The 50,089-nt window shown below is 45.9% G+C and carries 52 protein-coding genes and 1 pseudogene; 37 read left to right on the top strand and 16 right to left on the bottom strand.

The window, feature by feature from the left end:
* The 9 genes from ACQRBH_RS12835 to ACQRBH_RS12875 all read left to right on the top strand — a co-directional run.
* A partial coding sequence (locus tag ACQRBH_RS12835) for a VirB4-like conjugal transfer ATPase, CD1110 family (protein ID WP_427761971.1) occupies positions 1–1,411 on the top strand: 1,411 nt, incomplete at its 5' end.
* A gap of 67 nt (positions 1,412–1,478) precedes the next feature.
* Entirely contained in the window at positions 1,479–3,428 is a 1,950-nt protein-coding gene (locus ACQRBH_RS12840) for a C40 family peptidase (protein WP_427762032.1), read from the top strand.
* 21 nt (positions 3,429–3,449) lie between these two features.
* Complete coding sequence (locus ACQRBH_RS12845; protein ID WP_325208224.1) at positions 3,450–3,701, top strand: DUF4315 family protein; 252 nt, start codon at positions 3,450–3,452, stop codon at positions 3,699–3,701.
* Positions 3,691–4,908 carry a CD1107 family mobile element protein gene (locus ACQRBH_RS12850; protein WP_427761972.1) on the top strand — a complete coding sequence of 406 codons (1,218 nt, stop codon included), beginning with the start codon at positions 3,691–3,693 and terminating at the stop codon, positions 4,906–4,908. Before ACQRBH_RS12845 ends, ACQRBH_RS12850 begins: the two co-directional genes overlap by 11 nt.
* Positions 4,905–6,986 (top strand): DNA topoisomerase 3, encoded by a 2,082-nt coding sequence (locus ACQRBH_RS12855; protein WP_427761974.1) that lies wholly within the window; start codon positions 4,905–4,907, stop codon positions 6,984–6,986. Before ACQRBH_RS12850 ends, ACQRBH_RS12855 begins: the two co-directional genes overlap by 4 nt.
* A 135-nt stretch (positions 6,987–7,121) precedes the next feature.
* Positions 7,122–10,595: a YodL domain-containing protein gene (locus ACQRBH_RS12860; RefSeq protein WP_427761975.1), complete on the top strand. Its 3,474-nt coding sequence runs from the start codon at positions 7,122–7,124 to the stop codon at positions 10,593–10,595.
* Between the two features lie 3 nt (positions 10,596–10,598).
* Positions 10,599–11,543: a hypothetical protein gene (locus ACQRBH_RS12865; RefSeq protein WP_427761977.1), complete on the top strand. Its 945-nt coding sequence runs from the start codon at positions 10,599–10,601 to the stop codon at positions 11,541–11,543.
* A 3-nt stretch (positions 11,544–11,546) separates the two neighbouring features.
* The gene (locus tag ACQRBH_RS12870) at positions 11,547–11,747 is read left to right on the top strand and encodes a transposon-transfer assisting family protein (RefSeq protein WP_427761978.1); all 201 of its coding nucleotides are present in this window, start codon (positions 11,547–11,549) and stop codon (positions 11,745–11,747) included.
* Positions 11,748–11,924: 177 nt separating this feature from the next.
* Positions 11,925–12,173, top strand: a complete 249-nt coding sequence (locus tag ACQRBH_RS12875) for a hypothetical protein (protein WP_427761979.1) — start codon at positions 11,925–11,927, stop codon at positions 12,171–12,173.
* A gap of 225 nt (positions 12,174–12,398) precedes the next feature.
* Here ACQRBH_RS12875 and ACQRBH_RS12880 read toward each other — a convergent pair whose 3' ends face one another.
* The 4 genes from ACQRBH_RS12880 to ACQRBH_RS12895 all read right to left on the bottom strand — a co-directional run bounded on the left by ACQRBH_RS12880 (position 12,399) and on the right by ACQRBH_RS12895 (position 15,009).
* Positions 12,399–12,770, bottom strand: coding sequence for a cysteine-rich VLP protein (locus tag ACQRBH_RS12880; RefSeq protein WP_427761980.1), 372 nt, complete (start codon positions 12,768–12,770; stop codon positions 12,399–12,401).
* Entirely contained in the window at positions 12,767–14,095 is a 1,329-nt protein-coding gene (locus ACQRBH_RS12885; protein ID WP_427761982.1) for a relaxase/mobilization nuclease domain-containing protein, read from the bottom strand. The genes ACQRBH_RS12880 and ACQRBH_RS12885 overlap by 4 nt, the downstream gene beginning before the upstream one ends.
* Positions 14,056–14,385 carry a plasmid mobilization protein gene (locus ACQRBH_RS12890; protein ID WP_116443982.1) on the bottom strand — a complete coding sequence of 110 codons (330 nt, stop codon included), beginning with the start codon at positions 14,383–14,385 and terminating at the stop codon, positions 14,056–14,058. Before ACQRBH_RS12890 ends, ACQRBH_RS12885 begins: the two co-directional genes overlap by 40 nt.
* Before the next feature lie 255 nt (positions 14,386–14,640).
* Positions 14,641–15,009 (bottom strand): helix-turn-helix transcriptional regulator, encoded by a 369-nt coding sequence (locus ACQRBH_RS12895; RefSeq protein WP_427761984.1) that lies wholly within the window; start codon positions 15,007–15,009, stop codon positions 14,641–14,643.
* Positions 15,010–15,155: 146 nt separating this feature from the next.
* Here ACQRBH_RS12895 and ACQRBH_RS12900 point away from each other — a divergent pair, with 146 nt between their 5' ends.
* From ACQRBH_RS12900 to ACQRBH_RS12920, 5 genes are all read left to right on the top strand, one after another.
* Positions 15,156–15,341, top strand: coding sequence for a DNA-binding protein (locus ACQRBH_RS12900; protein ID WP_427761986.1), 186 nt, complete (start codon positions 15,156–15,158; stop codon positions 15,339–15,341).
* Complete coding sequence (locus ACQRBH_RS12905) at positions 15,338–16,000, top strand: response regulator transcription factor (RefSeq protein ID WP_427761987.1); 663 nt, start codon at positions 15,338–15,340, stop codon at positions 15,998–16,000. The genes ACQRBH_RS12900 and ACQRBH_RS12905 overlap by 4 nt, the downstream gene beginning before the upstream one ends.
* Before the next feature lie 81 nt (positions 16,001–16,081).
* Entirely contained in the window at positions 16,082–16,996 is a 915-nt protein-coding gene (locus ACQRBH_RS12910) for an ATP-binding cassette domain-containing protein (RefSeq protein ID WP_427761989.1), read from the top strand.
* Positions 16,989–17,777 (top strand): ABC transporter permease subunit, encoded by a 789-nt coding sequence (locus ACQRBH_RS12915; protein WP_427761990.1) that lies wholly within the window; start codon positions 16,989–16,991, stop codon positions 17,775–17,777. Before ACQRBH_RS12910 ends, ACQRBH_RS12915 begins: the two co-directional genes overlap by 8 nt.
* 13 nt (positions 17,778–17,790) lie before the next feature.
* Complete coding sequence (locus ACQRBH_RS12920; RefSeq protein ID WP_427761992.1) at positions 17,791–18,672, top strand: sensor histidine kinase; 882 nt, start codon at positions 17,791–17,793, stop codon at positions 18,670–18,672.
* Positions 18,673–18,736: 64 nt separating this feature from the next.
* On the opposite strand, the gene ACQRBH_RS12925 is transcribed toward ACQRBH_RS12920, so the two are convergent.
* The gene (locus tag ACQRBH_RS12925) at positions 18,737–18,904 is read right to left on the bottom strand and encodes a hypothetical protein (RefSeq protein WP_427761994.1); all 168 of its coding nucleotides are present in this window, start codon (positions 18,902–18,904) and stop codon (positions 18,737–18,739) included.
* Between the two features lie 264 nt (positions 18,905–19,168).
* On the opposite strand from ACQRBH_RS12925, the gene ACQRBH_RS12930 reads away from it, so the two are divergent.
* From ACQRBH_RS12930 to ACQRBH_RS12955, 6 genes and pseudogenes are all read left to right on the top strand, one after another.
* On the top strand, positions 19,169–19,600 hold the full coding sequence (locus ACQRBH_RS12930; RefSeq protein WP_427761996.1) for a sigma-70 family RNA polymerase sigma factor: 432 nt from the start codon (positions 19,169–19,171) through the stop codon (positions 19,598–19,600).
* Positions 19,601–19,606: 6 nt separating this feature from the next.
* Positions 19,607–19,843, top strand: coding sequence for a helix-turn-helix domain-containing protein (locus ACQRBH_RS12935; RefSeq protein WP_427761997.1), 237 nt, complete (start codon positions 19,607–19,609; stop codon positions 19,841–19,843).
* 382 nt (positions 19,844–20,225) lie between these two features.
* Complete coding sequence (locus tag ACQRBH_RS12940; protein WP_083829145.1) at positions 20,226–20,375, top strand: SHOCT domain-containing protein; 150 nt, start codon at positions 20,226–20,228, stop codon at positions 20,373–20,375.
* Positions 20,376–20,435: 60 nt separating this feature from the next.
* Positions 20,436–22,217: a recombinase family protein gene (locus tag ACQRBH_RS12945; RefSeq protein ID WP_427761999.1), complete on the top strand. Its 1,782-nt coding sequence runs from the start codon at positions 20,436–20,438 to the stop codon at positions 22,215–22,217.
* Positions 22,171–22,488: pseudogene (locus tag ACQRBH_RS12950) on the top strand (23S rRNA (uracil(1939)-C(5))-methyltransferase RlmD); the annotation flags it as partial. The gene ACQRBH_RS12945 and the pseudogene ACQRBH_RS12950, both read left to right, overlap by 47 nt.
* 35 nt (positions 22,489–22,523) lie before the next feature.
* A complete protein-coding gene (locus tag ACQRBH_RS12955; RefSeq protein ID WP_427762001.1) occupies positions 22,524–22,895 on the top strand; it encodes a TnpV protein in 372 nt (123 codons plus the stop codon).
* 63 nt (positions 22,896–22,958) lie between these two features.
* Here the strand turns inward: ACQRBH_RS12955 and ACQRBH_RS12960 are convergent, their stop codons facing one another.
* Positions 22,959–23,120 (bottom strand): Arc family DNA-binding protein, encoded by a 162-nt coding sequence (locus ACQRBH_RS12960; protein WP_427762003.1) that lies wholly within the window; start codon positions 23,118–23,120, stop codon positions 22,959–22,961.
* A gap of 135 nt (positions 23,121–23,255) precedes the next feature.
* Here ACQRBH_RS12960 and ACQRBH_RS12965 point away from each other — a divergent pair, with 135 nt between their 5' ends.
* From ACQRBH_RS12965 to ACQRBH_RS12975, 3 genes are all read left to right on the top strand, one after another.
* On the top strand, positions 23,256–24,002 hold the full coding sequence (locus ACQRBH_RS12965) for a hypothetical protein (RefSeq protein ID WP_427762005.1): 747 nt from the start codon (positions 23,256–23,258) through the stop codon (positions 24,000–24,002).
* Positions 24,003–24,233: 231 nt separating this feature from the next.
* The gene (locus ACQRBH_RS12970; protein ID WP_427762006.1) at positions 24,234–24,674 is read left to right on the top strand and encodes an RrF2 family transcriptional regulator; all 441 of its coding nucleotides are present in this window, start codon (positions 24,234–24,236) and stop codon (positions 24,672–24,674) included.
* 27 nt (positions 24,675–24,701) lie between these two features.
* Positions 24,702–25,448, top strand: a complete 747-nt coding sequence (locus tag ACQRBH_RS12975; RefSeq protein WP_427762007.1) for a 4Fe-4S binding protein — start codon at positions 24,702–24,704, stop codon at positions 25,446–25,448.
* Between the two features lie 198 nt (positions 25,449–25,646).
* Here the strand turns inward: ACQRBH_RS12975 and ACQRBH_RS12980 are convergent, their stop codons facing one another.
* Complete coding sequence (locus ACQRBH_RS12980; RefSeq protein ID WP_427762009.1) at positions 25,647–26,534, bottom strand: AraC family transcriptional regulator; 888 nt, start codon at positions 26,532–26,534, stop codon at positions 25,647–25,649.
* Positions 26,535–26,624: 90 nt separating this feature from the next.
* Here ACQRBH_RS12980 and ACQRBH_RS12985 point away from each other — a divergent pair, with 90 nt between their 5' ends.
* Genes ACQRBH_RS12985 through ACQRBH_RS13020 form a run of 8 tightly spaced genes read left to right on the top strand, consistent with a single transcriptional unit; the run spans position 26,625 to position 35,106 of the window.
* The gene (locus ACQRBH_RS12985; RefSeq protein ID WP_427762010.1) at positions 26,625–28,007 is read left to right on the top strand and encodes a glycoside hydrolase family 32 protein; all 1,383 of its coding nucleotides are present in this window, start codon (positions 26,625–26,627) and stop codon (positions 28,005–28,007) included.
* Positions 28,004–29,395 carry a sucrose-specific PTS transporter subunit IIBC gene (locus ACQRBH_RS12990; protein ID WP_427762012.1) on the top strand — a complete coding sequence of 464 codons (1,392 nt, stop codon included), beginning with the start codon at positions 28,004–28,006 and terminating at the stop codon, positions 29,393–29,395. The genes ACQRBH_RS12985 and ACQRBH_RS12990 overlap by 4 nt, the downstream gene beginning before the upstream one ends.
* A 2-nt stretch (positions 29,396–29,397) precedes the next feature.
* Complete coding sequence (locus ACQRBH_RS12995) at positions 29,398–31,602, top strand: alpha-galactosidase (protein WP_427762014.1); 2,205 nt, start codon at positions 29,398–29,400, stop codon at positions 31,600–31,602.
* Between the two features lie 8 nt (positions 31,603–31,610).
* A complete protein-coding gene (locus tag ACQRBH_RS13000) occupies positions 31,611–32,399 on the top strand; it encodes a Cof-type HAD-IIB family hydrolase (protein WP_427762016.1) in 789 nt (262 codons plus the stop codon).
* Positions 32,386–32,874 (top strand): PTS sugar transporter subunit IIA, encoded by a 489-nt coding sequence (locus ACQRBH_RS13005; protein WP_427762018.1) that lies wholly within the window; start codon positions 32,386–32,388, stop codon positions 32,872–32,874. The genes ACQRBH_RS13000 and ACQRBH_RS13005 overlap by 14 nt, the downstream gene beginning before the upstream one ends.
* A gap of 15 nt (positions 32,875–32,889) precedes the next feature.
* Positions 32,890–33,147: an HPr family phosphocarrier protein gene (locus ACQRBH_RS13010; RefSeq protein WP_427762020.1), complete on the top strand. Its 258-nt coding sequence runs from the start codon at positions 32,890–32,892 to the stop codon at positions 33,145–33,147.
* A gap of 58 nt (positions 33,148–33,205) precedes the next feature.
* Positions 33,206–34,837 (top strand): phosphoenolpyruvate--protein phosphotransferase, encoded by a 1,632-nt coding sequence (ptsP, locus tag ACQRBH_RS13015; protein WP_427762022.1) that lies wholly within the window; start codon positions 33,206–33,208, stop codon positions 34,835–34,837.
* A 29-nt stretch (positions 34,838–34,866) separates the two neighbouring features.
* On the top strand, positions 34,867–35,106 hold the full coding sequence (locus tag ACQRBH_RS13020; protein WP_427762023.1) for an HPr family phosphocarrier protein: 240 nt from the start codon (positions 34,867–34,869) through the stop codon (positions 35,104–35,106).
* Between the two features lie 150 nt (positions 35,107–35,256).
* Here the strand turns inward: ACQRBH_RS13020 and mobQ are convergent, their stop codons facing one another.
* The 6 genes from mobQ to ACQRBH_RS13050 form a co-directional block, all read right to left on the bottom strand.
* A complete protein-coding gene (gene mobQ / locus ACQRBH_RS13025) occupies positions 35,257–36,960 on the bottom strand; it encodes a MobQ family relaxase (RefSeq protein ID WP_427762025.1) in 1,704 nt (567 codons plus the stop codon).
* Positions 36,961–37,282: 322 nt separating this feature from the next.
* Positions 37,283–37,504 (bottom strand): DUF3847 domain-containing protein, encoded by a 222-nt coding sequence (locus ACQRBH_RS13030; protein WP_427743891.1) that lies wholly within the window; start codon positions 37,502–37,504, stop codon positions 37,283–37,285.
* A 190-nt stretch (positions 37,505–37,694) separates the two neighbouring features.
* Positions 37,695–38,528 (bottom strand): ATP-binding protein, encoded by an 834-nt coding sequence (locus tag ACQRBH_RS13035; protein WP_427743925.1) that lies wholly within the window; start codon positions 38,526–38,528, stop codon positions 37,695–37,697.
* Positions 38,525–39,241: a replication initiator protein A gene (locus tag ACQRBH_RS13040; RefSeq protein WP_373215966.1), complete on the bottom strand. Its 717-nt coding sequence runs from the start codon at positions 39,239–39,241 to the stop codon at positions 38,525–38,527. Before ACQRBH_RS13040 ends, ACQRBH_RS13035 begins: the two co-directional genes overlap by 4 nt.
* A gap of 24 nt (positions 39,242–39,265) precedes the next feature.
* On the bottom strand, positions 39,266–39,649 hold the full coding sequence (locus ACQRBH_RS13045; protein WP_427744243.1) for an adenylate cyclase: 384 nt from the start codon (positions 39,647–39,649) through the stop codon (positions 39,266–39,268).
* Between the two features lie 3 nt (positions 39,650–39,652).
* Entirely contained in the window at positions 39,653–40,570 is a 918-nt protein-coding gene (locus ACQRBH_RS13050) for a ParM/StbA family protein (protein WP_373215962.1), read from the bottom strand.
* Between the two features lie 265 nt (positions 40,571–40,835).
* On the opposite strand from ACQRBH_RS13050, the gene ACQRBH_RS13055 reads away from it, so the two are divergent.
* Entirely contained in the window at positions 40,836–41,360 is a 525-nt protein-coding gene (locus tag ACQRBH_RS13055; RefSeq protein WP_427744244.1) for an N-acetyltransferase family protein, read from the top strand.
* Between the two features lie 90 nt (positions 41,361–41,450).
* On the opposite strand, the gene ACQRBH_RS13060 is transcribed toward ACQRBH_RS13055, so the two are convergent.
* Positions 41,451–42,353, bottom strand: a complete 903-nt coding sequence (locus tag ACQRBH_RS13060) for an AraC family transcriptional regulator (RefSeq protein ID WP_427744246.1) — start codon at positions 42,351–42,353, stop codon at positions 41,451–41,453.
* Positions 42,354–42,537: 184 nt separating this feature from the next.
* Here ACQRBH_RS13060 and ACQRBH_RS13065 point away from each other — a divergent pair, with 184 nt between their 5' ends.
* Complete coding sequence (locus ACQRBH_RS13065; protein ID WP_373215960.1) at positions 42,538–42,744, top strand: hypothetical protein; 207 nt, start codon at positions 42,538–42,540, stop codon at positions 42,742–42,744.
* 5 nt (positions 42,745–42,749) lie between these two features.
* On the top strand, positions 42,750–43,928 hold the full coding sequence (locus tag ACQRBH_RS13070) for an MFS transporter (protein ID WP_427744247.1): 1,179 nt from the start codon (positions 42,750–42,752) through the stop codon (positions 43,926–43,928).
* A 69-nt stretch (positions 43,929–43,997) separates the two neighbouring features.
* On the opposite strand, the gene ACQRBH_RS13075 is transcribed toward ACQRBH_RS13070, so the two are convergent.
* Positions 43,998–46,250 (bottom strand): NB-ARC domain-containing protein, encoded by a 2,253-nt coding sequence (locus ACQRBH_RS13075; RefSeq protein WP_427762033.1) that lies wholly within the window; start codon positions 46,248–46,250, stop codon positions 43,998–44,000.
* A gap of 278 nt (positions 46,251–46,528) precedes the next feature.
* On the opposite strand from ACQRBH_RS13075, the gene ACQRBH_RS13080 reads away from it, so the two are divergent.
* Positions 46,529–46,690, top strand: coding sequence for a hypothetical protein (locus tag ACQRBH_RS13080; protein WP_427762027.1), 162 nt, complete (start codon positions 46,529–46,531; stop codon positions 46,688–46,690).
* 42 nt (positions 46,691–46,732) lie between these two features.
* On the opposite strand, the gene cptIN is transcribed toward ACQRBH_RS13080, so the two are convergent.
* The gene (gene cptIN / locus ACQRBH_RS13085; protein WP_427762029.1) at positions 46,733–47,221 is read right to left on the bottom strand and encodes a type III toxin-antitoxin system CptIN family toxin; all 489 of its coding nucleotides are present in this window, start codon (positions 47,219–47,221) and stop codon (positions 46,733–46,735) included.
* A gap of 301 nt (positions 47,222–47,522) precedes the next feature.
* Between cptIN and ACQRBH_RS13090 the strand changes: the two genes are divergently transcribed.
* On the top strand, positions 47,523–49,208 hold the full coding sequence (locus tag ACQRBH_RS13090; RefSeq protein ID WP_427762030.1) for a recombinase family protein: 1,686 nt from the start codon (positions 47,523–47,525) through the stop codon (positions 49,206–49,208).
* 161 nt (positions 49,209–49,369) lie between these two features.
* Positions 49,370–49,969 carry a TetR/AcrR family transcriptional regulator gene (locus ACQRBH_RS13095; RefSeq protein ID WP_427762031.1) on the top strand — a complete coding sequence of 200 codons (600 nt, stop codon included), beginning with the start codon at positions 49,370–49,372 and terminating at the stop codon, positions 49,967–49,969.
* Positions 49,970–50,089 lie beyond the last annotated feature (120 nt).

A 50,089-nucleotide genomic window follows, 5' to 3' on the forward strand; every position in this document is an offset into this window, starting at 1 on the left:
TGGGGAGGACGCCAAGAAGCTGCTGACGAAATTGCAGACCCGCAACGAGCGTCTTTTCATGCTGACGTTTCTTGTGCTGAACGTGGCCGATACCAAACAGAAGTTGAGCAACGATGTGTTTCAGGCCGCCGGTGTGGCGCAGAAATATAACTGTTCCCTTGTCCGTCTGGACTACCAGCAGGAACAGGGCCTTGTGAGCAGCCTGCCGTTGGGCGTCAACCAGATCAAAATTCAGCGGGGCCTTACCACTTCCAGCGTGGCCGTGTTCGTCCCCTTTGTGACGCAGGAGCTTTTTCAGGGCGGCGCAGCCATGTATTACGGTGTCAACGCCAAGTCCCACAACATGATTATGCTGGACAGGAAGCAGGCTCGGTGTCCCAACGGTCTGAAATTAGGCACCCCCGGCAGCGGCAAGTCCATGAGCTGTAAATCCGAGATCGTCAGTGTGTTCTTAACGACGCCTGACGATATTTTTATCTCCGACCCGGAGGCTGAATACTATCCGCTGGTGAAGCGGCTCCACGGACAGGTAATCCGGCTGTCGCCCACCAGCCGGGACTATGTAAACCCGCTGGACATCAACCTGAACTATTCCGAGGACGATAACCCGCTGGCCCTGAAATCCGACTTTGTGCTGTCGTTCTGTGAGCTGGTCATGGGCGGCAAGAACGGGCTGGAACCCATTGAAAAGACGGTCATTGACCGGGCCGTGCGGGTGATCTACCAGCCCTATCTGGCAGACCCCCGCCCGGAAAATATGCCGATCCTGTCCGACCTCCACAAAGCGTTGTTAGATCAGCACGTCGCGGAGGCTGACCGTGTAGCGCAGGCCCTTGACCTGTATGTGTCTGGCTCCCTGAATGTTTTTAACCACCGTACCAACGTGGACATCGGCAACCGGCTTGTGGCCTTTGACATCAAGGAATTGGGCAAACAGCTCAAAAAGCTGGGGATGCTCATTGTCCAAGACCAGATTTGGGGCCGCGTCACCGCCAACCGCAGCCAGGGCAAGGCCACATGGTACTTTGCCGACGAGTTCCACTTGCTTCTGAAAGAGGAACAGACGGCGGCCTATTCCGCTGAAATCTGGAAACGGTTCAGGAAATGGGGCGGCATCCCCACCGGCGCGACGCAGAACGTGAAAGACCTGCTTTCCTCCCCGGAGATCGAAAATATTCTGGAAAACAGCGATTTTATCACGCTGCTCAATCAGGCGTCCGGGGACAGGAAAATCCTTGCGGAACGGCTCAACCTGTCGGCAGACCAGCAGAAGTACATTGACAATTCCGACCCCGGCGAGGGCCTTTTGATCTTTGAAAATGTGGTGCTGCCCTTTACCAACCCGATCCCTCACAACACCCAGCTCTACAAGATTATGACGACCCGGTTAAGCGAGGTGGTAAGCCAATGACCCCAAACAGCAAAGGAGGTGACGGCCATTGAAAGAGCTGAAAGCCAAACCCAAGGTGACACAGGCCATGACCCGCGACGGCCTGACGCTGGAAAATCAGGCCACCGGCGAGGTAGAGAACATTTCCAGCCGGGAGGCCGAACAGGACTATACCCCGGAGGCTGGCGGCACAGCGGAAAAGCTGCTGGAACGGGCCGACGATGCCCATGACCGGCATAAGGCCAAAAAGTCCGCAAAGCAGGCAGCGGCCACCGCAGCCGAGGGGAACACCGCCCTGCACCGGTCATCCTCCCGGCTCCAACTGACCGAGGAAGAACGTGCCGACCCGGATTTGCAGCCCTACATCCGCAAAGCAGATCAGAAAGCTGACAAGCTGGATGCAGCCCGTGAGGCCATTCCGAAAAAGCGTGTTGTCGTGAAAGAAACGGTCTGTGACGAGGCCACCGGCAAGGCCAAGAGCGCCCTGCGTTTTGAACAGCAGGACAAAGGGCCTCCCAAGTTAAAGCCCAACCCGGCAGGCCGTCCCGTTTCGGAGGCGCTGCTATTCGTCCACGGCAAAATCCACGAAGTTGAGCATGAAAACGTGGGTGTGGAGGGCGGCCATAAGGGGGAGGAACTTGCCGAGCGCCAGACTGGCCGGGCCATCCGCAGCAGCATCCGGCATCACAAGCTGAAACCCTACCGGGCCGCAGAAAAAGCCGAGCGTCAGGCCCTTGCCGCCAACGCGGAGTATTTTTACCAGAAGTCATTGCGGGATAACCCGGAGATCGCACAGGCGGCCACCAATCCCGTTTCCCGGTTCTGGCAAAAGCAGCAGATCAAGCGCCAGTATGCCAAAGCCGCCCGGACAGCGGGCCAGACCGCAGGGGCGGCGGCACAGGGCGCAGCCAAAACCGCCGCATCCTCTACCAAAACGGCCAAGGCAGCCGCCGAGGAAAGCAAACGGGCCGCCTCTTTTGTGGCCCGTCACTGGAAAGGTTCGCTGGCCGTTCTGGTGCTGGGGCTTTTGCTGCTGATGGTAATGACCGGCCTGCAATCCTGTACCGCCATGTTCGGCAGCGCCGGAAGCGGCATTGCGGCATCCTCCTACTTTTCCGAGGACAGCGATATGCTGGCCGCCGAGGATACCTACGCTGCACTGGAAGCCGAGCTGCAAGCATATCTGGACAACTACGAGGCCACCCATGACTATGACGAGTACCACTTTGACCTTGACAGCATCGAGCATGACCCCTATGTGCTGATCTCCATTCTCTCGGCACTCCATGACGGGCAGTTTACCATTGGGGAGGTGCGAAGCGACCTGCAAATGCTGTTCGACAAGCAATACATCCTGACGGAAACTGTCGTGGTGGAAACCCGCTACCGCACAGAAACCGATACATGGACGGACGCAGACGGCAACACCCACACGGACACCTACGAGGTGCCGTATGACTATTACATCTGCACCGTGACGCTGGAAAATTTCAATCTATCCCATGTGCCGGTCTACATTATGGACGAGGAAACCCTAAGTGCCTATTCCCTGTATATGTCCACGCTGGGAAACCGGCCCGACCTGTTTTCCGGCAGCCAGTACCCCCACGCCTCCACCCTGAAAGAACCGACCTATTATGACGTTCCCCCGGAGGCTTTGGAGGATGAAAAGTTTGCCGCCATGCTGAAAGAGGCCGAAAAGTACATCGGCTATCCCTATGTGTGGGGCGGCAGTTCCCCCAGCACCAGCTTTGATTGCAGCGGCTTTATCTCATGGGTCATCAATCATTCCGGCTGGAACGTGGGACGGCTGGGGGCGCAGGGCCTATACAACATTTGCACCCCTGTTTCCAGTTCGCAGGCCAAACCCGGCGACCTTGTGTTTTTTGTCGGCACTTATGACACCCCCGGCGTGTCCCACGTCGGCCTGTATGTGGGCAATTCGGTCATGCTGCATTGTGGCGACCCCATTTCCTACACAAATCTTAATTCAAACTATTGGCAATCCCATTTTTACAGTTTCGGGCGTCTGCCCTGACGCCAGAAAGGAGTTTTGACTATGGCAAGTAAACTTGACCGTATCGAAAAGGACATCCAGAAAACCAAGTCCAAGATCGCGGAGTATCAGAAGCAACTTCGGGAGCTGGAAGCACAGAAAACCGAACAGGAGAATTTGCAGATCATCCAGCTTGTGCGCGGCATGAACATGAAGCCGGAGGAATTTGCCGCGTTCCTGCGTTCCGGCGCAATGCAGGCCGCCCCTGCTGTCACAGCGTACCATGAACAGGAGGACAATGCCCATGAAGAATAAAACCAGACGAATTTCCCGTATGCTGCCCGCAATTCTGGCCGTGATGCTCTGCGTCACGGTCTTTCCTGTTACCGCCTTTGCGGGCGGCACCGACCCGGCCCCGGAGCCTTTGCCGGAAGCTGCCGCCGAGGCAACGGGCGGCGTTGAGCCTGACACGGAGAAGCCCGACAAGACGAATACCGCAGCCGCAGGCAAAACGGAGGACAATAAAACCAAGAGCTTGACCGGCAAGGAGGCCGCCGACCTGCTTTCCTCTCTGTTCGGCTCCAAGGTAAGCATCACCGCTACGGATGACGGCATCCAGATCACAACCAGCGGCACGGAGGAAACTACCCAGACCGGCACCGTGACTACCAACGGCGGAAAGCTGAATGTCCGTACCGGCGCGGGACTTGATAAGACTGCGTTTACCCAGCTTCCCAATGGGACGCAGGTGGAAGTGATTGGTACAGATGGCGACTGGGTGAAAATTCTTCTGCCGGAGCGCATCGGCTATGTCCATTCCGACTATCTGACCGTCAGCGACACCAAAAAAGAAAGTACCGGCGCGGGCAGCTTCTCCCTCTCCCTTGATGAAGAAGAACTTGCCGCCCTGCTGGGGCTGTTCACTGGCAGCCAGACCGGCGGCAGCGCCGCCCTGACCCCGGACGGGAACCTGACGCTGATTGACGACATCGGCAGCACCGCCCAAAGCGGCAAGCAGTTTATCACCGTAGAAACCAAGACCGGCAACGTCTTTTACCTGATTATTGACCGGGACGACGAGAGAAAAGAAACCGTCCATTTCTTAAATCAGGTGGATGAAGCCGACCTGCTGGCGCTGATGGAGGACGGCCAGACAGGAAGTACCGCTTCTGTCTGCACCTGTACCACCAAATGTAAGGCCGGGACCGTCAATACGAATTGCCCGGTTTGTAAAAATAACATGAGCGAGTGTACCGGGCCGGAGCCGCAGGAAACCCAGCCGCAGGAAACCGAGGCCCCGCAGGAGGGACAGAAAAACAGTGGTTCCGGCACTGGCGGCCTGATCGTGTTCCTTGTGGTAGCACTGGCTGGCGGCGGCGCAGCCCTGTATTACTTCAAGTTCAAAAAGCCCAGGGCAGATACCAAGGGCAGCGACGATTTAGACGAGTATGATTTTGGTGACGACGAGGATTTGGAGGACGAAGCGCCGGAAACCGAAAATGAACAGGAGGACGAGGAATGAGTTATCAGTTGGTAATTGCAGAAAAACCGAGTGTCGCCCGCAGCATTGCGGGCGTGATCGGGGCCACGGAGAAGCACGACGGATATTTGCAGGGAAACGGCTATCTGGTGAGCTGGTGCATCGGGCATCTGGTGTCCTTTGCCGACGCTGGCCGATATGACGAGCGTTTCAAGAAATGGCGCTATGAGGATTTGCCCATCCTCCCGGAATCGTGGCAGTACATCATCCCTGACGAGAAAAAACAGCAGTTTGACATTCTGTGCTCCCTGATGGAGCGCCCCGACGTGACCGGCCTTGTGTGCGCCACCGACGCCGGGCGCGAGGGAGAACTCATTTTCCGTTTCGTCTACCAGATGGCAGGCTGTAAAAAGCCGTTCAAGCGCCTCTGGATTTCCAGCATGGAGGACAGCGCCATCCGGGACGGCTTTACCCACCTGAAACCGGGAACGGACTATGACCCGCTGTATCAATCGGCCCTGTGCCGGGCCAAGGCGGATTGGCTGGTGGGCATCAATGCCACCCGGCTTTTCTCCGTACTGTATCATAAGACCCTGACCGTGGGCCGTGTCCAGACCCCGACCCTGAATCTGCTGGTAGAGCGCGACGCCAAGATCACGAATTTCAAGAAAGAGAAATATCACATCGTCCATATCGGTGTAGGCGGCGCGGACGCAGTAAGCAGCCGTTTTTCTGATGCTGCCGAAGCAAACACCGTCAAGGCAGCCTGTGCCGGAGCGCAGGCCGTTTGTGTTTCTGTAACGCGGGAGAAAAAGACGGAGCAGCCGCCCAAGCTCTATGACCTGACCACCTTGCAGCGGGAGGCCAACCGGCTCTTTGGCTTTACCGCCAAACAGGCCCTTGATTACGCACAAACACTGTACGAAAAGAAACTGCTGACCTATCCGAGAACGGACAGCCAGTATTTGACCGACGATATGCTGCCTGTGGCCGAAAGCCTTGTGTCCGGCCTTTGGGAGTTGGTGCCTTTCGCCAAGGGCCTGAACATTTCCCCGCAGTATGACCGCATTCTGAACAGCAAAAAGGTGTCCGACCACCACGCCATCATCCCCACCGCTGCATTTGTGAAGCAGGGCTTTGACGGATTGGCCGAGAGTGAGCGAAAGCTGCTGTCACTGATCTGCTGCAAGGTGCTGTGTGCCGTGGCCGGGCCTTATGTGTATGAGGTTGTCACCGCCACATTCACCTGTGCCGGGAAAGAGTTTACCGCCAAGGGCAAGACCGTTCTTTCCCCCGGCTGGAAAGAGATTGACCGCTGTTTCCGTTCCTCCCTGAAAACCGATTCCGACGAGGACGCCGAGGCCGTGCGGGAGCTGCCGGAGCTTAAAGAGGGCCAGACCTTTTCGGACGTGGCTGCATCCGTCACGGAGCATTTCACCACGCCGCCCAAACCCTATACCGAAGATACACTGCTGTCTGCTATGGAACAGGCCGGGGCCGAGGATATGCCGGAGGACGCCGAGCGCAAGGGATTAGGCACACCGGCCACCCGCGCCGCTATTTTGGAAAAGCTGGTGCAGATGGGCTTTGTGCAGAGAAAGGGCAAGCAGCTCATTCCCACCAAGGACGGCATCAATCTGGCCGTGGTACTGCCGGAGGCTTTGACCTCTCCCCAGCTTACCGCTGAATGGGAACGCCGTCTGACCGAGATCGCCAAGGGGCAGGCTGACCCGGACGAGTTTATGGCCGGTATTGAGGCCATGACGCGGGAGCTGGTGAAAACCTATTCCTGCATCAGTGAGGATAAGCAGAAATTGTTTCAGGCCGAGCGCGTGGCAATCGGGACGTGTCCCCGCTGCGGCGAGGCCGTCTACGAGGGCAGGAAAAACTACTACTGCGGAAACCGGGCCTGCCAGTTTGTTATGTGGAAGAATGACCGATTTTTTGAGGAACGCAGGAAAGCGTTCACCCCGAAGATCGCCGCCGCGCTACTCAAAGACGGAAAAGCAAAGGTAAAGGGCCTCTATTCCATGAAAACCGGCAAAACCTATGACGGGACGGTGCTTTTGGCCGATACCGGCGGGAAATACGTCAATTACCGCGTGGAACACAGAAGCTAAGACACTAACAGAGCAAGCATAGGGAGTGTGGCTACACTCCCGGTAAATCCCTGACCCGGCGTCCCTGACCGGGCCGGGGATTTTGCTTGTTGGGAGTTTCCCAAACCCTTATATTTCAGAGAAAGGAGGCTGCCGATGGCAAGTTTACGGGACACCGTAAGAGAATATCAGGACGATTTACGAAGCGGCATTGCATGGCTGGCGTTCTGGCGGGAGGGACGTTCATGGCACGGGGAAGCGTTTCATCTGGATATGAACGACTATTTGTACCCGGAGGACAAAATGCGGCTTGCCGAGATACAGGCCGCAGACCCCAAGGCCGTTGTGGTGAACGGCTACTATTCCGGCCATCTGGGCGAGGCAATGAGTGTGGACGAGCTGGCCGCCGGAGTGCGCCATCACTACGAAAACGGCCTAAGTAATATCGCCCCGTTTATGGAGGCCCACGACGATGTGCTGCCCCCGGAGGTGTTGGAGGAAGCGCGGGCCAAGGCCCATGAAGCGGGGCTACCCTTTTATGAGCGCCCCTATAATGGCGAGGACATCGACCCGTATGTATATGACGGCAACATGAGCATTGAGGACTACGAGCTGATGCACCGTCTGATGGAACAGGACAATGAAAGGAGTGAGCGCGTGAACGAAGTATTTTCTATTCAGCTCCACAACCGCCAGCTCTACGAACAGGGCAAGGATGGTGTCTGGCTGGATATGCCTACTACAACGGAACAACTGCAAGCAGCCCTGCGGCAGATCGGCATTTCCGCCGACAATCCGCAGGATTTTTTTATCAACGGGTATTCCTATCCGGAGGGCCAGCGCCTTGCGCTGCCTTACGATATGGTGCTGGCAGCCGACGTGGACGAGCTGAATTTCCTTGCCGCCCGGCTGGGCCAGCTTGACGCCACCGAGATCGCAGAGCTGAACGCCGCTTTGCAAAATCCCATGGGCGGATTTGAAAATATCGGTCAGATCATCGACTTTACCGAAAACGCGGACTACTATGTGCATCTGCCGGATGTGCATACCGCCGCCGTTTTGGGGGACTACTACCTGAACCGTTCCGGCATGGTGGATATGCCGCAGAAATGGAAAGCCGGGATTGATACGGCGCAGTTTGGACGTCACATTTCCCAGCAGGAACAGGGAGCTTTTACCGAGTATGGTTATATCGTAAAAAGCGGAGACGAGTGGCAGCGCGTCCATGAGGGCCAGCCGGTGCCGGAGGAATACCGGGTAATGGCTTTTCCCCAGCTGGAGGTTATGCGGGACGAGATCAAGACCCGGCAGGCAGCGGTATTGACTGCCGAGGCCCCGCAGCCCCAGCCGGTTATCCCCATCGACTTAAACGGAAAGAACAATGCCGAGCGCATGAAAGAGATCACTGACCGTCTGGAAGCCGGAATACAGGCCCTTTTTGAAAGTGAACAGTACAAAGCCTATCTCACGGCAATGTCCAAATTCCATAATTACAGCTTCAACAATACGCTGCTGATCGCCATGCAGAAGCCGGACGCCTCTCTGGTTGCCGGTTTTGGCAAGTGGCGGGACGACTTTGAGCGCCATGTGAAAAAAGGTGAAAAAGGCATCAAGATACTGGCCCCATCCCCTTACAAGGTGAAAAAGCAGATGGAGAAAATTGACCCGGCTACTCAAAAGCCAGTAATCGGCGCAGACGGCAAGCCCGTTACCGAGGAACGGGAAATTGAAATCCCGGCCTTTTGCGTCGTCACAGTCTTTGATGTGAGCCAGACCGAGGGCAAGGAAATCCCGGACATTGCCGTGTCCGAGCTGACCGGCAGTGTGGAACAGTATCAGGATTTTTTCGCCGCGCTGGAAAAGGCGTCGCCGGTGCCGATAGCCTTTGAGAACATCGAGGGCGGCGCACACGGTTACTACCATCTGGAAGAAAAGCGGATTGCCATTGACGAGGGCATGAGTGAATTGCAACCCCTGAAAACAGCCATCCATGAGATCGCCCATGCCAAGCTCCACGCTATTGATAAGGATGCCCCAGCCACCGAGCAGGCTGACCGGCCCGACCGCCGCACCCGTGAGGTGCAGGCCGAAAGCGTGGCATATGCCGTCTGCCAACACTACGGGCTGGACACGTCGGACTATTCCTTTGGCTATGTGGCCGGTTGGAGTTCCGGGCGGGAGCTGTCCGAGCTGAAAGCCTCCCTTGAAACCATCCGAAAGGCGGCCAATGAGCTGATAACCGACATTGACGGCCATCTGGCCCAGCTTCAGCAGGAGCGCGAGGAACAACAGGAAGCCGAACAGCCGCAGGAACAGCAAACGCCAGACCAGACCGAGGCTCCATCCCTTGACCCGGCAGCGGAGCCGGTTGTTACGGTGCTTTGGAGCGAAAGCCCCCATCTGAAAGAGGGTCAGACCATGCCGCTGCATGAGGCCGACGCCCTGTTTGCCAAGCTGGATGCAGAATATCCGGCAGGCATGGGCTATGACAAGACCAAGTTCCGCATTGATTTTACTTTCCGGGGTCAGCCGGACAACTACGAGGGGCGGCAGGACTTTGGCGACGGGGACGGTTCCCTGATACAGCATATCCAGAGCTACCATGAATACTACGCCCAGGATGAAAGCTGGAAAAACCATGTGATTGCGAAAACCGGCTTAGAGGGCTGGGAGCAGGACAAAGCGGAACGGGATATGCTGCTGGGTGAGTTTGTTCCTTATATGAAGCTGCATTGCAATCTCTCCCACATGGAACAGGAAGCCAGACGGCCCCTGCTTTCCGGGGAGGAATTGACGCCGGAGCAGGAAGCCTATTTCCATGCCGTTCTTGAATATGTGCAGGAGTGCCGCCCGCTTCTCAATCAGGGCCAGTATCAGTTGTCGGAGCCACCGAAGCTGTCCGATTTTGACCAGACCTTGCAGGACTACAAGGAGCAGGTGCAGGCCGAGATCGCACAGGAGGCCGCCGCAGCCGGTATGACCGTGGAGGAATATGCGGCGGCTGGCTATAAAGCGCCGGGGCAGGACAGCTTTTCTATCTATCAGATCAAGAGTGGTGATGAAACGCGGGAATATCGGTTTGAACCCTATGACCGCTTGCGGGCCTCGGGCCGCTCTGTGGACAGGGCCAACTATGACCTTGTTTATACCGCGCCGCTGGATAGCAAAACCACGTTGGAGGACATTTACCGTACATTCAACATCGACCATCCGGCAGATTTCAAGGGACATTCCCTTTCCGTGTCCGACGTGGTGGTGCTGCATCAGGGAGGCAAAGATACCGCCCATTACTGTGACAGCTTTGGTTTTCAGCAGGTACCGGAGTTTTTACGGGAAAATCCCTTGCGTACCGCCGAGCTATCAACGGAGCAGAACGAAAACATGATTGACGGCGTTATCAATAACACCCCGTCCATGGGCGAGTTGGAGGCCAAGGTAAAAGCCGGGGAACAGGTTTCCCTTACCGATCTTGCCGATGCTGCCAAGGCCGAGGCCAAGAAGCCCAAGGCCAAACAGTCCCGCAAGACCCAGCAGAAAAAGCCCTCCATCCGGGCGCAGCTCAAAGCCGCACAGGAGGAACAGTCAAAAAAGAAACCGGCGCGGGAAAAATCAAAGGAATTGGAGGTGTAACGGATGCAGAAGTTTGAGAATGTGGACGTGATTGCGGCGCTGGATGAGATCATGCGGCAGAACACCGCGTTTTATCAGAGCGACTTTGACATTGACAAGGGCATCATCCAGCGGGCCGCCGCCAGCGATCAGGCCGTGGACAAGACCCTGCTGTGGATGTCCCGGCCCTCCGGGACATACTGCTTCCGGGAACGTGATGTGTTTCTGAAAGATACCCGGCAGCACAATACATGGCGGTTCTACGGGGAGCAGACCCGCGACAAGATACTGGCCTACGCCGTGGAGCTGACCGGCACAAAGGATGATACTATCCGGGGCAATCTCTATGAGCTGGACTACCAGCAGCATTTCCGGCACGTCATTGACGCTGCTTTGCCGGTGAGTGTGAACCGGCTCTTTTATGAGCGTGGAAGCCGTGACATTCCGGCGGAACAGTTTTTTGACGGAAGCCCTGACCGTGTGCTGGGCGATTTCCTGCACTATGAGTTTCAGCCCCGCGACCCGGCTGTGCTGCAGGAGGCGTTACAGCAGGAGCAGCACAGCCGGAAGCAGGCAAGGCCGGGGGATTTCAAGACCCATATCACCGCTTTGCATGACAACCGGATTGAAACAGAGGCGCAACGCATCGTGGATAAGCTGAAAGATATGTCTGCACCCAATAGCCCCAACAAGACGCATTACATGGTGGAGATCTCACCGCACTTTGACGCGCTGGCCTCCACCAAGGACAATGACCGGCTCTTTGCCATGCTGCCCTATAAGTCCCTGTGCTTCACCGGGATAAAAGACCGGCACGGCGTGTATGCCATGATCGGCAAGGACGAGCGCCGGGATGTGTCAATACGCAGGCCCCGGCCCTCTATCCGCAAGCAGCTCACCGACAGCAAACAGGCCGCCAGCCCAAAAAAGGCGGCGGCCAGAACCAAGAAAAAGGAATTGGAGGTATGAAAAATGCACTTTACTGTGGAAGAAGAAAACCTGATCTGTATGTACCATAACGCTGACCATCGCAGGACAATGAGCAAGATCACCGCCGCCCTGCCGGATATGGACGGGGATATGCAGGCGCTGGCTCAGCAGACCCTTTCCAAACTGGAACGAATGACGGATGCCGACTATGACGGCCAGAAGTTCCATTTCACTGACGAATAAGTAAAGCAGACGCCGGGCGTGGCGGCATTTCTTTTAATACATATACAGTTTGCCGAACAATCCAGACGCCTTGATATTGATTTTTTTAGCCTGCACTACCATAAAAAGTGAATTGTCATTCTATGCAAGTTAATTTAGTCGTGGTATAATTTATGTCGAAAGAGAGGTGAATAACACATGGCTCAAAGCGTTATTGTAAAAAAAGAAGAAAAAGTCAAAGCTGTATTTGCAGCTATGCAGGATAAAAACAATATGCAGGAGTTTAAGGATTTGTTCAAGTCGATGTATCCTGACGATTGGAAGCGAATAAATCAAAGATATATGCAGCATGAACGTCGTGATACAAAGGGTAAGGGGCATCCGATGCCTGAACCTGAAGTATATCTTACAAATATGTATAAGGTTTATCGTAATAAAATTGACTGATGAAGAATAACAAACAAAATTTGGACCAAATAATAAGTTATTCGAGTGTAATCTTTTAGCTTATATGAATAATTATTGCCGGGCGCGACGGCCATGTGGTCGTTTGCGTCCGGCGTTGTTTTTTGCCTATTTCTACGCATTTAGAACAACGTTTCGGTGGGCATATGATAAATCATCCCACCACCCCGCCGACCATGCCGGAAAAGCCCCGGAATACCGGGCTTTTTATGGCCCTAAATGCGTAGATTGCCAGTACCTTTTCCGCTGTCGTTCTGCCTCTTTGCGGCGGCGTATCCGTTTGGCACAGGATGGGCAGTATTTTGCCCGATTGGACTTTGGCATAAATACAGCGCCGCACTCGGAGCAGCGTTTCACCTCGTCCCGGTCTTTCGTGATCTCGGCACACAAGGCCGCATCCAGCGGGAGGACAGCAGCCCGGAACCACCGGCATAGCAGCGAATAGGAAATGCTCTGAACACAAACACATTCTTCGCCATCGTCCAGCAGCAGACAGTTGCCATCACAGTAGTTGCAGCACTCCCGCACCAGCTTCCGGGCCTTGCGATATTGCGGGTAATTCATTATCGGTAAACTCATAGCTCTTGCGACCATTCCTTTCCCGGCGTCACCCGCAAAATGCCGTCTACATTCTGCTTGATGATGCCGTATTCCTGCATCTGCTTTTTCGCTTCGCCGTACCGTTCATACAGCCGTTCTTTTTCCTCGGCCAGCCGCTTGTACTCGGCTTTCAGGGCAAAAAGATCAGGGAGTTTTTTCACGCCCTGTTCCTTGAGGGCCTTTGCCGCAGCTTCATACAAAATCAACGTGCTTTCATGCTCACGCCGGAATTTGCCCTTGTCCGCTGCCTTGCGATATTCCAGCGCCACGGGCCAGAGCTGCTTGTAGGTGGTGACGTTCTTTATCAATACCGCCATATCCGCAAGCCGATGTTCCGCAGCTTTCAGGGTAGCGGCAGCCTCGTCGCTGGCGGCGGTGATCTCAGCCACCTTGCTTTCCAAATCCGGGTAGGTGTCTATCCCGTGTTCCGTCAGGAAATTCAGCGTCTTTGCGGCCTGCTTCAAGTTGTGTAGCTTCGCCCACTTCTCATAGCCCGCCGACTGCTGGGCCTTGATGTTGTTTTCCAGATCAATCCGCAGGGAAATTCCCTTGCGCTCTTTGGGCGCTCTTGTGATGGTGCGGCCTTTGATACGTTCAGTGATGGCTTCCTCGGTGTAGGCTTCCCCCAGCGTTTTGCAGCGGGTGAAGCGTTCCTGTCCGGGGGCGCGGAAAGAAATAAACTTGCCCTGTTTGATCTCATAGCCTTGCGCCTGCATAAGCCGGAGAAAATCATCAAAATCTTTGCCCTGCGGGATAGCGGCGTCAATGGCAGCTTTGAGCTTCGCTTTCCAGCTTGTCCCTTTCCGCTGGGCGTCCCACTCGGCGTAGCTTTTGCCCTTACTCTGGCCGGGCTTTACCACGGACAATCCGTTTTCCTTGCACAGCCGATCACTGGTGCGCCGGATGTAGGCATAGCTCTGTTTGTTGGAAATGTACTTGCGCTGATTGACCATATCCACGGCGCAAAAAATTAGATGATTATGGACGTGGCCTTTGTCAATATGGGTAGTCAGTATATAGGGGTATTTCCCTTGCAGCACTTCATCGGCAAGCTGCTTCCCGATCTCATGGGCCTGTTCCGCCGTGGCCTCGCCGGGAGCAAAGGACTGTATCAGATGGTGGGCCAGATTGTTACCCTTTTGGTACGCCTGTGCCAGCAGCATTTCAAATTCAATGTCCGCTGTTTCATAGGAGCAGGCAAAGGAGGATACCAGCAGTTTGTCGTCGGTCTTGTCCGGGTTCTCGATGTAGTCCAGGGCTTTTTTCAGCGTTGACTTGATAGGATGTATCTTTGTAACTGCCATATCTGCGCCAGCGCCCCCTTTATATCTTCGATGTCCTGTGCGTACACCGGCCCCATGCTGTTCAGCCGCTTTGCAATCTGATTGACGTTGACGCCGATCTTCTGTATCTCGGCGGTCTGCGCCCGGATGTCGGTAGTGTCCATGTTCACGATATAGCCGTCAATGAGCATCTTCCGTGCGTAGGCTGAAAAGTTTTTCGTGTGCAGCAGCGACATTTTCTGTTCAATCAGTTTTCGTTCCTCCGGCGTCACGGGAACGCGCAGCACAATCTTTCTGGTTCTGTTTACCATGCTTCACCGTCCTTTCCATTCAAGGGGTTTGGGGACTTCCCCAACAAGCAAAACGGACGAGGCCCGGCAGTGGCGGGATAGGCCGTTTTTTCGGGAGTGTGGCTACACTCCCTATGCTTGCTACGTTACTGTTTCTCCGCTAACAAGACGTTCCCAAACTTCAAAACTACCCGCAAAATAGACCTATGGGCAGAAAAAAGTGCAAAAAAAGAGGGCGCTTGCGCGTCCCAATAAAAAAGAAAACAGAGGATGTTTTTACTCACCCTCCGTTTCTTCATTTGGCTGTTTGATTTTCAAGGCCCCGTCAATGGCACCCTCCACGATTGGTAAATACTGCTCCGGGCAAAGTTTCAGCTTGTGGCTGACACGTTTCCGATCTTCGCTTTCCTCCCGCATGACTTCTGGATTGAAGTAGTGTTCCACGGGCAGGCCGCAAATCTTGATAAGCTGTATCACCACGGGCAGGCTGGGGATCGTTCCCTCATTCTCGATATTGGCAAGATACCGGCTATCAATATTCACCATTTCCGCTAAATCTTTTCGTGCAAGGCTCTTCGCCTTCCGTGCTGCTTTCACATCCGCACCGAAGGTTTCAAATCCGGGGCAATCTTCGATTTTTGCCATATTGCATCACCCACTTACATTCTATATTTCATAGTCTGCTCATGGAATGTTGCAATATGCGGATAACTTGAATTTTATAATTCATATTTTGCTTGTTGTATTCTTCGAGCAAAAGAATTATAATGTAGTTTGTGGAGGTATGCGGTATGGATTATATGACATTGAAAGAGACAAGCGAAAAATGGGGCGTGACCCCACGATGGATAAATTATTACTGTGCTGCGGGACGCATCCCCGGCGCTGTGAAAGTGGCAACAATCTGGCTGATACCCAAAACTGCGGAAAAGCCGATTGATGGCAGGACAAAGAAAGGGAGACAAAACAGGCAATGAAAACAATTGCAGTTATAGAGGACGATCAGCATATCGGAAACATTTTAGAGAATGCTTTGAAAAAAGAGGGTTATGAAATTCTCCGAGCTTATTCTGGCACGGAAGCCGTGTATCTTCTATCTCACAATACGCCGGATTTAATTCTTTTAGATTTAATGCTTCCCGGTTTATCAGGAGAAGAAATTCTACCAAAGATGACTGGCATTCCAGTTATTATTGTCAGTGCCAAAGTAGGTGTTGACGATAAAGTGAACCTGCTATTAAGTGGTGCAGTAGATTATATTACAAAGCCCTTTGAGATAAGGGAATTATTGGCTCGTATTGCTGTTCAATTTCGCAAAGAGAATAGGCAGAACCTTGCCACAGTCCTAAAGGTTGATAATCTCACTCTGGACTTAAGTTCACATGAGGTTGTTGCTAACGATGTGCCAGTACATTTGACAAAGACGGAATATGCTATTTTGAAACTATTGATGCAAAATCCAAATCAGGTAATATCGAAGACTGTAATATTAGAAAAGATTTTTGAGGATACCCCCGATTGCACAGACAGATCCCTTAAACAACATATTTCTAATCTTCGTAAAAAATTGCGTGACGCAGGAAATAAAGAACATATTGAGGCGGTATGGGGAATCGGCTTCAAAATGAAATTTTGACCATTTCTTGACTGTTTTCTTGACCGCTATCTTGACCGTACAATAGTACAATAAAGTTAGCAAGAACAAGGAGGAAAAGATATGGATTATTGCTTAGAAACTACTTCGCTTTGTAAAGAATATGGACATTATAAAGCGCTAAACGGTCTTTCAATGCATATTCCTAAAGGTTCCATTTATGGACTTGTAGGTAAAAACGGTGCCGGAAAGACTACTCTAATTCGTCTGATTACTGGAATCCAAAAGCCTACTTCTGGCGAATACATTTTATACAATGTAAAAAATACAGATAAGGCGATTAATAAAGTCCGTCGTCGTATGGGGGCTGTGGTTGAAACTCCGGCAGTTTATTTAGAAATGACTGCGGAAGAAAATTTGATAATGCAATATCAAATTCTGGGGATTCCGAATTATGATGGAATTGCAGATTTGCTAAAATTAGTTGGTTTAGCCGATTGCGGAAAGAAAAAAGCTAAAGATTTTTCGTTAGGGATGAAGCAAAGGTTAGGTATTGCCGTCGCATTATGCGGTTCACCTGATTTTTTAATTTTGGATGAACCAGTAAATGGTTTAGACCCACAGGGAATTATTGAAATCCGGGAGCTTATCCTAAAACTGAATCGAGACTTCCAGATCACTATTCTTATTTCCAGCCATATTTTAGGAGAGTTATCAAAACTGGCTACACATTATGGTTTTGTAGATGGTGGCAGAATTGTAAAAGAAATAAGTGCCGCAGAACTGGAAGCTAATTGCCGTAAATGTGTGCATCTGTCTGTGACTAACGCAAAAGCATTGTGTCGGGTACTTGATGGTATGAATATTGAATACACACTTACTTCAGATGCAGAAGCAGATATATATGGGGAAATTGGTATTACCCAACTCACATTAGCACTTGCAAAGGAGAATTGTGAAGTCAAGTTCATACAAAAGCGAGATGAAAGTCTGGAAAACTATTATATGAACTTGATTGGAGGTCAGGCAAATGCGTAACCTAATATTTGCAAACATCACTCGACTGAAAAAGAGCAGGCTACTTCTGACTGGCATAATTGTATCAGCTTTATATACTGCGTTTCTTTTGATAATGAATTATCTGGAAATGACAGCTTCGGCTGAAAATACGGCTGTATCCTTGAATTGGTTTTTCTTTTCGGCAATATCGGTTGCAGCTATCTTTTGTCCCATATACAGTGGTTTTTTTGTTGGGACAGAGTATAACGATGGTACTATTCGCAACAAGCTAATCACTGGTCATAAGAGATGCAATATTTATTTAGCGAATGGGTTTACAATTTTTGGTGCAGAAGGTTTGCTTTTTCTTGTGAGTGCAGTGATCATTATCGTTTTTGGAATTCCTATGTTTGGGTTGAACATTGAGTATCCGCTACATTTTATCTTGTACCTGTTCGCCGGTATTCTTATGCTTGTAGCATTTGCGAGCCTGTTTACAATGGTTTCAATGCTAATAAGTAATAAGACTTCTTCGGTGGCCGCTTGTCTAATTATTTATGCAATTCTGTTTATATTAACGAATTATTTGAGAATTGCTGTATTTAGTTATTACGGAGAAGTGGCGTTAGGCGGTACATCTAACGAGGCGGCAAGAATTATTTTGGAATTTTTATATGACTTTCTCCCTACTGGTCAAAGTCTGCAAATTTCGAGTGGTGTCATACTTCATCCATATAGCTTTTTCCTGTATTCCTTAATAAATATAACGCTGACTACCGTATTGGGGTTAATTGTTTTCAAAAGGAAAGATATAAAATAGTGGAGGTCTAAACATGGTTATTCCTTGGTTTCTATGTGGTTTTCTTTTATGTATCAGTGTGCTTCTCATTTTGAAATTATATCTGATGAAAAAGGATTTGAACAACCTATCCATAGATTTTAGGAATAATCTGGAGAGTGACACAAATAATTTACTCATGGTTTCTACCTATGACCGCGATGTTCGGAAGCTGGTTACCGAAATGAACATAGGGATTGATCGATTACGTTACCACAGGCATAGATATATGAATGGTGATCGGGAACTTAAAGACGCGATTACGAATGTTTCCCACGACCTTCGGACACCACTTACTGGAATATGCGGTTATTTAGAATTATTGAAAGATGAAGATAGCTTAACAGTTATCAAATCCTACATCGATTTAATTCAAAATAGAGTGGATTGCTTAAAACAGTTGACGGAGGAACTATTTTGCTATTCCATAGCTGCATCATCATGGGAAACCACACAGGAAAGTGTAATTCTAAACAAGGTTTTGGAAGAAAATCTGCTTGCTTTTTATGGGGCGTTTAAGAAGCAAAATATTGAACCCATTATTGAAATCCCAGATACTTTTATTCGATATAATATTGATTTACCCGCATTTAATAGAATCGTCAGTAATATTTTAAGCAATATTCTAAAATACAGTGATGGAGATTTATATGTAAAACTTCATATCAATGGAATGATTACATTTACAAACTCCGCCAGGAATTTAACGCCCGTCATAGTAGAGCGATTGTTCGATCGTTTTTATACAGTAGAAACCGGACAAAATTCTACAGGATTAGGTCTTTCCATTGCAAAAACTCTTGTAGAGCAAATGGGTGGCAAAATAAAAGCTACCTATCAAGATAATAAATTGACTATATCTCTAAATTTAATATAACATGATCTGCCGCACGACGGCAAAAGAAAAAAAGCCGTCGTACAGCAGACACATTTTCACGCGCCTATGATACGGCGGCTTTGATTTTCAGAGCCGCCGTTTCTTTTTGCCTTTCAGGAACTTTCGACGACCTTAACGCCAAGCAATCGGCACGGCGGCCCATATGAGGATGCCGCCGTGTCAATTTTGCTTTTTCGTAGTACCCATGAACTTCATCAGCTAAAAAAAGCATAGCTCCCCCTCCGGGTCAGACCGGCCATATATATGAACTATACAATGTAAACTATAATCGTATTGAAACACATCTGCGCCCAGCAGGTCATTTGCGACCTGCCGGGCGTTTTTTGTCGCTTTTTGCAGCACGGCCAAACCCGAAAAAACTTTTTCAAAACATTTCGAAAAGGAGACGTTTAGCGGGTAGCAAAGGGCCTGTCTGGTGTCATGTTGGCGGAAAGGGAAAGAACCACCACATCCCCCACAGAAAGGGGGTGAGAAGATGGAAGCTATCCCCCGCGACTATGGCGAACAGTGCCGGTTTGATGCTTTCTGCAAAACCGTACTGCGAAATGAGGCCCGAAACTACCACCGGGATATGAAACGCCAGCGCGACCGTGAAACGTCGTTCAGCGTTCTCCCGCAGGCAGAATTGGACAAGCTCTACACCGTAGATCATTACCCCAGCGACGATTTTGTGTTTTCGTCCCACGGCTATGATTTACATATCGACAACGAGCTTGTGGCCGCCGCATTTGCCGAACTGCCCCAGCAGGCGCAGAGCATTTTGATTTTGCACTGTGTTCTGGAACTGGCAGACGGCGAGATCGGCGCACTCATGGGAATGTCCAGAAGTGCCGTCCAGAGGCACAGGACAAAAACGCTGAAAGAGCTGCGAACAAAATTGATGGCGTTGATGCCGGAGGGAGGTTAGACGCGGATGAAAAATCCCAACTACAAAGACATTGAGCTTTTGCCCCTTTCGGTGATCAAGGCCGCCCGCGCCGGTGATGCCGAGGCCGTGGAACGAGTATTGCGGTACTACGAAGGTTACATCAACAAGTTATGTACCCGGACGCTTTACGACGAATACGGCCAGCCTCATGTGTGCGTAGACGAGTACATGAAGCGCCGTCTGGAAATCAAGCTCATTTCTTCCATCGTCACGATACCGTGACGAACCGGCTCCCGGAGGCTGAAACAGCTTAACCCTTTCCCTGTTTCTTCCCTCTGCTGTGGGCCGCTGGTAGCACCTTGAAAAAGAAAGCCCGGTGGGAGGCCATCGGTGCAGTATAGGGCAACGGACACATTCTGTATGTTCCGCGTCGGTGGATGCGCCATGACCTCATATCCTTTGAGTGAGCGAGAACCATCTACACCGAGAGTTGGCAGCTCACAAGCAGCGGCGCATACGCTAACGATACTCCCGCGTTGAACGCCCACAAAGCATTGCGCGGCGCACCCACAAGCATGGGCCGAGGTGAAATTCCTGTGGAGCTGATACCATCAGCCGTCCGTTCTGTCCACTTCTTTTTAGATATGGAAAGGGGGAATTATCTTTGAAAAAGGACAATCTGCTTCGATATAGTATGCAGCTTGCTTTTCTCAAACAGCTTTTGGAAAAGAAGCTGATTTCTGATAGAGAATATTCCCTTATCAAAAGTCGTCTGATGAAAGACTACAAAATTGTTTCCGATCTATTGTCTTGATTTGCTGTCCTCTATGTGTTATAATAACACTATAATAGGAACGCAAAAAGGAGGGCCGCCATGAAAGACGTGGAAATCATTAAGGCGCGTAATGTACTTTCGTCCAGAGCAAGGACAAATTTGGCAAAGCGCCTGCGTGTTGCTGCTTATTGTCGAGTGAGTACCGATAGTGAAGATCAGCTCAACAGTTACAAATCACAAGTTCAGCATTATACCGATTTGATTAAAAGCAAATCCGAATGGGACTTAGCTGGTATCTATGCCGATGAAGCAATTACAGGTACACAGGTAACGAAGCGGGAAGATTTTCAGCGGTTAATTAACGACTGCATGAATGGTGATGTCGATATGATAATCACCAAATCTATTTCCCGTTTTGCAAGAAATACACTGGACACGTTGAAGTATGTTCGTATGCTGAAAGAAAAAGGGATTGCCGTTTTCTTTGAAGAAGAAAACATAAATACTTTGACAATGGACGGTGAGTTGCTTCTCGTTATTTTAAGCTCTGTGGCACAGCAGGAAGTTGAAAACATTTCTGCAAATGTCAAAAAGGGTTTGAAAATGAAGATGCAGCGCGGCGAATTGGTTGGATTCCAAGGTTGCTTAGGGTATGACTACCATCCAGAGGATAAGAGCATTTCGGTCAATGAGGAAGAAGCTGAAATAGTACGGTATATCTTCCGGCGCTATATCGAGGGGGCCGGTGGTTCCGTAATTGCACAGGAGCTTGAAAATTTAGGGTATAAGACCAAACGCGGCAGCACCCGATGGGCCGAAACAACAGTTATAGGCATAATCAAAAATGAAAAATACAAAGGCGACATTTTGATGGGGAAAACTTTTACGCTTGACCCTATCTCTAAGCGCCGTTTGGATAATTTCGGTGAAGAAGATCAGTTCTACATCCGGGATCACCATGAGGCCATAATATCTGATGAAATGTTTGAAAAGGCACAAGAGATTTTGAAGCGCCGCGCAAAGCCGCGCCGTTTAGGTACGGATGGCAAGCGTGAAAAATTCAGCCGGAAATATGCCTTTAGCTGTATGCTGGAATGTGGCTTCTGCGGTGGTACACTTACAAGGCGAAGTTGGCATAGCGGTTCACAGTATAACAAGGTTATCTGGCAATGTGTGACTGCCACCAAAAAGGGCAAGAAGTTTTGTCCTGACAGTAAAGGAATTGCCGAGGAAACCATTGAACAGGCATTTATTGAATCCTACCGGCTTCTGTGCCAAAATAACAAGGATGTGTTAGATGAATTTATTGCCCGAACAGAAGAAACCCTTTCGGACAGTAATGCAAGTAAGCAGTTAGCCAAAGTTGAGAAAGATATTGCTGCATTGGATGCAAAGCGGGCCAAGCTGGTTGATATGCGGTTGGAAGAAATCATTGACAAAGATACATACGAGCAGAAGTATTTTGATTTAAGTAGCCAGATCGAACAGCTCCAAAAACAGCGCGAGAGTTTGCAGGAATCCGCTGAAACAGAAAGCACTATGAAAAAGCGGATTGCAGAGTTTCGTAGAACGCTGGAAGAGAACGAAGTGCTTGACACTTTTGACCGTTATGTTTTTGAAAGCATAGTTGAAAAAGTGATCGTCGGCGGGTATGATGAAGATGGTAACAAAGACCCGTCCATGCTGACATTTATCTATAAGACCGGATTCAAAAACAGTTTGGACGGCACCAATTTTAAGCCGCCGAGAAAGAATAGCAAGGCAGCAAAACAAAGCGCCGGTTTGTGTTCCCATACAACCGACGAGGCAAAGTCAATGTGTTCCTATCATAGTGACGACACATGTGGAGACGGTTGTTCTTTTGTCCCAACAGAAACCTGATGACACGATAGAAATCGACCTGGATTTAGATGAACTGGATGCAACCAGTGCTGAGTTAAAGGCTACCTATCAGGAAATCAAGGATTATGTGCTGAAAGAATTTGACTTGAAGGTTTCAAGTTTATATATTTCTCAAATCAAAAGGAAATGTGGAATCGAGGTAGGAGAGAACTACAATCTGCCAAAATCAGAAAACGTAAGAGTGCCACAGTGTCCGAAAGAGAAAGAAGAAGCTATCAAAGCTGCCCTGAAATATTTTGCGATGATCTAAGATAAGACATCGCTGATTTCAAGGAGGAATAGAACATGAAAAGCACGTTTGAAAAAATGGGTGGAACCTACACATTGGGAGCAGATGGAATTTTTTATCCGAATCTTGTCAGTACAGATGAAGAACCGCATTATGGGAAATATGGAATGATGCGGAGGACATATCTGAAAGAGCATCGTTCTGCAATTTATTCCACTTATTTGTTGGAAGATCGTTTGATAGCTCACTTGAATGCGGTGGACAATGAAGCGCATGAAAGAATGGAAGTTCTTGTGCGGCAGATGATGGAAAAGCAGGGGATAGATGAAAAATTAAAGGCTCGTGACCAGATGGCATGGGTTGATGCGGTAAATAATATCCGGAGTGCTGCGGAAGAGATTGTGTTGGATGAATTGATTTACAAATAACAAAAGAAGCTGAACAGGTACAGATATTTACTGGCTTGTTCAGCTTTTGTGATGTTCGAGTAATTATTTTAAGGTGCCATGCTTTTCTTCATGTCTGGCGATTGCCTGACGAATTAGATACAGCACTTCTCCATTGATGGAACGTCCATCGAATTCAGCAAGACTTTTCAATTTACTATGAGTTTCAGAATCAATACGAAGTCCTAAATGTTTATCTTTTTCCATAAGCATTTTTCTCCATTTACTATAAGTTCAAATTAAGTTCATATAACAAGTACATTTTAAGTACAAAACGTGGTAGAATGTTACGAATGAACTTATTTTAAGTACACTATATTTTCTGGGATGGAGAGAGATACAATGCATAGAAGAAAAAAGAAGTCAAAATATTATTCAGTTAGAGCGGAAATAATGTGGGGAAATGTTTTAGTAATAGGAATCCTGATTGCGGTTATCTTCGGGATTATTTATAAAGAAAATTTCAATAAAGACTTAACAACGAATCGTGATCAAATGGAAAGAATAGAAATAACTTATGATAATTTAAAGTCTGATTTGGATGATATTACACTGTGTTATTTGTGTGGAAACAGTAATGAAAGTCTGATGGATTATTATCGTAAATTTGATACGATAGGATTGATTTCGCTGAATGATTGGTATGTGCTGGATTTTCATTTAAAAGCGTATGATGAAAACGGGATTGAGATAGAGGAAAGCACTTTGAATAATTCTACTTTTGGGAAAACAGAAGAGATTTCTTATTCCTCACAGGGAATGATTTCCAGAGGCATGGCAGAGATCGATGTAACACTACCGGAAAAGTATAAATTAAATACGAGGTTTTTAGAGAAGCATCTGTGTCAGGAATGTCTCGAAAAAGTTGCAGGATCGCTACAATATTGGAAAAAAGAAAATGAGAAAAAAGAACCGATACCGTTGTGCCTGATTGATTTTGATACGTTAGAAGTATATTCTCTGCAGGACTATTATCGTTCTTATTTTATAAGAGACTATTATGTGGAAATGGATTTAGATCAGAATGAAGTTGAGATAGAGGTATTCTACTTGCCTGAAAACAATTACAGAAATAAAAGCAACGCTTAAATGTTTTCTTGATAATAACAGAAATCAGATGCCCATCCGGACTGAAAACTGAATATTATCATATCAAAATCATTTTATTTATCTCCATCACAGTACGATTATTTCTTGATATTGAGAAAAGATTGACAAACGATTCTAAGAACCATATAATGTATATGTATCAGATACAACTACATATGGAGGCGTATTTCAGAGACCAAGTGAAAAAGAAATGCTAGGAGGTAAAATCGAATGGACACAAAGTTTTCCGTTGCGGTGCATGTATTGATACTGATTTCAGAGTCTCCTAATCCGTTGAATTCCGACCAGATGGCAGGGAGCGTTGGTACCAACGCCAGCTACATTCGGAAAATTCTGGCGCTTCTAAAAAAGGCGGAGATCGTTGATGGTCACAGAGGGATCAGCGGTTATTCACTGACAGTTGCCCCGGAACAGCTTACGCTGCTTCAGATCTATCAGGCGGTTATGGAAAAATCAGATATTCATCTTTTGGATATTCATCAAAACCCCAGTGACCAGTGCATTGTTGGGCGTCATATCCGTCCGGCGCTGACTGAAATGTTCGCAGATATAGAAGAGGCTTTTGCCCGTTCCCTTGAGGGAAAAACACTTGCCGACTGTATTGCCGACATTCGAAGCAGGATCGACACGATGCATTCCGAAAAAATTTAACTATAATATTTAAGGAGGACAAATCACATGAATGTAGTAGAAATTATTTTCAGCCCTACAGGGGGTACATGGAAAGTTGCAAATATGATTGACCGGAATTGGGGCGAGAATATGACACAAATTGATCTGAGTAATGCCAAAACTGATTTTACCAAATGTGAGATCAAACAGGAGGATATGGTTCTGGTTGCCATGCCTTCTTTTGGTGGACGGGCACCTGCTGTGGCGATTGAACGCTTCAGGCAGATCCGGGGAAACGGAGCGAGATGCACCATAGTATGTGTATATGGAAACAGGGCTTACGAAGATACGCTTGTTGAAATGGAGGACGCTGCGAGAGAAGCCGGATTCCGGGTTATTGCGGCGGTTGCCGCTGTTGCGGAGCACTCCATCATGTCACAGTATGCTGCAAATAGACCGGACGCAACTGATGAAAAACAGCTTGCGGGTTTTGCTGATCAGATTGCATCCAGGAATGAGAATGCCGTTTCCATACCGGGAAACCGTCCCTACAAAAAGAGTGGCGGTGCAGGTCTTGTTCCGAAACCGAACAAAGATTGCGTAAAGTGTGGTCTATGTGCGGAAAAATGTCCGGTACAGGCCATTGATTCGGCGAACTTTACGGTAGACTCTAAAAAGTGCATTTCCTGTATGCGCTGTGTCAAGCAGTGCTCTCATGATGCTAGAAAGGTCAATGGCGTTATGGTGTCGATTGCGGCTATGGCAATTAAGAAGGCTTGTTCGGTAAGAAAAGAAAATGAACTGTTCCTGTAAGCAGGAGGCATTTTCAGAAAGCGGGAAGCGCAAATCTGGCATCTAGATCTTGGAATTGTGAAATATCATTTCGAGGTAGTATCCGGCATAAAGTAAAGTGCTTGTTTTGTTTTTTGCGGCGACCATATCGGTCACCGCTTTTATATTTTGTTATTCTGGTTTGAAGATTCAAAGAGAATGGTGCTGATGAAAGAAGATTCATTTGTGTACAGAAACAGAGGGAATCCGGCTTTGTTTCCGGTATTCTGTTGGAGAAACAGAATATTCTTTCTTAAAAACTTTTGAAAAAGCAAGCTGGTCATCAAAGCCTAAAGAGCTGGCAATGACAGATACGGATAATTCTGTAGTTGTTAAAAGTCTTCGGGCTTTTTTTAATTTTAAATCCATGATGTATTGTTTTGGAGAAATCCCATACGTTTCGTGGAAAATTCTGGTAAGATAATTGGGATGTATCCCGAAGGATTTTGCCATATCCTGTAGCTTTATTTTTTCGGCATAGTTGATGTCAAGATAATACTTGATTTCATCAATGACAGAGTTTTTTCCCCAGTTGCTCTCCTGAAAACCTATATCATCGAATAGCATTGCCATGATCTGGAACAAAACACCGTTTGCCTGAAAATAACTACTGGTGGATGCACCCTGCAGAGCAATAATATCAAAAATACGTTCTTTGTATTTTACCGTATCCAGACCATGTATGATGTAAACGTCATCTGACGAAGTCATGAGCTGATACAGATACATCTGGGAATTGATGCCCAGAAAGCTGATCCAGGCATAGCACCAGGGATCGGCTTTTGAGGCTTCATAGTAAGATACCTTTCCGGCAGGGATGAGGAAGGCATCTCCGGCTGAAAGCTGAAATATATGCTCATTGATATGTAGCTCCCCCTTTCCGTAGAGCACAAAGTGAATAAGATGGTAGGACCGGATTTTTGGTCCATAGCTGTATCCGGAGGCACATTCTTCATAGCCTGCGCTGTAAAGGGACAAATCGGAGTTGGATTTGTACATCAGGGAATGATGTGTTTCTTTGTATTCTTTCATAGTCTTATTATAATATAAAAAGTTAGTTTTTTCCATATTTTCTTTTTGTATTGCCATAGGAAAAGGCAAGAAAATATTGTTTAATATAGTTACAAGGCGCCGGACAAAAAAGAAAGGAGATATGGGATGTCAGAAATGATTAGGCAGCAGTATCATTTGGAACCAGATAAGGGGCTGCTGAATGATCCAAACGGTTTATCCTGGTTTCAAGGAAAATATTATGTGTTTTTCCAATGGAACCGTTTTGAGAAAAATCATTCTTATAAAGAATGGGGGCTGTTTACTTCTGAGGATCTGCTGAAATGGAAATTTGAAGGAAGTGCGGTCATACCGGATCAGGAATATGATCGTGATGGTGTTTATTCCGGTAGTGGGTACGTGATTGATAATCAGTTATATTTGTTTTATACCGGTAACAACAAAAAAGACGGGAAACGCAAAAGTAGCCAATGTCTTGTGGTGACAAAGGATGGCAGACGATATCAGAAGAAAGGGATCATCCTGAAAACTCCGGAAGAATATACAGAGCATTTTCGTGACCCAAAGGTATTTCAGGGAAAGCATTCCGGTTATTATATGGTAGTCGGAGGGCAGCAAAAAAATGGTAAGGGTGCAATTGCCCTGTGTCATTCGGATGATGGAGAAACATGGAATTATCAGGGGATGCTTGCTGTGTCAGAGCAGTATGAAATGATGGAGTGCCCGGATTTGTTTTTACTTGATGGCAGATATGTGCTGCTGTTTAATCCACAGAAAAGGGATAATACAGCAGATGAGCCGATTTTGAGCTTCTCAGCATATAAGCTGGTGGAGTTTGATGAAGAAAATGGTATCTTTCGGGATGCCAGCCTGGATGACGGGTTTGAGCTGATGGACGCAGGTTTTGATTTTTATGCTCCCCAGACGTTTTTAAGCCCAGACGGGAGAAGAATCCTGTTTGCGTGGATGTCCCGGATGGACGATGAGCAGGAGAAAGTGTTTTCCAGAACAGAGCTGAATATTCATTGTATGACATTACCTCGGGAGTTGTTCCTGCAGGAAGAAAAGCTGTGTCAGAAACCGATCCGGGAATTGTATCATCTACTGGGGCAGGAGATTGCTGCTGTGTGTGAGAAACATGAGTGGAGCGCACAACCTGCTAAGCGCACCTTTTACCTTTGTTTGAGGCGAACCGGTGAAGAACAGAAGCTGAACATCCTGTTTCATCAAGGGGAGGCTGAAATAGCGTACATTTCAGAAGAAAAGAAACTGACCTTTTCCAGAAGAAACTGGGTGGATGGCACTGTGGAAACAAAATCGGCTGCCATAGATGAATGGAATGAGCTGGAAATATGGTCGGATCATTCCAGTATGGAGATCTTTGTAAATGGAGGACAGGTTGTTTTTTCAGCCCGCATTTTCCCAAAGAGTCAAAAACCGGAAGTCACCGTAAGCGGCTCCACAAATGGTATGAAAATTGAAATGAGAGAAATTATGAATATGGACAAGAGGGAGGAACAGAAGTCATGAGTGAAAAAGATCTGGCAAAAAAGATTGTGGAACTCGTTGGAGGAGAAGGAAATATCGTTTCTGTAAGACACTGCGCTACGAGACTCAGAATTGTAGTAGCAGATAAAGAAAAAATAGACACAAAGAATGTGGAAGCATTAGACAAGGTGAAAGGATCGTTTTTTAACTCCGGGCAGTACCAGATCATTCTGGGAACTGGATTGGTAAACCGTGTTTACGACGAAGTGGTTAAAATAACAGGAGAGCCGGAAACAGGAGAAACAGGCGGGAAAAAGGAGAATGTTGTGTATGGAAACCGTTTTCAGAGAGCAATCCGTATGTTTTCCGATGTGTTTGTACCTATTATTCCAGTTCTGGTTGCAACCGGATTGTTTATGGGACTTAGAGGACTGCTGACGCAGGAAGCTGTTTTAAGTGTATTTGGACTGACACCGGACAATATTCCCCAGTCGCTTTTGACCTTTACCCAGATCCTGACAGATACAGCGTTTGCTTTCCTGCCCGCTCTTGTGTGTTGGTCTACTTTCCGTAACTTTGGTGGAAGTCCGGTAATTGGAATTGTTCTGGGACTGATGCTGGTTAGTCCAAGTCTGCCAAGTGCTTATGCAGTAGGTGCAGGTGAGGCAGAGCCACTGGTTTTCTTTGGGCTGATTAAGGTAGCCGGATATCAAGGCTCTGTACTGCCGGCATTTGTGACAGGAATTATCACTGCAAAATTTGAGAAGTGGCTGCGCAAACATGTTCCGGATGCGATTGATCTGATTGTGACACCATTTATTACTTTGCTGGTTGGAATTGTTCTTGCACTTTTTGGAATTGGTCCGGTACTTCATTACGTGGAGAACGGAGTGTTATGGCTGGTTGAACATCTGCTGTTCCTGCCGATGGGAATTGGCGGATTCTTATATGGATGCTTTGGTCAGCTCCTTGGAATTTTCGGTATTCACCATATTTTGAACTTCTTGGAAATCAGTATGCTGGCACAGGACGGATGGAATTACCTGAATCCCATCGGAACTTGCGGTAATGTGGCTCAGGCTGGTGCAGTTCTGGCAGTGGCAATCAAAGCTGTGTCCAATAAGACAAAACAGGTAGCTTATCCTTCCTGCCTGTCAGCTTTGCTTGGAATTACAGAACCTGCAGTATTTGGTGTCAATCTGAAATTTGTAAAACCGTTCATCATGTCCATGATTGGCGGCGGTGTTGGTGGTTTTCTGGCTTCCATTCTGCATCTTCGTGCAACTGGAATGTCCATCACCGGTATTCCGGGAACACTGTTGTACTTAAATGAGCAGCTTCCGCTTTACCTGTTGGTTAATGTGATTTCCTTTGCAGTTGCTTTTGGATTGACCTGGTTTTTCGGCTTTAACAAAAATATGGAGAATTGATCATGAGCATTCTTTTTTCCGAAGATCAAAAAATCGTACATATAAAGAATACATCTGTCAGTTATGTGATGGAAGTGGTGGACGGGAAATACCTGGTCCACCGGTATTTTGGAAAAGTAATCCGCAAATATCGGGGATGTGGAGAACCCCATTATTTTAAACGGGGTTACAATACGGAACATGAATGCAGCATTTCGAATGTATCCTTTGATGATTTTCCGTTTGAGTATCCAACAAGAGGGCACGGCGATTTCCGAATTCCGGCATTCGCCATTGCCCAGGAATCAGGAATAGTATTTTCGGAACTTTCATTTAAATCCTGGAGGGTTTTGGAAGGAAAACCGGAAATTCCAAAGATGCCTTCTACTTTTGCTGAAAAGAATGAAGCAGAGACGCTGGAGATCATCTGTGAAGATGACACTGCTGGGATACGGGTATATCTGTACTACTCTGTTTTTGCAGATAGTGGAATTATAGCCCGCTATCAGAGAGTAGAGAATATAGGGGAACAAACCGTCATGCTTCAAAATGTTCAGAGCATTTCTCTTGAATTGCCCGCCAGAAGCTATGATTTCCTGTCTCTATATGGAACCCATGCAAAGGAAGGGAATATCAACCGTTTTTCTCTTCATCGGGGCATTCAGAGAATTGAAAGTGTGAGGGGAAGCAGCAGTCCCCAGCATCAGCCGTTTTTGGCTCTGATGGATCAACAGACTACAGAAAACTCCGGGGAGGTATACGGCATTCATTTCATATACAGTGGGAATTTTCTGGCACAGGTGGAGTTAGACCAGTTTGGAAATGTACGTGCACAGATGGGGATCCATCCTGATACATTTTGCTGGAGACTGGCTCCCGGTGAGGTGTTTGATACACCAGAAGCAATATTGAATTACAGTTCTCAGGGGCTGAATGGCATGAGCAGAAATTTTCACTGGCTGTATCAATATCATCTGATGCCGGAAAAATTTGCGGACAAAGAACGTCCTGTTCTTTTGAACTCGTGGGAGGCCATGTACTATGATGTAAATATGGAAAAGATAGAGGAGCAGGCAGAGTTGGCCAAAAATTTGGGAGTGGAATTGTTCGTCCTTGATGATGGATGGTTCCGGGCAGATAACAGTAGCCGGACTTCTATGGGAGATTGGAAATGTAATGAGAAGAAACTGCCGGGAGGAATCAGAAAAGCAGCAGAGCTGATCCATAGTAAAGGGCTGCAGTTCGGACTCTGGTTTGAGCCGGAAGCGGTCTGCAAGAATAGTGAATTGTTTCGAGAACACCCTGACTGGGCCCTGTGCGTTCCCGGATATCAGATGACGGAGGGACGTCATGAATACCTGCTGGATTTATCCAGACAGGAAGTTAGGGAGTATCTGGTATCCGTGCTGGATTTCTATCTGAAGGATGGAACGATTGATTATATAAAATGGGATATGAACCGTCCGTTGACAGATGTGAATTCTCTGAGTCTGCCACAGGAGCAAAAAGGGGAAATCAGCCATCGGTATGTTCTGGGACTGTATGAGATTCTGGATCGGATTACAAAGAAATACCCGAAGGTTCTGATCGAAGGATGTTCCAGCGGCGGAGCCAGATTTGATCCGGGGATGCTGTACTATGTACCGCAGAACTGGGCAAGTGACAATACAGATGCTTTTGACCGGGTACAGATTCAGTCGGGGTTCAGCCTGATTTATCCCCCTGTAGCGATGGGATCTCATGTAAGTATTACACCAAATCACCAGACAGGAAGGACGACCTCATTAAATACGAGATATCAGGTGGCAAGGCTATTTAATCTGGGATACGAACTGGATCTGACCAAATGCAGTGAGGGAGAACAGGCGGAGATTGCCGGTCAGATTGCGGAGCATAAAAAAGAGAGAAGATGGCTGCAAGAGGCAGTATTTTACCGGAATGAAACACCAAATGAAAATTTTGTGAGCTGGTCATCTGTGAGAAATGACGGAGAGGAATGCCTCGTATTCATCTTTCAGAAATTTTTTAATCCATTGTACTCTCATGGTCAGTTCCGGTTGAGTGGCTTGAATCCGGAATATGAATATCTGGAAACAGCCAGCGGAAAAACATATGGTGGAGATGAACTGAGGGAAATTGGAATCAGTGTTCCACTGATAAAGGAAGATTTTCATGTGTTTACTTTTCATTTTGCCAGAGTGGACAGAGAAACAGATGAAGGCAGGTGACTCAGTGAATGGCAATTCGAATTTTAGCCAGTGACCTGGATGGAACGCTTCTGAATGAGGAGAGCAGGATATCTGCGGAAACAGAGGAAGCAGTGAAAAGGGCACAAAGAGCAGGAGTGCGCTTTGTGGCAGTTACAGGCAGGGCATGGAGTACGGCATATCCAATTTTTCGAGAAGCTGAGATTGAGGTCGATTATGTATTGCTTAACGGGGCTGAATTCAGGGCATCCTCTGGCGAAATAATATATCAGGAAGCCATAGAAAAGAATTTGGCAGAAAAAATAATGAATTACCTTTCAGACGCAGGAATAGATTTTGAAGTCAATACAGATAAAGGAGATTTTTCTACCAATACAAAGGTATGCCAGACGGCATTAGAAATTCGGAATTTTGCCCAACTCTGGAATCAGGAAGCCAGGATACTTAAAATTTTCTCGTTTTCTGACGAGAAGCTTTTAATTGATCAGGTAAAAAAACATTTTAAAGGATGGCAGGGAATTTCCGTTACTTCATCCGCTGTGTGGAATGCAGAAATTACAGCAGTGGATGCCGAGAAGGGAAAGATGCTGAAAAGAGCAGCAGAGTTTTATGGTGTTCCAAAAGATGAAGTAATGGTTTTCGGAGATGGGGAAAATGACGAAACTATGTTTAGAGAATTCTGTCATTCCCGTGCAGTAAAAAATGCAGTTCCGGTTATACGGAGACTGGCAGAGAAGGTTATAGCGAGCAACCAGAAAAATGGAGTAGCAAAAGAAATCAATCAAATTTTAGGAGGTTTACAGGATGGGATTTTTTAAGAGAAAAACAAAGGAAGAACCAGTAAAATCATTGAAGGCATTTGTGTCTGGAAAAGTAATTCCAATTACAGAGGTAAACGATCAGGTATTTTCATCAAAAGCGTTAGGAGAAGGCGTTGCAATACAGCCCACAGCACAGATTATTACCGCTCCCTGTGATGGGGTAATTTCTATGATTGCAGAGGATTCCAATCATGCAATTGGTATGACACTGGGCAATGGCGCAGAGCTTTTGCTGCATATCGGTCTTGATACGGTAAGTCTGAACGGAGAAGGCTTCCGGGTGTTCGTGAAGGAAAAGGATAAGGTGAAACAGGGAGACAGACTGATGGAATTCGATAAAGGGTTGATTGAAGCAAAGGGATTTGAGACAACCTGTATTCTTGTGGTAACCAATTCTGATGACTATCCGGAGACGGAATATTTAAGTGGTATGGAAGCAGTGCAGAATGAAACAGAGGTTTGCAGATTTTAATGGAGGGACAGGCAGATGAAAAAGTTTGAGTATATAGTTAAGGATGAATTAGGAATTCATGCAAGACCGGCAGGATTGCTGATAAAAGAGGCTAAAAAATATGAAAGTAAGATTATTCTTTCCAAAGAGGGAAAAAAGGCAGAGGCAACGAAACTGATTGCTGTTATGGGGATGGCTGTAAAATGCGGACAAACTGTAGAGGTTGAAGTCAGCGGAGCCGATGAAGATGCAGCATTTGAAGGAATAAAAGCATTTTTTGAGAAGAACTTATAAATAGAAGGCGGTACAGCCGGGCAGTGCGCCTGGCTGTACTGTCAAGGGAGGGAACAACATGATTCGGGTGAATGGAAAATCTGTATATAGAGGAATTGCAGTGGGGCCTATAGTTGTTTTGAAAAATGAGGACTGCCAGGTAAAACGGAAGAAAGTTGAAGATCCTGAAACGGAAATTGAGAGGATAAAAGTAGCTGTACATCAGGCGCAGGAGCAGCTTTCTTGTCTTTATGAGAAAGCGTTAAAGGAAGTGGGAGAGAGCAGTGCTGCCATTTTTGAAGTACATCAAATGTTGCTGGAGGATGAAGATTATCTGGATGCCATTTACAATATGATTCGTACAGAAGAGGTAAATGCAGAATATGCGGCTGCCGTAACAGGAGACAATTTTTCCGATATGTTTGCGGGCATGGATGATGATTATATGAAAGCCAGAGCAGCAGATATGAAAGATATTTCAACACGGTTAGTCAAGTGCCTGGCAGGACAGGAAAATGAGAAATTTGACTCTTCAGAGCCTGTCATTATTGTTGCAGATGACTTGACTCCCAGCGAGACAGTCCAGATGGACAAAGAAAAAATTCTTGCTTTTGTTACCGTGCATGGTTCTGTAAACTCCCATACGGCAATTCTGGCACGGATGATGAATATTCCGGCATTGATAGGCGTACAGGTAAATCTGAATGAAATCCATACGGGAATGCAGGCAGTCGTGGACGGATTTCAGGGAGAGGTTATCTTTGAACCTCTGGAGGAAATCTGTAACCATGCCAGACTGAAAATGCAGGAGGAGCAGGAAAAGCAGCAGCTTCTGCAGACATTGAAAGGGAAAGAAAACATCACTCTTGATGGAAGAAAAATGAATGTTTACGCTAATATCGGGAGTGTAGGAGACATCGGTTATGTGTTGGAAAATGATGCCGGAGGTATTGGTTTATTCCGCAGTGAATTTCTATATTTAGGGAAGTCTGATTTCCCTACAGAAGAAGAACAATTCCAGGCATATAAACAGGTCGCACAGACGATGGCAGGTAAGAAGGTTATCATCCGAACTCTGGATATTGGTGCGGATAAAAAAGTGGATTATTTTGAACTGGGAAAAGAAGAGAATCCAGCAATGGGTTACAGGGCAATACGGATTTGCCTGAAGCAGCCTGATATTTTCAAGACACAGATTCGTGCGCTGCTTCGGGCTGCGGTATATGGAAATATTTCGGTTATGTACCCTATGATTACTTCCACCGAAGAAGTGCTAAAGATTTTTGAAATTGTAAAAGAGGTTCAGAAGGAATTGGAAGTATCAGAGATACCATATAAACTGCCTGAGCAGGGAATTATGATCGAGACACCGGCAGCGGTTATGATCAGTGATGAACTTGCTGAGTTAGTGGATTTTTTCAGTATTGGAACGAATGACCTGACACAGTATACACTGGCAATTGACAGGCAGAATGAACGGCTGGATGATTTTTATAACCCACACCATAAAGCAATACTGAAGATGATACGAATGGTGGTTGATAATGCCCATAAATGTGGAAAATGGGCAGGGATATGCGGCGAATTAGGGGCAGATCTGGCACTGACAGAGGAATTTGTGCGGATGGGAGTGGACGAATTGTCGGTGGCTCCATCTATGATATTGAAAATAAGAAAAGTAATCAGAGAAATGAATGTTTCAGCAGATTGAAAAGGAATTCTAAGAAAGAGGAGATATTGATGAAAACAGTGAATATTGTTTTACACTCCATTGATCAAGTGAAAAATTTTGTAAATACTATGAGCAGAATTGAAGGAGAAGCGACACTTTTCAGTGGAAGATATGTTATTGATGCAAAATCAATCATGGGGATTTTCAGTCTGGATTTGACGAAACCTATGAAGTTGGAAATTGAGAACTGGAAAGACGAATACGAAGAGCTGATAAAAAAGTATATTGATAAATCAGAACAAGATTAAGAGATTGACAAGGAAGTAGCGATAAGAGGAAAAGACTGGCAAATTCGGTTTTTTTACGCTGCATTTACCAGTCTTTACCATATTTCATAGCGTCAGTTTCATGTGTATTTCGACTGTTTATCCCACTAGAATATCTTGCAAATAAAATGATTATCGTTCTACTTTTTTGATTTTATTTTTTAATTTCTTGAGTTCACTACGTTCTTGTTCTTGCTTCCAGGCTTTCTGCCGGGCACGTTCCCGGAAAACATAGGGATCTTCTCGTATACAGCCATCAATGTAATCAGAGGCATCGTTCAGTCTGTTGTACTCAAATTTCTTTCCATAAACGTCACGCAGTCTGGAAACAATCCGATCACGAACAATGTCCCGGAAAGAAACTCTGGCATCCAGTAATTCCTCTGATTTTTCGGAATCTACAGAAAGTTTCAGGTCTATGAATTTTTTGCGGTTTTTTCCAAGCTGTTCATTCAGTGACTGGCGTTGTGCAGCTAGTTTTTCCAGAAAGGTGGACTGTTGCTTTAGAGTGGATTCTGCATTTTTCATTTCTGTGTCATTGTGGCAGTAGATTTCTCCCATAAGGAAATTCTTTCTTGACTTGAGTTCTTCGATATCCTCTGTTAATGTGGTAATCTGCTGGTTTAGCTGATAATGCTGTAAGGGATTTAAGATGCTAAGTTTCTGCTTTTTAGTTTTCAATATTTTCCGTTCTTCCTGCTTTTTGTGGATCTCCTGCTTGGTGGCTTTGTATTTTTCTATCACGGGTTTTGTCATTTTTATCCAATCTTTAGCGGAAACAGTCTGCATTTCGTTATGGAGCATCTGATATTGGAAGATGATCATGGCACCACGGATATTTTCCAGTGCTTCGGCGATTGCAGGGATACTTTCTTTGATAGATTTTGTCAGCTTTGCGACCTGATTTTTCAATTCTCCAAGCAGACGGTTATCCGAACGGATTTGTCGATTCAGTTCGCATCGGTCAGAAATCATGCCTTTCTTTTCCATATCTCTTGCAATATAGCCTTCGTGGATTGTCGGCTGCTCAGTAATGCCCTGATCGGAAAAACTGCGATGGTCAATCCGTGTATCAATCTGACGGCATTCTAACTCTCGATTGACGGTATCTGCCCAGTTTGCTCTCCAGAGGCAGAGCTGTTTATCACTGTTCCATTGCTCGGAAATAGGATTTTGCCTGCCATATCGGGTACTTTTCGGATGCTTGTCAACACGTTCATAGCCTTTTTCCTGTGCTGCGGATGGAGTCAGATAGATTTTCTTTTTTCCTGACTTATAGCGGTATTGCTTTTCCCAGCCTTCTTTTTGTGCTTCTCTAAATTCAGAAGCAGTAAATCCCTTTTCTTCTCCGTCCTTTATGCAGAGGTATTCTTTTTCTGTTTTGTACTGCCAAGTACCGTCTTCGTTTAAAGGACGGACAGTCAGGAGAATGTGTGCATGGGGATTATGTCCATCGGTATCGTGGATGGCAAAATCAGCACACATCCCCATATCTACAAAGTTCTTTTGAATAAAATCCTGAAGCAGAGAGATATTGCTGCTGTTATCCAGTTCTATAGGGAGTGCAACAACGAATTCTCTTGCAAGTCGGCTGTCCTTTGTTTTCTCTGCCTCTTCTACGGCATTCCAAAGATGTTCCCTGTCTTTCCATTCAGCCGGAGCCATCGGCGGAAGCATCACCTCCTGATAGACCAGACCATGTTTCCGGGTATAGTCATGCTGGATTCCGTCATAATTATTGTACATCCGGCTGCAGCTCATATAGGCGGAAGCCGCAACCGCAGACCGCCCGGATCCACGGCTGATGACCTTGGCTTCCATGTGATAAATTGCCATAGACATGCTCCTTTCTGTGAGGGTGTATTATCTGAATTGGGTTTTTATGAATTACTTTGTTTTATCCAAAACTGAATAAAAGCTGCCGGGGGCAGGTTTTATCAGGCAGCCATATCCGGTAAAAAGTTTCTTTGCCGGAGTGTTTCGGAAAAGTCCGAAGCACATACAATCGGTGGGTATCCGATTGTTAATGGCTGCATAGCCGGTGTTGCCTGTAACAGCGGATAGCCCTCGGCAGAGCGCACGAGCCCCGTAGGGGATACCACCGCCCGATTTATCGGGTGGTGAGTAAGTGCGCCCTTCGGGAGTAAAATTTCTGAATCTACAGCCCTCGTAATCGAATCATCAGTTCCCGTTTCAGGAGATCCAAATCCATTTCCCGGATATGTGGAGCAACGCTTTCCAGAATTGCTCCTTCCTGGATCAATCGGTGTGTTCTGGTGTTACGTTCTTTCCTGCGGTTCCTTGCTTCGGCTTCCTCCTGCCGGTGTTTTGCCTGTAAAAGTGCTTTTTCTTCTGATGTCATTGTTTTTTTATCTGCCATATCTGGCACCTCCTTTTCTATGCCCGTATCCGGGCTTTTGGTCTTACAATTATTTGAATTGGTACTGTTTTGAATGGTCAGTGGCAGTGATACTTTTTCCCATGTCTGGAAAGGCAGATTGCAGTATCACCGCCTGAGAATAGTGGTAATAATGCGGTAACATTTCCTGAAATAATTAGTACCGGATTCATTACAGCAGTATTTTCTTCGCTTCCTGCAGATTGGCAGAGGCATTGTCCTGCCGGATGTTGCGGTTGTTGATCCGGATGGGGGCACACCGTTCCAGAATCCGGTCGTAAATTCTTCTATGTGCCACGTCAGGTGCATTATTCAGTTCCGTCAATGTGAGATTGGTTGTTACAATCAGCGGTTTTTTGCTGCGGTAACGGCTGTCGATTACATTGAATACCTGTTCAAGGGCATATTCAGAATTGCGTTCAATCCCAAGGTCATCAATGATCAGCAGGCTGTATCGGTTCAGACTGTCAATGAACTGGTTCCTGTCTTCAAAATGCATTCCAGTCAGGGTATTCAGAATCCGTGAGAAATTTGTCATCAGCACCGGAACGCCTTTTTCCAGAAGGGCATTGGCAATGCAGCCTGCAAAGAAGGATTTCCCAGTACCGACATTTCCCCAGAGGAGAAGACCGGAGGAATTGGCTTTCATATCTTCCCAGTTCTCCACATATTTGTGGGCGTATGCCATCTCCGGGTTGATGCCGTTATCTTTGTCAAATGTATAATCATAGAGTGCCTTATCCTGCAACCCGCTGGCTTTCATCCGTTCGATTTCTGCCTGTTTTTCCAGCAGTTTCCGTCTGTTTTCTTCCTGGTCATAGAGTTTCTGCTGGCATTTGCACCGGATGGGCGGCATGAATACCCTGCCCTGCAAGGTGTACCTGCTCTGCCGGGGCGTATGGCATTTGGCGCAGTAGATCAGGCGGTCGGATTCATGAAAATATTCATCCGGCTGCAATTCTCTGGTTGGGACCTGATTGGTCAGTTCTTCTGTAATCTTTCTCATAATGTTTCGTATTCCTCACTTTCGTAAATGCTTTGCCGGGAAGGGGGATTGTCCTGCCTTGCCCAGTTGATGATGGTGGCTGCATGGTTCTGGTAGTGCTTTCCGGTGGAAGCCATGTAGCCGGATAACCGTTCAATATATTCCTGCCAGTCTGAAATCGACTGTCTGACTTCTTCCAGTTCTTTTTCTGACAGAAATACATTTTGAAATTTTCCATAGGGAGAGCGTTTCTCCTGACTCTCTCTTTTTGATAAATCGTTCTTATCTCTCTCTTTCTTATTACCGGACAGTTTTCTGTCTGTCTCAGGGAAAGAATCCTGTCTGTCAGCAGGACAGTTTTCTGTCTGTCTTAGGGAAAGAATCCTGTCTGTCTGGCAGAAAGCCCCTGCCGGGAATTTCACATAGATCCGGTTGGGATGCCCGGCTCCCTGACGTTTTCGAAGGATCAGATCCTGCTTTTCCAGTGCTGCCAGGGATGTTTTGATGGTCATCTGGCTTTTGTGGAGAACCTCCGCCATTGCTTCAATGGTAAAGTAGAGGAACACATGACCGGATGTATCTGTCCAGCCTTCGTTTTTCAGGGAGAGCCTTGCACGGTCAAGCAGAATCATATAAAGCAGCTTGGTTGTTTCATTCAGCTCCATATCCAGGAGAAACCTGGGAAATACCATATAGGGCGGAAGGCTGGTATTTTCTGTCAGAAATTCCGTCATGTGTCCACCTCTTTTACGTCCCGGTTATTCTCCGAGAAAATCCCAGTCTACATCTGTCTCTGGCTCCGGTTCTTCATGAGACGGTAAGGATGCCCTGCTTTGGGGCTCCCTTTGTGCCATCCCTGCTGTCAGACCGGAAAGAAAAAGGGGAAGCGTTTGTTTCAGGCTCTTTTCCACGGCTTTTATAATCTGACCGACAAAACGTTCTTCCCGTTCCCTTGTTTCCAGATAGGGGTCTTCCTGTGTGCGGTAATAACGGTCAAAATAATCGACCAGTGCAAGGGCGATCGCATGGCTGTAGGATCTGAATTCCTGCTTGTCCATGGCCTGCAGATATTCCCATGCTTTCCGCTGCAGGTCTTTCTCCAGATTGAAGCGCAGATTTGTGTTTCGGATGTTGTTTGCCATGGCTTATTCCCTCCTTTTCAGGCTCATCAGGGCCAGATATTCATATCCCTTGGCAGTGGCACAGATATCATCAAGGATCGTGACACGGGATTCGTCATACGTTCCGAAATTACGGGTCAGGCATCCGCCACCACCGACTACGTACAGCCGCATCAGGTCGGCATTGTATTCATATTTGCGGAGCGTAGAAAAGATATCAGCCACATACTGTCTGGCAACAGCTGTAATACAGTCCAGATATGGGGTGGAGATATTCGCTGCTTTGAACCGCAGAACCTGTTCTACTGTAGCTTCTTCGATTTTTACACCGAACCGGTCAAGGATGGCATTCTTTGCGGCAATCATGCACTGGTTAACCCCGAATTTCTCTGTCCAGCAACGGCTTTCCTGTGCTTTTTTATTGTTGATATACAAAATGTTCATGGTTCCGTTCCCGATATCTGCAAGGAGATTGGTTCCTTTCAAGTCGCCCAGACGGTTCACGATAGCCGGGTATCCTTGTGGATAAAGGCTGCATCCAACAAAACGGATGCGGTAATCCTTATTGTTGAAGCGGTAGCTGACTTCTGAATTCTGAAGCAGATAGGAACGGAATTCTTCCCGCTGGTTTCGGATCCATGTCAGGGGAAGCCCGGCAGCCAGATGGACATCTGGTTCCTGGATAGAAAAGACGTTCAGTTCCCTTGCCACTGCCATCAGTGTCAGGAGATAATAGTCTCCATCCATCGCTTTGTCCGGGATAAATTCCTTGTGTCCTTCGCCAATTCGGTAATAGGTGCCGTTATATTCCAGAATGTTCTCGGTAAAGATTGGCTCCGTTTCATAGGCAGTGATGCCGGTAGGTGTGACTGTGTTGGTAGTTTTAATGTTGCCGTAGCCATGATCCACGGCAATGATTTTGGTGTTTCTGATTTCTCTCATAAAAAATCCCTCCATTTTTGTATTGATTTCCCTCGCAGTTCGTACCTTCGTGGTACTGGTCTGCTGTGGGATAAGCATACAAAAGTTGGAGAGATAAGGCATTGAGAGGAAATTGAGTTTGAATTGATTTATAATGATAGCATTTGTTGTGGATAATGAACGTTTGTCTGTATTTGAAGGGCTATACATATCTGTTCAGAAAGAAAATTTTATGATATACTTTGTCTGAAAATTTAAGTAACAGAAAGAGAGTTCAAGACATAACATGATTGAGATAAGAAGAGCAGGATGCGGAGAAGAACATACGATTTTAGAATTTTATTATCAATTGATTGATCATATGCAGGATACAGAGTATCCTCTCAGATGGAAAAAGGGTGTATATCCTGTATTGTCGGATATTGCTGATGCTTTGAATATGGGGGCATTATATGTAGCAGAGGAGGATGGTAACATAGCAGGAGCGTTTATTGTGAACCACATCCAGGGAGAGGGATATCAGTTAGTAGACTGGAATATAAAGGGCAGTGACACAGAGATTGCAGTGATTCATCTTCTGGCGACCGCTCCGGAATGCCAGGGAAAAGGAATCGGAAGAAAAATGTTGGAGAAAGCAGTGGAAATCTGCAGAAGTGAAAATGTTAGTTCCATTCGTCTGGATACACTCCCATGGAATCTGCCCGGAAAGAGACTGTATGAAAGTTTTGGATTTCAGTATAAAGGAGATATCAAACTGGACTATCCGTCTACCGGAAAAATATCTTTTAGTATGTATGAATTTGATTTGTAATAATATTATGAGAAAGATGAATCATATCAAAAAGGCGTCTCCATAAAACCGTGGAGGTGCCTTTTCTTTCGGGAAATATGGTAAACGGGTTTACAGAAAGTGTTTCTGTTTCCGGTATTCTGTTGGGGTTAACTTGTAGTGTTTTTTGAATAATCTGCAGAAATAGTCAACGTTATGAAATCCTGTCTCAGAAGAAATGAGACTGACTTTTTTCTCGGTTTTTGAAAGCAACTGACCGGCCTGTTTTAAACGGTAATTAATGAGATAGTTAACCGGCGTTATATGTAAATATTTCCGAAACAGATTCAAAGCTGTACTCTTACTGACCATTGCCTGTTCTGCAATGTCATCCGATGAGATACTCCGTGAGTAATTCAGGTGGATAAATTGCATCATGAGCTGTAAACGGGCTTGAGAAGCAGTGGAATACTTCTTGTGTTCTTCCGGGTATGAAATGTCTGTGTTTTCAAATATTTCCAGCCAGAGATTCTGAAGGAGAGAACTGGTAAGGAGTTCTTTGGTTGAAACGGAATCCTGTGCAGAAATAATTTGCCGCATGATAGATAAAACCTTTGCCTGCCAGCATATTTCTTTATGAAATATGAGAAATGGCAGTGGGGAAGAAATAATCGGAAGAATATATTTCTGATAAATCAGGCTGTCGCGAGGGGCAATAAAAGAAGGCATAAATACGAAATTGGGAATGAGGGCTTTTGATGGAGAATAAAAGCGATGGAGTACCTTTGTATTAATGAAGATCCCATTTCCTTCGGTTAAATCAAATCGGTCTTCTCCAATCCAGAAAGTAACGGTTCCGGATTCAATAAAAATAAATTCCAATTCTGTATGCCAGTGCCATTCGATACAGTTGAAATCAAAAACGGACAGATCTTCATAATAAAACTGGAAAGGATAGCGATTGCTTCCGTGCTGAACTGCCTCCATTAAATCTTCATCTGTAATGATTTTCGTATAGGTTGTATTTATATTCATAGAAATGTCCTTCTTTGAAACATACTTTACGATATTATACAATAAATATCAGAAATAATTCAATGAAAATAACAGAATTATATTATATAATTCAATAAAAAATGAGGTGAAAGGACATGATGTTCAAATGGTTACATGAAAGTAAAATAAGGATGGTGATTCCTGATATTTTATGAGAACAATTGTGAAGATAGAGAATTCCGTATCCGGAAAGAGTCTTTCTATGTATGTAGACAGTACGAGTAAAGTAAATGAATTAATGCTCGAGCTGATAGAGGCAGGATTTACCGTTGACTATGAGCCTCGTTATATATCGGGAAATTATGAAGGATGCTTTCTGTGTGAGGATGGAAATGTGATTAAAATATGTTGTAGAAAACAAAAGGAGTGATGACCATGCCAAATTATCAGAAAACAAAAAGAGCCTGTTATATGGGATTTATTACACAGGCAATTGCAGCTAATTTTGCCCCATTGTTATTTTTAAAATTTCATAATGATTATCAGATTACACTTGGAAAAATCGCATTGATTTCTACCTGCTTTTTCCTTACGCAGTTGTTGGTAGACTTGTTTTGTGCAAAGTTTGTGGACAAAATAGGGTATCGTATCTGTATTGTTGCTTCTGAGGTATGTTCCGCAGCAGGATTGGTTGGTCTGGCTTTTCTGCCGGAGCTTTTGCCGGAACCGTTTGTTGGAATTATCCTGAGTGTGATTGTATATGCAGTCGGAAGTGGTCTGATTGAAGTGCTTTGCAGCCCGATCGTAGAGGCGTGTCCATTTGATAGCAAAGAGGCAACGATGAGTCTGCTTCACTCTTTTTATTGTTGGGGAGCAGTGGGAACGATTGTGATCTCCACACTGTTTTTTGCAGTGTTTGGCATGGACAGCTGGAAATGGCTGGCTGTATTATGGGCACTTGTTCCGGCCATAAATATCTATAATTTTGCAACCTGCCCGATTGAGCATTTGGTAGATGAGGGGCAGGGAATGGGAATAAAGGAACTGTTTCGCAAACCTCTTTTCTGGCTTTCCATATGCTTAATGATCTGCTCCGGTGCATCAGAACTGGCTATGGCACAATGGGCATCTGCTTATGCGGAGGCTGCTCTGGGACTGTCAAAGACAATTGGCGATCTGGCCGGTCCCTGCATGTTTGCTGTTACAATGGGAATCAGTCGTGTGATTTTCGGAAAATATGGTGATAAAATGGATCTGATGAAATTTATGACCGGATCCGGAATTTTATGTGTGATATGCTACCTGCTGGCTTCTGTTTCGTCGAATCCGATAACAGGTTTGACTGGATGTATTATCTGTGGTTTTTCTGTTGGGATTATGTGGCCCGGCACAATCAGTATTTCATCAGAAAGATTTCCGGCAGGTGGAACGGCTATGTTTGCTTTGCTTGCTATGGCGGGGGACCTGGGTGGAAGCATAGGTCCGGGGATTGTTGGACGTGTTACACAAAGTGCTGGAGACAATATTCGTGCAGGTATGGGAGTTGGACTTTTGTTTCCGGTTACTTTATTAATCATGCTTTTTATTTTTGCAAGGCAAAAGAATCATAAATGAAATCTTTTTCCCAAAAGTGGAAAAAAGGCTGAGAATAGTCAACGGCGGATAATGATGTCCGACGTAAATTTATTTCTGTTTATTTATTGAAGCCAAGATACCTTTGGCCAGTGCGATACTAATCTGTGGGTACAATTCCTGAATTTCCTGATATTTTTCTTCAATCAATTCCGGCTCATCTGCCCAGACATCCTCATAGATTTTCATAGCCTTTTTGAAATGGGTTTTAGCCTGTGAGATATTTGCTGTAATCAGGCAGATATTTCCCATGGCTTCCTGCACCTGTGCATAATCCAGACAGTGATCTGAATTATAGTGTTTGATAATCTGTGCCAGTTTCTGGAGAGCTGACATTGCCCGCTCCGGTTCCTGCATTTCTGTCAATAAGGCGGCGTAATTGTTGATCTGCGGGATACTGTCATTGGTATAAAGCAGATTATACTGTTCCAGTAGCAAGATACCCTTTTCCATGTGTTCTTTTGCACGTTCTGTCTGACCGTTCATGCGGTAAAGACCACCAAGATTGGCATACAGGTTGGAAACAAGGTGGGCATTAGTTTCTGTGATTTCTTTGATCTGCGCAAGTGCTTCTTTTTCCAGTTTGATGGCTTTTTCTGGTTTTGTTTCCACTGTTGCCTGGTAATCCAGCAATAGTGCCCGGTCAGAAGCGGTGCCATAAGTATTTCCTTTTAAAAGTTGCTTTAATTCTCGGAGTATCTCTCTCATACCCTTTTGGTAGTGGTATTTCTCCATATATGGGAAGACATCCTCTAAAAACAGAAGGTATTTGGACATATCATCTTTTTTAATCAGGTGAATGACATTTTCCACTGTCTGGAACAATTTTTTGTAATAGCTGACCTCCATGCCATGCATCAAGCATATTTTTTGAAGGGAATCCAGTAAAGTGTGACAACTCGTGATGGAAGGTCTGGTTTCAGAAAGGGCAATTTCCTGAATCATTGGATGCAGGGAAATGGTATGCCGGGTGTTTGCCTGTACAAAACCTGTCTCAATCAGGTCATTGATGTCATTTAAAGTAGTCAGTCCAAGCCAGTCAGCAAAGATGCGGGCGGAAATACCGGCAGGAGGAAGAAAACACAGATCACGCATGATATCCTGTTGTTCCTGTGAAATGGAATAAAGGGAGAACAGGGTGTGAATATGGTTATAGTAAGTTGCCTTGTTGTTCTGTCCGTCTTTGATAGCACTGATTTTGTCTTCATTTTCAAGGGATGCCTTTTCCTCCCGGAGTTTTTCCAGTAATTGCTCAGGAGGCAAAATCCCATTTTCCAGAAGTTTTGCCGCCAGTTCTACCGCAAAGGTATGGCGGTGAACAGTTTCTATGATCTCTTCTACAAGTGTTCGGTGTTCTTCTGCTTCCGAATAAAATGCAGATGCCAGCTGAAACAAACAGGAGGGTTCCCGTATTTCTTTTAGCTGCAGAATGCAGTGTCCATCAAATTTACTCCTTGTTGTAAAAAGAATCCGGCAGCGGTATTTCAACACTACTGATAGAAAACTGTCCTGTGTAACAGTCACATTGAAATTATCTATGATGAGCAGGGTATCATCTTTCAGAGAGCGAAGAAAACGGTTGTGTTTTCGGAATCGTTCTTCTTCGTTGTCTTCCGGCAGATCGTCAGTGAAATCCATATCTGTAACTGACTGATGCAAATCGCCAGAATATTCAACATAAAGGATGTTTGTATAATATTTTTTGTATTGCTTTGCATATGCTTTCGCCAGTTCACTTTTTCCAATCCCGGCAATCCCATAGAGAAATACTTTGCTGTTTTCTTCCAGCATTGTGTGTAATTCTCCCAGTTCTTCTTCCCTTCCTACAAAATGTCGGCATGGTCTGGGTACCTCACTGTCCATGATATAATCCAGGACAACCGGGGAGAGGGCACCACCTGCAATCAGTTTCTGGTTTCTGGTATCCCTTTTAACAAATTGACGCTCCATACCAAAGGAGATCAGCTTTGCCAGAAACAGGAGCCGTGAATCCGCAGGTTTGTATAGTAATGCCAGTTTGTTCTTTTTCGCTTCGGATACGGTGGGATCCTGCATAAACAGGGTGTAAACATCCTGTAGTGCCTTGTTGCAGTCGGTCATCAGTGGCAGAAGATTTTGATGTATTGTTTCAGCCAGTTTTTCCAGCTTACTTGGTTTCGCATAGTAAGAAGAAATTTTGGGACTGATCTTCGCCTGCCCTGTCATCCAGCGGCAGACCAATCCGTTGTCCAGAGAAAACTCTTTACTTTCCGGGCTGTCCATAAAATCCTCAAATACTTCATATAAAAATTCAGGCTGGCTCATCTGGTTACTTTCGCTGATATGATTTTTTAAACATGTCATTATAGAGCTAAAATCGCATCGATCCAATCGCAATCCCACCTTTTCGTATCATTTCTTCTTTTATCTGGTACTATATTTCTTTTATCATAGCACAAACGTATGTTCTGCACAATGGTATTTCAATATTGTGAACAAAAGTAACAGGGAAATAGTCAATCTGCTCTCAATTTCTGTTCAATGAGAATCTAAAAACTTTCCTGTAGAATGACCACAGAATAAAAACAGGGAAGGAGAAGCTTGTGAAACAGAATGTTGAATTTGAACGGTGCATTGATTTTCTTGTGCGGATGTTAGATAAATATGGTGAAGAGCTGCTCCGGGAACTGGAGGAAGATAAGAAAAACAATGGGCAGGAGAAAAAAGAAGAAAATGAAAAGGAAAAAGAAGCGGCAGCTTCCTGAGATGGAAATCGCAGGACTGCCGTTTCTTTTATGAGAAGAGCATTATTCTGTGTCCTGAGCCTGCATTTCTGACAGCATTATTTGTTCCAGGCGGTTAATGTCCGGAAATACCACTTTTTTCCCTCTGGCATGGAGCTGGCGGAGGCGTTTCATATTTGTGCTGACTTCTTTATGGATAGAGTGTTTTACTGGCACGGGATTATTGTTGCGAGTATGTATGTGATCAAGATAGCAATCTCTGACAGGAAACATATTCTGGAGAAGGAATGCTGCTTCTTTTCCATCAAATTCGCCGAGAACGATAGTCAGGCAGCGTCCATATTTTTGTTCTTGTTTATCATGGATTACTTTATATTTTTGAACCCTTGAACTTAACGGAACCATCCAGAGCAAAGAAGTCTTTTCATCCCGCAGGCAATAAAATGTCGGACGGTATGTACCGTTTTCTTTGTTTTGCATCAGGTTACCGTCTTGTACTTTTTCAAAATATTCATCTTTTATGTGGTAAACATATCCTTCTTGATAAATCATTTCATCACCTATAAAAATCAGCCCTGCCATGCGGCAGGGCCGAGAATTTTCGAGCCGGACATTTGTTAGACGCTTCCGGTAAGCGAACCATATTTTCGAGCCGTTTATTTATAAGCCGCCAGCGGTGAGCGGACAATATTTTCGATAACAGGTATTCCTGTCTCTATCATTATTATATGTTTGGGATGAAAATATGTCAATGGGAATTAAAAATTTTGAAAAACAGGTATTGAATAGAGTTGGAACAGATGTTAAAATCTAGTTGGGACAATAAAAGGGCGTAATAAATGAGGTAAATGCCATGAAGAATAAAAAAATTAGATGTTATGTATATATCCGTGTATCCACCACCATGCAGGTGGATGGTTACAGCTTGGATGCTCAGAGAGATAAACTGAGAAAATATGCTGAGTATCAGAACATGGAGATTGTACAGGAATTTGCAGATGAAGGGAAATCCGGTAAAAGCGTAGAAGGCAGACCGGAATTTCAGCGTATGTTGGACAATATTGAAGATGGTAAGGACGATGTACAGTTTGTGCTTGTATTTAAGCTTTCCCGTTTTGGACGTAATGCGGCAGATGTTTTGAATTCATTGCAGCGGATGCAGGATTTTGGAGTAAATCTGATCTGTGTAGAGGATGGCATTGACAGTTCCAAAGACAGTGGAAAGTTGATGATTTCTGTTTTGTCAGCGGTGGCAGAAATTGAACGTGAAAACATTCTGGTGCAGACTATGGAAGGACGGAAGCAGAAAGCCAGAGAAGGAAAATGGAACGGTGGCTTTGCTCCCTATGGTTACAAACTGGTAAACGGAGAACTTCAGATTGCAGAGGACGAAGCAGAGGTAATTCGACTGATTTTTGATAAATTTATCCATACCAATATGGGAATGAGTGCGATTGCGTCATGGCTGAACCAACATGGATATAAAAAGAAAAAGAGACAGAATAATACGCTGGATGCTTTTGCAACTTCATTTATCAAAGGTGTTCTGGATAATCCGATCTATTGTGGTAAACTGGCATTTGGTCGCAGAAAGAACGAAAAGGTTCCCGGAACAAGAAATGAATATCGGATTGTGAAGCAGGAAGAATATATGCTGAACGATGGTATTCATGAAGGAATCATTTCCGAAGAGGATTGGGAACTGGCACATCAGAAACGTCAGAAAACAGGAATATCCTATGAAAAGACACACAGTCTGGAACATGAACATATCTTATCCGGCATTTTAAAATGCCCTCTGTGTGGCAGTGGAATGTATGGGAATGTCAATCGAAAAAAGAGAAAAGACGGTACGGCATATAAGGACTATTTTTATTATGCCTGCAAGCATCGAAGGCTGGTGGATGGGCATAATTGCAGTTACCGCAAACAGTGGAGCGAAGATAAGGTGAACGATGCGGTAGAAGAAGTAATCCGGAAGCTGGTGCAAAATCCTAAATTTGAAGAAGCCATTTTGAATAAAATTGGTGCAAGGATTGACACATCGGAAGTGGAAAAGGAAATTGAAGAATTAGAAAAACAGCACCGACAGCTGACAGGCGCAAAGAACCGGCTTGGACAGCAGATGGACAGCCTGGATATTACAGATCGTTTTTATGAGAAAAAATATCAGGATATGGAGACAAGACTGTATCGTCTCTATGATGAAATCGAAGGAGTGGAGAACAGCATCAGTGAGGTCAAGAACCGTCTGCTGAATATCAAACAGAAGAAAATATCAGAAGATAACGTCTACCAATTCTTGCTGTATTTTGATAAACTATATGACAAGTTCACTGATCTGGAGAAAAAAGAATTTTTAAACAGCTTTGTAGAACAGGTAGACATTTATGAGCAGGAGCAGTCGGATGGCAGATTCCTGAAGCACATTAAGTTCCGTTTTCCGGTGTATTTTAATGGTGCGGAAACAGAAGAACTTAGTTGGGACAATGAAAGTACCGTTGAGACGGTGTGTCTCCTATCTAAGAGATCAGTTTAAATGCTGGTCTCTTTTCTTATTATATAGGCGGCCTTGAAGTAACAGATTTGTTGTTATTAAAGCAGTAAAACATTGCTTTTTTTTTCAATGATGTTATAATAAGATCAAACGATCGGATTATAAATCGGGTTTTAATACATAAGAAATGAGGAGGGATTTCCTTGCGAACACGTAACGAGGAACAATTTCAGGCGAAGAAGATTGAACTTATGGAAAAGTGTTTTGAGTGTTACGCTGAAAATGGACTTTCCGATGTCGGTATTCGTGGACTTGCGAAAGCCTGTAATGTGAATTCATCTGTTTTATATACATACTTTACGGATCTGGATGATCTGATCATACAATCCACAGCCCACTGTATGGCGAAAGTAGAAGATGATTTTATGGCGAAAGCTCCTACGGATCCAGAAGATGTAATGCGCTTCATTGACGAGATTCCTTACTGGACGGCCAAGAAGCACGGTAAAAAATATCGATTGATGTATCAGGTGTATACGAATCCCAAATATATTGAACACGGTAAATTATTCTTTGAGGGTGTCAGCAAGCGCTATACCGAATATGCAAAACAGCTTGAACCGAAACTTGGTATACCCTATGACATCATAACACCGCTCATATTTATTCTTGTTCGTGCCAGTGTTCACTATGCATTGTTCGAGGATGAGTATTATCTGAAATCGCAAATGATGGTGCTGAAACAGAGTGTGGCTTTGTTTGCGGAAAAATACAGGAGAATGAGAAGCGATAAGGATGAATAAAGAACAGGATACTATTGTGGGAGTAAAAAAGAAGAAGTGGTATCAGGAGAGAAGTAAGCAACTGATCGCTGCCTTACTGGTCGTAGCGCTTATCGGGACAGATGTTGTGATTCGGTATGT

Source organism: Bariatricus sp. SGI.161, from assembly GCF_050313695.1.
GTDB lineage: Bacteria > Bacillota > Clostridia > Lachnospirales > Lachnospiraceae > JAFBIX01.

Bases quoted from the DNA above. Each gene is read 5' to 3' on its own strand.
- ACQRBH_RS13055 (WP_427744244.1), top strand. From the start codon at position 40,836: ATGATTGAGATAAGAAGAGCAGGATGCGGAGAAGAACATACGATTTTA.
- ACQRBH_RS13070 (WP_427744247.1), top strand. From the start codon at position 42,750: ATGCCAAATTATCAGAAAACAAAAAGAGCCTGTTATATGGGATTTATT.
- ACQRBH_RS12990 (WP_427762012.1), top strand. From the start codon at position 28,004: ATGAGTGAAAAAGATCTGGCAAAAAAGATTGTGGAACTCGTTGGAGGA.
- ACQRBH_RS13050 (WP_373215962.1), bottom strand. From the start codon at position 40,570: ATGAGAGAAATCAGAAACACCAAAATCATTGCCGTGGATCATGGCTAC.
- ACQRBH_RS13060 (WP_427744246.1), bottom strand. From the start codon at position 42,353: ATGAATATAAATACAACCTATACGAAAATCATTACAGATGAAGATTTA.
- ACQRBH_RS12965 (WP_427762005.1), top strand. From the start codon at position 23,256: ATGCATAGAAGAAAAAAGAAGTCAAAATATTATTCAGTTAGAGCGGAA.
- ACQRBH_RS13000 (WP_427762016.1), top strand. From the start codon at position 31,611: ATGGCAATTCGAATTTTAGCCAGTGACCTGGATGGAACGCTTCTGAAT.
- ACQRBH_RS13040 (WP_373215966.1), bottom strand. From the start codon at position 39,241: ATGACGGAATTTCTGACAGAAAATACCAGCCTTCCGCCCTATATGGTA.
- ACQRBH_RS12840 (WP_427762032.1), top strand. From the start codon at position 1,479: ATGACCCGCGACGGCCTGACGCTGGAAAATCAGGCCACCGGCGAGGTA.
- ACQRBH_RS12865 (WP_427761977.1), top strand. From the start codon at position 10,599: ATGCAGAAGTTTGAGAATGTGGACGTGATTGCGGCGCTGGATGAGATC.
- ACQRBH_RS12905 (WP_427761987.1), top strand. From the start codon at position 15,338: ATGAAAACAATTGCAGTTATAGAGGACGATCAGCATATCGGAAACATT.
- ACQRBH_RS12850 (WP_427761972.1), top strand. From the start codon at position 3,691: ATGAAGAATAAAACCAGACGAATTTCCCGTATGCTGCCCGCAATTCTG.
- ACQRBH_RS12875 (WP_427761979.1), top strand. From the start codon at position 11,925: ATGGCTCAAAGCGTTATTGTAAAAAAAGAAGAAAAAGTCAAAGCTGTA.
- ACQRBH_RS12885 (WP_427761982.1), bottom strand. From the start codon at position 14,095: ATGGCAGTTACAAAGATACATCCTATCAAGTCAACGCTGAAAAAAGCC.
- ACQRBH_RS12920 (WP_427761992.1), top strand. From the start codon at position 17,791: ATGGTTATTCCTTGGTTTCTATGTGGTTTTCTTTTATGTATCAGTGTG.
- ACQRBH_RS13010 (WP_427762020.1), top strand. From the start codon at position 32,890: ATGAAAAAGTTTGAGTATATAGTTAAGGATGAATTAGGAATTCATGCA.
- ACQRBH_RS12925 (WP_427761994.1), bottom strand. From the start codon at position 18,904: ATGCTTTTTTTAGCTGATGAAGTTCATGGGTACTACGAAAAAGCAAAA.
- ACQRBH_RS12860 (WP_427761975.1), top strand. From the start codon at position 7,122: ATGGCAAGTTTACGGGACACCGTAAGAGAATATCAGGACGATTTACGA.
- ACQRBH_RS12970 (WP_427762006.1), top strand. From the start codon at position 24,234: ATGGACACAAAGTTTTCCGTTGCGGTGCATGTATTGATACTGATTTCA.
- ACQRBH_RS12980 (WP_427762009.1), bottom strand. From the start codon at position 26,534: ATGGAAAAAACTAACTTTTTATATTATAATAAGACTATGAAAGAATAC.
- ACQRBH_RS13035 (WP_427743925.1), bottom strand. From the start codon at position 38,528: ATGAGAAAGATTACAGAAGAACTGACCAATCAGGTCCCAACCAGAGAA.
- ACQRBH_RS12985 (WP_427762010.1), top strand. From the start codon at position 26,625: ATGTCAGAAATGATTAGGCAGCAGTATCATTTGGAACCAGATAAGGGG.
- ACQRBH_RS12955 (WP_427762001.1), top strand. From the start codon at position 22,524: ATGAAAAGCACGTTTGAAAAAATGGGTGGAACCTACACATTGGGAGCA.
- ACQRBH_RS12895 (WP_427761984.1), bottom strand. From the start codon at position 15,009: ATGGCAAAAATCGAAGATTGCCCCGGATTTGAAACCTTCGGTGCGGAT.
- ACQRBH_RS13005 (WP_427762018.1), top strand. From the start codon at position 32,386: ATGGGATTTTTTAAGAGAAAAACAAAGGAAGAACCAGTAAAATCATTG.
- ACQRBH_RS12880 (WP_427761980.1), bottom strand. From the start codon at position 12,770: ATGAGTTTACCGATAATGAATTACCCGCAATATCGCAAGGCCCGGAAG.
- ACQRBH_RS13090 (WP_427762030.1), top strand. From the start codon at position 47,523: ATGAAGAATAAAAAAATTAGATGTTATGTATATATCCGTGTATCCACC.
- ACQRBH_RS12855 (WP_427761974.1), top strand. From the start codon at position 4,905: ATGAGTTATCAGTTGGTAATTGCAGAAAAACCGAGTGTCGCCCGCAGC.
- ACQRBH_RS12935 (WP_427761997.1), top strand. From the start codon at position 19,607: ATGAAAAATCCCAACTACAAAGACATTGAGCTTTTGCCCCTTTCGGTG.
- ACQRBH_RS12845 (WP_325208224.1), top strand. From the start codon at position 3,450: ATGGCAAGTAAACTTGACCGTATCGAAAAGGACATCCAGAAAACCAAG.
- ACQRBH_RS12910 (WP_427761989.1), top strand. From the start codon at position 16,082: ATGGATTATTGCTTAGAAACTACTTCGCTTTGTAAAGAATATGGACAT.
- ACQRBH_RS12960 (WP_427762003.1), bottom strand. From the start codon at position 23,120: ATGGAAAAAGATAAACATTTAGGACTTCGTATTGATTCTGAAACTCAT.
- ACQRBH_RS13030 (WP_427743891.1), bottom strand. From the start codon at position 37,504: ATGGCAGATAAAAAAACAATGACATCAGAAGAAAAAGCACTTTTACAG.
- ACQRBH_RS12900 (WP_427761986.1), top strand. From the start codon at position 15,156: ATGGATTATATGACATTGAAAGAGACAAGCGAAAAATGGGGCGTGACC.
- ACQRBH_RS12975 (WP_427762007.1), top strand. From the start codon at position 24,702: ATGAATGTAGTAGAAATTATTTTCAGCCCTACAGGGGGTACATGGAAA.
- ACQRBH_RS12870 (WP_427761978.1), top strand. From the start codon at position 11,547: ATGCACTTTACTGTGGAAGAAGAAAACCTGATCTGTATGTACCATAAC.
- ptsP (WP_427762022.1), top strand. From the start codon at position 33,206: ATGATTCGGGTGAATGGAAAATCTGTATATAGAGGAATTGCAGTGGGG.
- ACQRBH_RS13045 (WP_427744243.1), bottom strand. From the start codon at position 39,649: ATGGCAAACAACATCCGAAACACAAATCTGCGCTTCAATCTGGAGAAA.
- ACQRBH_RS13075 (WP_427762033.1), bottom strand. From the start codon at position 46,250: ATGAGCCAGCCTGAATTTTTATATGAAGTATTTGAGGATTTTATGGAC.
- ACQRBH_RS12890 (WP_116443982.1), bottom strand. From the start codon at position 14,385: ATGGTAAACAGAACCAGAAAGATTGTGCTGCGCGTTCCCGTGACGCCG.
- cptIN (WP_427762029.1), bottom strand. From the start codon at position 47,221: ATGATTTATCAAGAAGGATATGTTTACCACATAAAAGATGAATATTTT.
- ACQRBH_RS12995 (WP_427762014.1), top strand. From the start codon at position 29,398: ATGAGCATTCTTTTTTCCGAAGATCAAAAAATCGTACATATAAAGAAT.
- ACQRBH_RS12930 (WP_427761996.1), top strand. From the start codon at position 19,169: ATGGAAGCTATCCCCCGCGACTATGGCGAACAGTGCCGGTTTGATGCT.
- ACQRBH_RS13020 (WP_427762023.1), top strand. From the start codon at position 34,867: ATGAAAACAGTGAATATTGTTTTACACTCCATTGATCAAGTGAAAAAT.
- ACQRBH_RS12915 (WP_427761990.1), top strand. From the start codon at position 16,989: ATGCGTAACCTAATATTTGCAAACATCACTCGACTGAAAAAGAGCAGG.
- ACQRBH_RS12945 (WP_427761999.1), top strand. From the start codon at position 20,436: ATGAAAGACGTGGAAATCATTAAGGCGCGTAATGTACTTTCGTCCAGA.
- mobQ (WP_427762025.1), bottom strand. From the start codon at position 36,960: ATGGCAATTTATCACATGGAAGCCAAGGTCATCAGCCGTGGATCCGGG.